Below are 47,876 nucleotides of genomic sequence, written 5' to 3'. Positions count from 1 at the left end.
AGATCCTTTTCCGATCCGATTTCCTCGGCGCTTTCCAGGTTTCCGCTTTCGCGTTTCCCTTTCCGGCGGTTCCGACTCTATCAGATCCTTTCGGGCCTGATCCCCAGTCAGCGGGGCTTGTCTTCGCGGCTGTTGGGCCGTTCCGACGAGTGAGACTTTAGCGGATTCCCCGGCTCCCGAGCCAATCGGGGGCCGCGTCCTTTCGAACGGGGATTCCTCATTCCGTGAATACGCATGCCAATGAAACGACGACAGAGCTACTGCGTCGAGTAGTGGTTGGTACCTGCGGATTGGCTGCCCGGGGACCGACCGGAGTCGGCGCTCACGTCGGGCAACTCGGAGAACAGTACGGATCGGGTCGGGGCGTGTCAACTCACGGGTGGAGCGGGCCTTCGGGGCGTACGGTGGGGTGCATGACGACGCGTACGTGCAGCCAGTTCTGGTGGGCCGCCTGACGGCGGCCGTCCTCACGTATGCACTCAACGGCCGCCGCTCCGGCGGCCGTTCGTGTTTCTCCCTCCTGGACACCGAGGGGCGGCCGCTCGGGGCGGTGGTCACGACCAGGAGGTGGAGAAGAGATGACACGGGTCTTCAGCGGGATCAAGCCGACCGGGCACCTGACGCTGGGGAACTGCCTGGGGGCCATGCGGCGGTGGGCCGAGGTGGATCAGCACCAGGCCGACGCCCTGTTCTGTGTCGTGGATCTGCACGCGCTGACCGTGGAGCACGATCCCGCGCGGGTGCGGCGGCTCACCAGGCAGGCGGCGACGCTGCTGCTGGCGTCCGGGCTGGATCCCGAGCTCTGCACGGTGTTCGTGCAGAGTCATGTGGACGAGCACGCGCGGTTGTCGTACGTGCTGGAGTGCGTGGCCACCGACGGTGAGATGCGGCGGATGATCCAGTACAAGGAGAAGGCCGCGCGGGAGCAGGGGCGGGGCGGGAGTGTGCGGCTGTCGCTGCTGACCTATCCCGTACTGATGGCGGCGGACATCCTGGCGTACGGGGCCGGCGAGGTGCCGGTGGGGGACGACCAGCGGCAGCACGTGGAACTGGCGCGTGATCTGGCCGCGCGGTTCAACCAGCGGTACGGGCACACGTTCGTGGTGCCGCGGGCCACGAACCCGGGGGTGGCCGCGCGCGTGATGAACCTGCAGGACCCGGCGTCGAAGATGGGCAAGAGCGACGACGTCGGGCCGGGGATCGTCTATCTGCTGGACGAGCCGGACGTGGTGCGGAAGAAGGTCATGCGGGCGGTGACCGACAGCGGGCGGGAGGTCGTGTACGACCGGGAGGCCCGGCCGGGGCTCGCCAATCTGCTGGAGATCCTGGCGGCGTGCACCGATGGGGACCCCGAGCGGCTGAGTGGTGCGTACACGTCCTACGGACAGCTGAAGCGGGACACCGCCGAGGCGGTGGTGGAGGTGCTGCGGCCGGTGCAGGAGAGGCACCGGGCGCTGTGCGCGGACCCGGCGTATGTGGAGGCGGTGCTGCGCGACGGGGCGGAGCGGGCCCGGGGGATGGCCCGGCCGCGGGTCGATGCCGCCTACCGGGCGATCGGGTTGCTGCCGGCGGTGACCGAGGCGGTACCGGTTCCCGGGTGAGGTGACCGGGGCGGGGGCGGGGGTGCGGGCCGCCCCCTGCCCGGTGGTCAGCTGTTGTTGCCGGAGGCCAGGGCGCGGCTGCGGTCGCGGGCGGCTTCGAGGGCGGCGATGAGGGCGGCCCGTACGCCGTGGTTCTCCAGCTCGCGGATGGCGTTGATCGTCGTGCCCGCGGGGGACGTGACGTTCTCGCGGAGCTTGACCGGGTGTTCGCCGCTGTCGCGGAGCATCGTCGCGGCGCCGATGGCGGACTGGACGATGAGGTCGTGGGCCTTGTCTCGGGGCAGGCCCAGGAGGATGCCGGCGTCCGTCATGGCCTCGACCAGGTAGAAGAAGTAGGCCGGGCCGGAGCCGGACAGGGCCGTGCAGGCGTCCTGCTGGGACTCGGGGACGCGGAGCGTCTTGCCGACGGCGCCGAAGATCTCCTCGGTGTGGGCGAGGTGGTCGGCGGTGGCGTGGGTGCCGGCGGAGATGACGGACATGGCCTCGTCGACCAGGGCGGGGGTGTTCGTCATGACGCGGACGACCGGGGTGCCGGGGGCCAGGCGCTCCTCGAAGTAGGCCGTGGGGATGCCGGCGGCTCCGCTGATGACCAGGCGGTCGGCGGGGACGTGGGGGGCGAGCTCGTCGAGGAGGGTGCCCATGTCCTGCGGCTTGACCGTGAGGATCAGGGTGTCGGCGGTCTTGGCGGCCTCGGCGTTGGTGACCGGGGTGACGCCGTAGCGGGTGCGGAGTTCCTCGGCTCGTTCCGGGCGGCGGGCGGTGACCAGGAGGTCGGACGGGGTCCAGCCGGCGCGGATCACTCCGCTGAGCAGGGCTTCGCCGATCTTGCCGGTGCCGAGGACTGCGACTTTCTGGGTCATGGCTTTCGGTGCCCTCCGGGGGTTGCGCGTCGTCCTGGTTCATCCTCGCACCCGGGGGTGGCGGGGTGGGCCGGTGTCCGGTGGGCGGGACGGCGGCGCGCGGCCGGGTGGCCAGGTGGCTAGGTGGCCAGGTGGCTAAGTGGCTAGGCGGCTAAGTGGCTAGGTGGCTAGGTGGTCCGGCGCCTGAGGGTCGCCGCTCCGAGGGCCAGGACCAGCAGGGCGCAGCCGGCGACGATCAGGACGTCCCGGACGAAGGTGGCCGTCATGTCGGTGTGGCGCAGGACCTCGTTCATGCCGTCGACGGCGTAGGACATGGGCAGGACGTCGGAGAGGGTCTCCAGGGCCGGGTGCATGTCCTCGCGCGGGGTGAACAGGCCGCACAGGAGGAGCTGAGGGAAGATCACCGCCGGCATGAACTGGACCGCCTGGAACTCCGAGGCCGCGAAGGCCGAGACGAACAGGCCGAGGGCCGTGCCGAGGAGGGCGTCGAGGAGGGCCACCAGGAGGAGGAGCCAGGGGCTGCCGGTGACGTCGAGGCCGAGGAGCCAGAGCGCGAGGCCGGTGGCCAGGGCGGACTGGATGATCGCGAGGGTGCCGAAGGCGAGGGCGTAGCCGGCGATGAGGTCGCCCTTGCCGAGGGGCATGGCGAGGAGGCGTTCGAGGGTGCCGGAGGTGCGTTCGCGCAGGGTGGCTATGGAGGTCACCAGGAACATCGTGATCAGCGGGAAGATCCCGAGGAGGGACGCGCCGATGCTGTCGAAGGTGCGTGGGCTGCCGTCGAAGACGTAGCGGAGCAGGAGCAGCATCACGCAGGGGATGAGGATCAGCAGCGCGATGGTGCGGGGGTCGTGGGTGAGCTGGCGCAGGACCCGGGCCGCGGTGGCGGTCGTGCGGGACGCGCTCAGGGCCCGTGGCCGGGCGGGAGTGGAGGCGGTGGTGGGGGTGGGGGTGGGGGTGGTCGAGGTGCTCATCGGGTCGTCTCCTTGGTGCGGGCTGCCGCCGCGGCCTGGTCGACCAGGTGGAGGAAGGCCTCTTCGACCGTCTCGGCTCCGGTGCGGGCGCGCAGGGCGTCGGGGGTGCCGTCGGCGAGCAGCTCGCCGTCGCGCATGAGCAGGAGGCGGTGGCAGCGCTCGGCCTCGTCCATGACGTGGGAGGAGACCAGGAGGGTGGCACCGCGGCTCGCCGCGATGTCGTGGAAGAGGGCCCAGAGGTCACGGCGCAGGACCGGGTCGAGGCCGACGGTGGGTTCGTCCAGGACCAGGAGTTCGGGCGTGCCGAGGAGGGCGACGGCCAGGGAGACGCGGCTGCGCTGGCCGCCGGAGAGGTTGCCGGCCAGGGCGTCGGCGTGGGAGGTGAGGTCGACGTCGGCCAGGGCCCGGGTGACGCGCTCGTGGCGGCGGTCCGCCGAGGGGCGGCCGGGGTCGAGTATCGCGGCGAAGTAGTCGAGGTTCTGCCGGACGGTCAGGTCGTCGTACACGGACGGGGCCTGGGTGACGTAGCCGATGCGGGTGCGCAGGGTGGGGTGGCCGGCGGGGTGGCCGAGGACGTCGAGGGTGCCGGTGACCTTGGCCTGGGTGCCGACGACGGCGCGCATCAGGGTGGACTTGCCGCAGCCGGAGGGGCCGAGGAGGCCGGTGATCCGGCCGCGGGGGACGGTGAAGGCGAGGTCGCGCAGGACCGTGCGGGGGCCGCGGGTGACGGTGAGGTGCTGGGCGTGGACCGCCTCCGGGTCCGCCTGCGGGTCCTTGGCGGTGGCGGGGGGCGGTGGACCGGGAGTTTTATTCATCACGTGATGAATAATGCTCCCGGTGGTGGGGGGCGTCAAGCGGTCGGCGGGCGGTGGGCGGTGGCGTGCGGCTGCGGGTGGCCCGGGGGCGGGGGTGTCAGGCGGGGGGGGCGTTCTGGCGAGGAGGAGGATCACGTCGTGGACCTCTTCGACGTGGCCGTCCGGGAAGGCCCAGAGCAGGTGCTCGCGTTCGGCTGCGAGGAAGGCCGCGGTGTGTTCCTCGTCCTGCGTCAGGAACACCGAGTGGGTGTCGACCGGGACGCGGCGGGTGAAGGAGCGGCGGCCGGTGGGGTCGGCGGCGCGGGCGTTGACGTCGCGCTTCTCGGCGGAGACGTCGGGTCGTGGGTTGGTTCGGTCATACCGCCACGGTGGCTGCGGGCGCGGGCCGTGACGGTGAGTTTTCGGTGAGGGGGCGTGGGGCCGCCGGATGGGGTGTCGGGCCGTCAGGTGCGGCGCTTTCTTGACGGGTTGCCCGAGCGGCGGGTCGTGCGCTTCTCGTACAGCTTGCGGGCCGACTCGTACTCGGCGCGGTGCAGCTTCTCGCCCGGGGCCTCGCTGAGCGAGCGGAAGAAGTAGGCGAGGAGGGAGCCGACGAAGCCGATGGAGAGGAGGCCGCGCAGGGAGGCCTGACGGTCGGGGTCGGGGCGGCGGGTGAAGCCGTCCCAGGTGTGGCGGAAGGCCATCGCGCTGCACACCGCGAACATGACGATCATGAGGAGCGAGACGAAACTGCCGATCGCGGCGATCTGCAGGCCCTGGTAGGCGAGGCGGAGGACGACGCAGGAGGCGGCGGCAGCGGCGAGGGAACCGGCGGCCACCGCGACGCGGCGGGCGGCGTAGCCGTTGTCGTGGTGCACCCAGGTCGTGCCGAAGAAGCGGAGGGGCTCGGGGCGGGGGCCCTCAGGGCTGGGGGTGCCGGTTTCTGCGCTCACGGCTCGATTATGGCTCGGGCGTGGTGGGCGGGTGCTTGCGGCGGCCTGTGCGGGTGGGTGGGGTGCGCGCGTCTTCGCCTGACGGTGGGGGGTGGGTCGGGGCCGCGCCCGGGGGGGGGGGGGCCCCGCCCGCTTCGGTGTTCCCGGGCTCAGTCGCCGGCCAGCACCCGTGCGGTGTAGGCGGCCAGGTCGGCGCGGAGGCGCTCGCGCGTCAGGTGCTGCCGGTCGGTCAGGTGGTCGACGAGGTCCGCGCGGACCGCGGCCAGCAGGGCGTGGGCGGTGAAGGCGGCGTCGGTGAAACCGGGCAGCTGCTCCAGGACGTCCCGGAGCGTGCCGTGCCACCAGTCGTAGTGGGCGGCGCCGTAGGGACTGTCGCTTCCCGTGCCCTCCAGGGCGAGGGACAGGTGCCGGTGGTCGAGCTTGAAGCAGAGCAGGGCGTCGAGCAGGGCCGGGACGCGTTCGGCGGGGGGTGTGCCGGGGCCGAGCGGGCGGGGCCCCTCGGCGACGGCGTGGCGGATCGGTTCGAGCCGGGACGCGTGGAGCGCGCGGACCAGGCCCGTGCGGTCGCCGAACCCCCGGAAGAGGGTGCCCTTGCCGACGCCGGCCGCGGCCGCGATGTCGGCCATGGTGACGTCCTCGGGGCTCGCGCACGTGGCGAAGAGCCGGTCGGCCGCCGCCAGGACGGACTCGCGGTTGCGCAGGGCGTCCACGCGGGGCTTGCGGTCGGGCACGGGATGCCTCCGTCTCCTTGAACCCGGCAGGAAGATAAGCGGACCATGGGTCCGCATCTTGCTTATCCGGACCGTCGGTCCGTATCATCGTCGAAGCGGACCAGCGGTCCGCATACTACCGGAGGGACACCCATGACCACATCCACACCACCCGACGAGCTGTTCCGCCACAGCCTGCGGCTGCTGCTCGACAAGGACATCGACGGCTGGGTCGGGCTCTGGGACGACGACGGCGTCCTGGAGTTCCCGTTCGCACCCGAGGGGTGGCCGAGGCGGCTGGAGGGCAGGGCGGCCGTCCACGCCTACATGCGGGACTATCCCGACCACATCGACCTGCACGCCTTCCCCGACCTGACGATCCGCCGGACCGACGACCCCGCGACCGTCGTGGTCGAGATGCGCGGAGTGGGGCGGCTGGTGCGGAGCGGAGACCCGTTCGACATGACGTACATCGCCGTGGTGACGGTCGCCGACGGCCGCTTCACGCACTACCGCGACTACTGGAACCCGCTCGCCGTCCCCCAGGACGGCACGGCCGACTTCGCCGGGAGGGACCGGTGACGGCGGCCACCCTCGTCATCGGCGCCACCGGCACGACCGGCGGGCGCGTGGCCCGGCTGCTCACCGAGCGGGGGCGAAAGGTGCGGGCGGCGAGCCGCCGCGCGGTCCCCGTCGCCGGTGCCGAGGCGGTCCGTTTCGACTGGTACGACCCGGGGACGTTCGAGGAGGCGCTGCGGGGCGCGGACCGGGTCTACCTGGTCCCGCCGGTCGGCGATCCCGACCCGGCCGCCGTCATGCTGCCGTTCCTGGAGAGGGCCCGCGCCCTCGGGGTGGAGCGGGCCGTGCTGCTGTCCTCCTCGGCGATCCCCTCCGGCGGGCCGGCCGTCGGGCAGGTGCAGCAGGCCCTGCCCGGTCTGTTCCCGGCGTGGGCGGCCCTGCGGCCCTCGTGGTTCATGCAGAACCTCACCGGTGACCACGAGCACGCCCGCAGCATCCGGGAGGAGGGCGTCATCCGGACCGCGACGGACGACGGGCGCGTGGCCTTCGTGGACGCCGACGACATCGCCGCCGTCGCCGTGCACGCGCTGACCGACGGCCCCGAGGCGGCAGGCGATCTGGTCGTCACCGGGCCGCAGGCGCTGAGTTACGACGAGGCCGCCGCCGTCATCGGCGAGGTGACGGGGCGTGCCGTGACCCACCGGCGGCTGACCTTCGAGCAGCTGCGCGACCGGCTGGCGGGGTTCCTGCCGCAGGAGTTCGCCGCGGTCCTCGCCGGTCTGGACCGGGCCATCGCCGAGGGGGCCGAGGACCGGGTGACCGACACGGTCGAACGCCTCACCGGCCGCCCACCGCGCAGCCTGCGCGCCCATGTCGAGCGCGCCGTGGCGGCGGTGGACGGCTGACGAGCCGGGACGGCCGGCGGGCAGGGGCGGCGGGCTACTTCACCGAGCCCGCCATCACCCCCTGCACGAAGTGCCTCTGGAACGCGAAGAACACGACGACCGGGACGACCAGGGACAGGAACGCCCCGGGGGCCAGGACGTCGATGTTGCTGCCGAACTGGCGTATCTGGGACTGCAGTTCCACCGTCAGCGGCTGTGCGGAGCTGTCCGCGAACAGCAGCGCCACCAGCATGTCGTTCCACACCCACAGGAACTGGAAGATGGCCAGGGACGCGATCGCCGGGCGTCCCACGGGCAGCACCAGGCGGGTGAAGATGCGCCACTCGCTGCCGCCGTCCATCCGGGCCGCCTCCAGCATCTCCTTCGGCATCTCGGCGAAGTAGTTGCGCAGCAGGAACACCGCGAACGGCAGCCCGTAGGCCACGTGGAAGAGGACGACCCCGGGGATGGTGCCGAACAGGCCGAGCTGCCCGAAGAGTTTGGCGACCGGCAGCAGGCCGATCTGCACGGGCACCACCAGCAGCGCGACCACGACCAGGAAGATCGCCTCCCGCCCGGGGAAGTCCAGCCACGCGAAGGCGTATCCGGCGAGCGCCGCCACCACCACGACCAGCACCGTCGTCGGCACCGAGATCAGCACCGTGTTCCAGAACGCCTGCGTGATGCCGGCGTTCTGCAGCAGCGAGCCGTAGTTGTCGAAGGACAGCTGCCCGGGCGTGGCGAACACCGTCCACCAGCCGCCCTTCGCCGTGTCGTCGGCGGAGCGCAGGGAGGACAGGAACAGCCCGGCCAGCGGGGTCATCCACACCAGCCCCACCACGACGAGGAAGGCCTGGACGACTGCGCTGCCCAGCCCGCGCCGCACCGCGTTCATCGCTGACTCCTTCGGAAACGGCGGACGTTGAACACCATGGCCGGGACGACGAGCAGCAGGAGCAGCACACCGAGCGCGCTGCCGAGGCCCTGGTTGTTGCCGCCGCCGAACGACACCAGCCACATCTGCGTCGCCAGCACGGTCGCGTCCTCCTGCACGGGCCCGGGCGCGATGATGTAGACGAGGTCGAAGACCTTCATCACGTTGATCACGAGCGTGACGAAGACGACCGTGAGGACCGGGGCCAGCAGCGGCACCGTGATCCGGCGGAAGATCTGCCACTCGTTCGCGCCGTCCATGCGCGCCGCCTCCAGCGCGTCCCGGGGCAGCGTCGACAGGCCCGCCCCGATCAGCACCATCGCGAAGCCGGTCCAGATCCACAGGTACGCCCCGATGATCGCGGGCGTGACCAGCGCCGGACCCAGCCAGGAGACGCCCTCGTAGGCCGCAGCGAAGTTCGACGACGGCAGCTTCACCGCGTACGAGCCCGCTTCCAGGCCCTCGAAGCGGAAGGAGCCGTCGGCCGCGGTCGTCGCGGCGGCGACCGTCTCGCCGTCGCGCACCGCCTCGACCTTCATCCCGGGCAGGCCGCTCTCCCGCGCGTCGACCTTGCCCTGCTCCCCTCCCCCGCCGGGGGTGAAGTCCAGGTAGACGACCCCGCGCAGTTCACCGGCGGCGGCCTCGCGGCCCACCGCCTCCGAGGCGGGCCGGGCGTCGCCGGGCAGGTCGCGCGGCTGTACGCCGACCAGGCCGAGCGTCACGGCGTCCCCGGGCGAGACGGCCGCACTGCGGTACGAGCCGTCCTTCTCCTTCGTCAGGCCCTGCCCGTCACGCGCCCGGGCCGTCGGGTAGGACGACTGGTCCTTGAAGGCGTCGTGGACGGAGACGACCGCCGCGTTCAGCACGCCCTTGTCCGGGTCCTCGTCGTAGGCCAGCCGGAAGATGATGCCGGCGGCGAGGAAGGAGACCGCCATCGGCATGAACAGGAGCAGTTTGAAGGCGGTGGCCCAGCGGACCTTCTCCACCAGCACGGCCAGGATCAGGCCGAGTCCGGTGAGCAGGGCCGGGGCCACGACGACCCAGATGGCCGTGTTGCGCACGGCCTTGAGGGTCGCCGGGTCGCGGAACATCTCGGTGTAGTTCTCGCCGCCGACGAACGTCGTCCCGGAGGCGTCGAAGAAGCTGCGGCCGACGCTGAACAGCACGGGGTAGACCACGAGCGCGCCGAGCAGCAGCAGCGCCGGGAAGACGAACAGCAGGGCGACGATCCGGCCGCGCCGCCGCAGGCGCCGGGTGCGGTCGGCGGCCGGGCCGGGTGGCGGCGTCGGCGGGCTCGTCTCTTTCACGAGGGTGGCTGTCATGGCGTATCAGTCCTGGTACGCCTTGGCCGCCGCGGCCTCCAGCTTCGCCGCGGTGCCCTTCGGGTCCGACGGGTCACGCAGGAAGTCCTGCAGCAGCTTCCACTCGCCGGTGCCCTTGGTGCCGCCGAAGGCCGCCGGGGCCTGGTCGGACATGTCGAAGCGGACCGAGTCGCCGGCCTCGACCAGGGACTTGGCGGTGGCGCGGGTGACGTCGTCGCCGTAGGAGGCGAGGTCGAGCTTCTTGTTCGGGGAGAGGAAGCCGCCGGCCTCGGCCCACACCGCGGAGGCCTCCGGGGTGGCCAGGTACTCCAGGAGGGCCTGGGCCGCCTTCTGGTTCTTGCCGTCCTTGAGGACGACGGCGGCGTCACCGCCGCTGACCACCGGGGCCTCGCCGCCGCCGACCGCCGGGAACGGGAAGAAGTTCGCGTCCTCGCCGACCTTCTTGCCGAACTGGTCCTTGGCGACGCCCGCGACGAAGTCGCCCTCGTAGACCATGCCGGCCTCGGGCTCCGGGCCGAACACCTTCTCCACCGAGCCGGGGAAGTCGGTGTTCAGGGCGCCCTTCTGGCCGCCCGCGATGAGCTGCTTGTCCTTGAAGAGCTTGCCGAGGGTGGCGAGCGCGTCGACGACGGAGGAGTCGGTCCACTTCAGCTCGTGGGCGGCGAGGGCGTCGTACTTCTCGGGCCCGGCCTGGGAGAGGTAGATGTTCTCGAACCAGTCGGTGAGCGTCCAGCCGTCCTGACCGGCGACGGAGAACGCGGCGAGCCCGGAGTCGGATATGGTCTGCCCGGCCTTCAGCATCTCGTCGTAGGTCTTCGGGGGCTTCACACCGGCCTGGGCGAGGGCGTCGGGGCTGTACCAGACGGTCGACTTGTGGGCGGCCTTGAAGTAGAGGCCGTAGAGGGTGCCGTCGACGCTGCCGTACTCCTTCCACACCGGGGCGTAGCCGGCGTCGACGGACTGCTCGGTCTTCTTCGACAGGGGCTTGAGCCAGCCCTTCTGGGCGAACTGCTTGAGCACGCCGACCTGCGGGACCATCACGACGTCGGGGGCGTTGCCGCCCTCGATCTTGCTGCCGACGACGGTGGAGACGTTGTCGCCGGTGGAGGTGAACTGCGTCTTGGCGCCGGTCTTCTCGGTGAACGCGTCCAGCACCTTCTGGAAGTTCTTCTGCTCGGTGCCGGACCAGACGCCGGCCACGGTGACCGTCTGGCCGTCGAGGGACTTGTCGCCGCCGCCGGCCGCGACGGGGCCGCCGCCGCAGGCGGTCGCGCCGAGTGCCAGGACCAGGGCGGTGCAGCCGGTGAGCAGGGTGGTACGTCGTCGCATCATCGTTGATGTCCCTTCGGGGAGTTGACTTGCGGGGCGTTCAGGAACGGATCCACCAGGCAGCCGTCGAGCCGGAGAGGACTCCGGGCGGGCAGGTGCCGCTGGCGAGCAGGGGGGAGCCGGGAACCGGCGCGGGGGTCGGCGCGGTGCCGAAGTTGACGGCGCACACCAGGTCGCCGCGTTCGAAGGCGAGGACCCCGGGCGGGGTGTCCAGCCAGCGCAGCGTGCCCTCGCCCAGCTGGAGCAGGGCCGAGCGCAGCTGCAGGCCGTCCCGGTACAGGTGCCAGAAGGAGCGGGTGTCGGCGAGCGCGCGGTCGGTGGCGTACTCGGCGAAGTACTCGGGCTGCGGCAGCCACGGCTTGGCGCTCTCCACGCCGGAGGTGAAGCCGAACGGCGACGCCTGGCCCGACCAGGGCAGCGGCACGCGGCAGCCGTCGCGGATGCGGGCCCTGCTGCCGGTGCGGCGGAAGATCGGGTCGGTCAGCACGTCGTCGGGCAGGTCCACGACCTCGGGCAGCCCGAGCTCCTCGCCCTGGTAGATGTAGGCGGCGCCGGGCAGCGCCAGCATCAGCAGGGCGGCGGCGCGGGCCCGGGCGGCGCCGAGGCCGCTGCCCTCGGTGGCGGGCTCGCCGTAGCGGGTGACGGTGCGGACCTGGTCGTGGTTGTTGAGGACCCAGGTGACCGTCGAGCCGGTGCCCGCGATGTCCTGCATCGCCTCGGAGATGACCTTGCGGAAGGCATCGGGGTCCCAGGGGGCGCTGAGCAGGTCGAAGAAGAAGGCCTGGTGCAGCTCGTCGGGGCGGACGTACCGGGCGTGCTCGCGGGCGGTGGGCACGGAGACCTCACCGACGAGGAGACGCTCGCCGCCGTCGCGCTCGGTGTACTCCTCGCATATGGAACGCCAGCGGCGCCACACCTCGTGGACCTCGGGCTGGTTCCAGGCGAGCGGGTTGACCGAGTCACGGGTGCGGGCGTCGGCCTCCGGGTCGTCGGAGTCGGGCAGCTCCGGGTGCTTGAAGAGGCCGGCGGCGACGTCGATGCGGAAGCCGTCGACACCCCGGTCGAGCCAGAAGCGCAGCACCCGCTCGAACTCGGCGGCGATCTCGGGGTTGCGCCAGTTCCAGTCCGGCTGCTCGGGCGTGAACATGTGCAGGTACCACTGGCCGGGCCGGCCGTCGGCCTCGGTGATCCGGGTCCAGGCCGGGCCGCCGAACATGGCGTGCCAGTTGTTGGGCGGCTCGGATCCGTCGGGGCCGCGGCCGTCGGCGAAGTGGAAGCGGGCCCGGGCCGGGCTGCCGGGGGCCGCCGCGAGCGCCTCGCGGAACCAGGGGTGCTCGCTGGAGCAGTGGTTCGGGACGATGTCGAGCAGCACCTTGATGCCGAGCCGCCGCGCGGCCCCCACCAGCAGGTCGAACTCGCCGAGGTCGCCGAAGAGCGGGTCGACGTCGCAGTAGTCGGCCACGTCGTAGCCGTGGTCGTGCTGCGGCGAGGGATAGAAGGGGCTCAGCCAGATTCCGTCGACGCCGAGCTTCTTCAGGTACGGCAGCCCGGCCCGGACCCCGGCGAGGTCGCCGATGCCGTCGCCGGTGCTGTCGAGGAAGCTGCGGACGTAGACCTGGTAGATGACCGCGTCCCGCCACCAGTGGTACTTACTCAGCATGCATGCATGTTAGGTAGCGGTGTCAGAAGGGTGTCAACGAAAAGAACAGAAGTGACCGGCCAGTTGGCGTCACAAACAGGGACTTAGTCGGGCACACCGGAGCCAGTTGAGATGTCCTCGTTACCTAACATGTAACTAGCGGTTGGAGATGACCGCCAGTTCGCGCGCCAGCCGTCGCACCGCCGCCTCGGGCGTCTGCCGCCCGGCCATGGCGTCGTGCACGACCGCCTGCACCACCAGGCTCACCTGGTCGTAGTGCGGGCTCTTGGGGCGCGGCGCGGCGGACAGCACGCTCTGGCGCAGGGTCGGCAGGTACGGGAACCGGCGGATCAGCTCGGGGTCCTCGTACAGATCGGCCCGCACGGGCGGCAGCGCGCCGCGGGTGAGGACCTGGCGCTGGACGCGCTCACTGGTGAGGTACGCGATCAGCCGGGCCGCCGAGTCGGGGTGCCGGGCGTGCGTGCTGACGGCCAGGTTGGACCCGCCGAGCACACTGGTGCCCGGCCCGTCCGGGCCGGGCAGCGGTACGGCACCGACCTCGCCGGCGACCTTCGAGCCGGGGGCGGAGGCGCCGACGTAGGCGTACGGCCAGTTCCGCAGGAAGAGCAGCCGGCCGTCCTGGAAGGCCTGCTTGGACTCCTCCTCCTTGTACGTCAGGGCCTGCCTCGGGATCCATCCCTCGCGCACCCCGCGGGCCAGGAAGCCGATGCCCTCGCGGGCGGCGGCCGAGTCGACCGTGACGCGCTCGCCCTCGTCCCCGAGGATCGAGCCGCCCGCCGAGTAGACCGCCTCGGCCGCGTTGACGGTGAGGCCCTCGTACGGCAGGAACTGCCCCGCGTACCCGTCGAGGCCGTGCTTCGGGGCGATGGTTTTCGCATACCGCTCCAGCTCCGCCCAGGTGCGCGGCGGCGCGACGCCCTCCTCGGCGAGGACGTCCTTGCGGTACAGGAGCAGTCCGGCGTTGGTGACATACGGCACGGCGTAGAGCTGTCCGTCGTAGGTCGCCGTGTCCACGACCGGCTGGAGGAAGGTCTTCAGCGGGAAGCGGTCGGGCGGCAGGGGCCGGATCCAGCCTGCGGCGGCGAACTCCGAGGTCCAGTTGACGTCGATGTTGAGCACGTCGAACCGGCTGCGGTCGCCGTCGCGCAGGTCGGTGGCCATCTGCGCCCGGGTCTCGTCGGCGGAGTCGGGCAGCTCGACGAGGGTGACCCTCTCGCCGGGATGGGTGCGGTTCCAGCCCTCCAGCAGGGGGCCGAGATAGCCGGTGAGGTCTCCGGCGGTGGCCAGGGTGAGCGGTCCGCGGCCGCCCGCCGGCGGCTCCCCCGCCTGCGCTCCGGCGGCGACATGACCGGTCAGGAGGACCACCAGAACGAGAAGGCCCCTACCCGCGGCATGGATCCACCGCATAGGTTCCTCCCTGTACACCGGCGACGGGCACCCTTGCCCGGAACAGAGGCCATGTATACCTGTTAGGTATGGGCGATACTAGGGCCTGGAGCACATTGGACCGGACAGGAGGACTGCACGCGTGCGCCTGCCCCTCCTGGCTCTTCTCGCCCGCGGCCCCGCCCACGGCTACGAGCTCAAGCAGGACCTTGAGCAACTGCTGGGCTCCGCGTACCCTCAGCCGAACGTCGGCCAGATCTATGTGACGCTCGGCCGCCTCGAGAAGTCGGGACTGATCGAGGGCGAGGACGTGGCGCAGTCCAGCCGGCCCAACAAGAAGGTCTACCACCTCACCGACGCCGGGCGGGAGGCGCTGCGCGCCTGGTTCGAGGAGCCCGAGGACGAGCCGCGGGTACGGGACGAGTTCTTCATGAAGCTGGCGCTCGCCCCGCAGACCGGCCTCGCCGACCAGATCGCCCTGATCAACCAGCAGCGGCGCCAGTACCTGAACACCATGCGGCAGATGTCGAAGCTGGCCGCCGCCGAAGACCGCGACAACCGCATCGCCCACCTGCTGATCGAGGGCGCGATGCTGCACCTGCAGGCCGACCTCGACTGGCTGGAGCGGTGCCAGGAAGAGCTGGAGGAGCTGGAGTGAGCGACGACCGTCCCGCTCCTGTGCTGCGTGCCGAGGGGCTGGTGAAGACCCACCACGGCGAGGGCGCGCCCGCCCGTGCCGTGCGCGGGGTGGACCTGTGCGTGCGGCAGGGCGAGTTCGTGGCGATCACCGGCCCGTCCGGCGCCGGCAAGTCCACGCTGCTGCACCTGCTCGGCGGGCTCCAGCGGCCCGACGCGGGCAGCATCTGGCTCGACGGCGAGCCGACCGGCGCCTACAGCGAGGCCCGCTGGGCGGTGGAGCGCCGCAAGCGGATCGGCATCGTCTTCCAGTTCTTCAACCTCGTGTCGAACCTGTCCGTCGCGGACAACGTGGAGCTGCCCGCCCTGCTCGCCGGGGTCCCGCCCAAGCAGGCCCGCGCCGGGCGCGAGCAGCTCCTGGCCGAGCTGGGCCTGACCGGCAAGGAGCGGAGCATGCCGGGCGAGCTGTCCGGCGGCGAGCAGCAGCGCGTGGCCCTCGCCCGGGCCCTGGTCAACCATCCGCCGCTGCTGCTGGCCGACGAGCCCGCGGGCAGCCTCGACAGCAAGGGCACCCGCGAGGTGATGCGGCTGCTGTCCCGCTTCCACCAGCGCGGTCAGACGATCCTGCTGGTCACGCACGACGCCCGGCTGGCGAGCGCCGCGGACCGGGTGATCAGCTTCTTCGACGGCCGCATCGCCGACGACGCGACCCTCGACGGCGGCACCCCGCCGCGCCGGGCCGGCATATCCGGCGTGCTGGAGCTGAAGGACTGACATGCGCGGGTACGACGATCCCCGGAGGGGCTGACCCGTATGCGAGCCACCCTGCGCTGGGCCCACTCCGATCTGCGCACGCACCGCGGCGAGGCGCTGTTCCTCGTCCTCGCCACCGCGGGCATCGTCGCCTCCCTGCTGCTGGCCACGGCCCTGTTCGGGTACGCGACCAACCCCTGGCAGCGCGTCTTCACGCAGTCGCACGGCGCGCACGTGTGGCTGCACACCGACACCGCCGCCGACACCGGCGAGCTGGCCGCGCTGGACGGCGTCGACGAGGTCGCCGGCCCCTACCCCACCGCCGCCACCACCGTCTCCTCGCGCGGCAGCCGCGCCTCCGTCGAACTGCGCGCCACCGCACAACGCCCCTCCGTCGGCCGCCCGCCCCTGGTCGCCGGGCACTGGCTGGACCCGGCCGCCCCGAACGGCGTGGTCCTGGAGAGCCGGCTGGCCCGCGCCCTGCTCGCCCAGCCCGGCGACACCCTCACCGTGCCCGGCACCGCCCGCGAGCTGACCGTCGTCGGCCTCGCCGACAGCGCCGAGCCGCGCTACCGGCCCGGTGAGCAGCCGGGCCTGGTGTGGGCACTGCCGCAGGCCGTGCCGGACCCCGGCGGCCAGGTGATCGGGCTGCGGCTGACCGATCCCGAGGACACCTCCTACGTCGTGCAGCGGGCCGTGACCGTGCTGGGCGCCGGGGCGATCGGTGAGGTGTCCACCTGGCAGCAGGCCCGGGCCGAGGCGCAGGGCGACAACCGGCTCCTCGGCCAGGTGCTGGGCCTGTTCGGGCTGGGCGCGCTGGTCGCCGCCGGACTCGCCGTGCACGGCGCGATCGGCACCCGCATCCGGGGCCATCTGCGCGACCTCTCCATCCTGAAGGCGATCGGCTTCACGCCCGGCCAGGTCGTCCGCGTCTTCCTGCTCCAGCACCTCGCCTACGCCCTGCTCGGCGCCGTCGCCGCCGCCGCGCTCGCCGAGGCCCTGGGCAGCCGGATCCCCGGACGGCTCGGGGACGCGGTCGGCGTCTGGCAGGGCCTGCCCGGGCACACCGCGGCGCTGCTCGTGATCCCGGCCGGCGCGGTGCTGTTCATCGGCGCCACCACCGGGCTCGCCGCCTGGCGGGCCGGACGGGTGCCTCCGGTGCCGGTGCCGCGGCCCGCCGCCACCCCGGGCGGGCGGCTGTCGGGCGTGGCTCGCCGGGCCCTCGGCGTACGGGTCCCGCCCGCCCTGGTGCTGGGCTGGCACAAGGCGTTCACCCGCCGGCCCCGGTCCCTGGGCACCGTCGCCCGCCTCACCCTGCCGCTGCTGCTGATCGTCGTGGCGATGAGCGCCTGGACGACCATCGACCGCTTCCACAGCGAGCCCGAGCAGGTCGGTCTGCCCACCACGCTCAGCGTCCGCGCCGACGCCGGTCTGAGCGAGCGGCAGGCCCGCTCCCTGCTGGAAGGCGATCCGCAGGTGGCCGCCGCCTACCCCGGCGTCGAGACGGCGGCGCTGGTCCCCGGCCAGACGGCGACCATCGCCCTGCGCGGCCTCGGCACCCGCCAGGACCCCTACCCGTACACCCTCGCCGAGGGCCGCCCCGCCCGCGGCGCCGACGAGGCCGTGGCCGGGCAGGGGCTGCTCGACCTGCTGGACGTGCGGGTCGGCGACTGGGTGCGCATGACCGTCGGTGACCAGCCGCAGATCCTGCACATCGTGGGCCGCAGCATCGAGCCGGAGAACGCGGGCCGGGTCATCTCCACGTCCCTCGACACCCTCCGCGACAACGACCCCGGCCTGCGTCCGACCCTCTACGAGCTGCGGCTGTCCCCCGGTGCCGACCCCGGCGAAGTGGCCGACCGGCTGGCCACGGCCGGGCAGGGCCAGCTCGACGTGCACACCGTGACCAACCCCGCCGACGGACTCTCCCCCCTGCGCGCGGTGGTCGCCGGGCTGATCGCCGTGCTGGCCCTCATCGGGCTGATCGAGCTGCTCACCGCGATCGGCGGCACGGTCCGCGAGGGCGAGCGGGATCTCCTCGCGCTGAAGGCCATCGGCCTCTCCCCGCGGCAGATCACGGCCATCACCGTCACGGCCACCGGCTTCACGGCTCTCGCGGCCGTGCTCGCCGCCACCGCCCTGGGTCTGCCCCTCGCACACTGGCTGATCGACGCCCAGGGCCGGTCGAGCGGCATCGGCGCCGGGATCGCCCAGGGGCCGTCGGCGGTGCTGATGCTGCTGCTCGGGGCGGCCGCGGTGCTCTGCGCCGCGGCCCTGGCCGCCGTGCCCGCGGCCCGCGCGGCCCGCCGCCGCCTCGCGGACACGCTGAGCGCGGTCGCCTGACCGAACCGGATCCCCGCAGGCCGGTCAGGCGCCGTAGGGCTGTCGCGGGTGGTGCGGCGGGTGCGCGGTCGGGTGCGGGGCGTACGGGTTGCCCTGCTGATGCGGGAAGGGGGGCGGGTACGGGTACGGCGCGTGGGGCTGACCGTACGGGCTGCCCTGCGGCGGCATGAACGGCGCCGGGGCCGGGGCAAGGGTCGCCGGGTGCGCCTTCAGCCGGATCCCGTACCGCCGCTTGAGCCGGCCCATCTCCAGCAGCGCGATCGCGGTGACCGTCACCGGCGCGCCCAGGACGAAGACGTACCCCAGGGTGAGGCTGAGCCCGTGCAGATCACCGGTGACCAGGTCCGGAACGGCCACGAGCCAACTGGTCACCATGGCGAGCAGCGGCGGCAGCGACCGGTGCGTGGCAGCCGTGCCGAAGAAGTTGCCGGAGACCCGCACGGCCCCGAAGGCCGTGAAGACCAGCAGCCACATCATCGTCATGCCCACCCCGATGATCACGACCGGGTTCGCCGAGGCGTTCACCGTCCGCACCAGCATCAGCAGCACCGCCACGCAGCCCACGAACAGCAGCAGCGCGAGGGAGTTGAGCAGCGGCCTGCGCAACTGCCGCACCGTGCCGCCGCGCCGCCAGACGAAGAGCATCACGCCGACCGTCAGCGGGGTGAGGAAGAGCAGCACGACGGAGGCGGTCAGCGCGTTCTCCAGCAGTTCCGTGACGTCGAAGCCGCCCTCGACGAACGTGTAGACCCCGAGGGAGGCGACCGCCCCGGCGACGACCCGGAACGTCTTGAGCCGTTCCACGGAGGGATCGAGCGACTCGGGGATCCAGGCCGGGTGGAACACCGCCCGGGCCGCGTGCTGCGGCTTCAGCAGGGCCCCGGCCGTCAGCGTGCCGCCGGTCCAACTCCCGCGTGTGCGAGCCATGTCACGCTCCCCCGAGCACTCGCTGTCATGATCGGCGGGAGTCTACGGGACGCGGACGGCCCACCGCCGCCGCGTCCCCTGCCCGGCCTGTGGCGACCGCCGGCCCTAGTTCCGGCCGCGCAGCTCCCGGTAGGTCGCGACCAGCGCCTTGGTGGACGCGTCCAGGCCCTCGACCTCGGCGCCCTCGGTCAGCGCGGGCTCGACGCGCTTGGCGAGCACCTTGCCCAGCTCGACGCCCCACTGGTCGAAGGAGTCGATGTTCCACACCGCGCCCTGCACGAACACCTTGTGCTCGTAGAGGGCGACCAGCTGGCCGAGGACGGACGGCGTCAGTTCGGGCGCCAGGATCGTGGTCGTGGGGTGGTTGCCGCGGAACGTCTTGTGCGGCACCAGCTCCTCCGGCACGCCCTCCCCGCGCACCTCCTCCGGTGTCTTGCCGAAGGCGAGCGCCTGCGTCTGGGCGAAGAAGTTGGCCATGAGCAGGTCGTGCTGGGCCTTGAGCTGGTCGCTCAGCTCGGCGACCGGCCGGGCGAAGCCGATGAAGTCGGCCGGGATGAGCTTGGTGCCCTGGTGGATCAACTGGTAGTACGCGTGCTGCCCGTTGGTGCCGGGCGTGCCCCAGACCACCGGCCCGGTCTGCCACTCCACCTCGCGCCCGTCCCGGCCGACGTACTTGCCGTTGGACTCCATGTCGAGCTGCTGGAGATAGGCGGTGAACTTGGACAGGTAGTGGCTGTAGGGCAGGACGGCGTGCGACTGGGCGTCGTGGAAGTTGCCGTACCAGATGCCCAGCAGGCCCAGCAGCAGCGGCACGTTGGACTCGGGGGGCGCGGTCCGGAAGTGCTCGTCGACGATGCGGAAGCCGTCGAGCATCTCCCGGAAACGGTCCGGGCCGATCGCGATCATCAGGGAGAGGCCGATCGCGGAGTCGTACGAGTAACGGCCGCCGACCCAGTCCCAGAACTCGAACATGTTGGCCGTGTCGATGCCGAACCCGGCGACCTTCTCCGCGTTCGTCGACAGCGCCACGAAGTGCCGGGCGACGGCGGCCTCGTCACCCAGCGCGGCCAGCAGCCAGGAGCGCGCGGACGTGGCGTTGGTGACGGTCTCGATGGTGGTGAAGGTCTTGGAGGCGATGACGAACAGCGTCTCAGCGGGGTCGAGGTCGCGGATCGCCTCGTGCAGGTCGGCGCCGTCCACGTTCGACACGAAACGCACCGTCAGCGACCGGTCGGTGAAGGCGCGCAGCACCTCGTAGGCCATCGCCGGTCCGAGGTCGGAGCCGCCGATGCCGATGTTGACGACGTTGCGGATGCGCTTGCCGGTGTGGCCGGTCCACTCGCCCGAGCGGACCCGGTCCGCGAAGGCGGCCATCTTGTCCAGCACGGCGTGCACGCCCGGCACGACGTTCTCACCGTCGACCTCGATCACCGCCTCCCGCGGCGCCCGGAGCGCGGTGTGCAGCACGGCCCGATCCTCGGTGGTGTTGATCTTCTCGCCGCGGAACATGGCGTCCCGCAGCCCGAAGACGTCGGTGGCGGCGGCCAGTTCCCGCAGCAGTCGCAGGGTGTCGTCGGTGACGAGGTGCTTGGAGTAGTCGACGTACAGGTCCCCGACGCGGAGGGTGTACGCGCTGCCGCGGCCGGCGTCGGCGGCGAACAGTTCGCGCAGCTGGACCTCGCCCAGCTCCTCACGGTGCTTGGCCAGCGCCGTCCACTCGGACGTCTGGTTGAGCCTGGTACGGCCGTCTGCGTTCATCTCGGACTTCAGCCTTCTTTCCTGTCCTGCCTGTGCTGCTGCGTACCTGCCCCGCTGCCGGTCCCAACCTAATTGATCAGCGGTTGCCGTGGCCTGTCGTCGTACCGTCCTGCGGCACAACAACAGGTACGTCCGGGCGGCGCCCGGGTATCAGCGCGATGACGGACAGGACGAAGAAGGCGGCCGCGAGCAGGGCCGGGGTGTTCCCGCCCCAGGCGGTGGCCACGGCCCCGCCGAGCAGTGCGCCCAGGGGCGCGCCCGCGACCGCGAGCGTCCGGTAGGCGGAACTCACGCGGCCCAGCATCCCGGTGGGGCTGCGCTGCTGCATCAGCGTCGTGGTGTTGACGTTCCACACCATGCCCATGAACCCGAACACGGCCAGGGCGGCCGTCAGGGCGAGGAGACTGCGCACCGATCCCATGACGAGGAGCGCCCCGGTCTGCACGGTGCCCGCGGCGAGCACCATGCGCATCCGTCCGAAGCGGGTGACGAGCCGGCCGCCCGCCACTCCCCCGGCCAGGCTGCCGACCGTGAAGGCGGTCATCGCCGCCGCGTAGCCCGCGTTCCCGGCGTCGAGCCAGCCGGTCACCAGGACCACGAGGGTCGCGACGAGAGCGCCCATGCCGACGTTGCACAGGGCGGTGGCGGCGCACAGGCCACGCAGGGCCTTGTCGCGGGCCAGCGTGCGCAGCCCTTCGGCGATCTCGCGGCGCAGCGTGCTGCCCGCCGGTCTCGGCTTCCGCTCGGTCGCGGTGGCCGGCAGGGAGGCGATCAGGGCGGCCGCCACCAGGAACGTCACGGCGTCGGCGGCGAAGGGCACGGCCGCCCCGGCCATCAGCAGCAGCGGCACGGCCGGACCGCCGAGCAGCCCGCCCGCGATGCGCTGGCCGGTCAGCAGCCTGGCGTTGGCACTGCCCAGTGCCTCCCGGTCGACGAGGGCGGGCAGCAGCGCCGTGGCCGCGTTGTCGAAGAGGGTCTGGAGCGTGGTGAGGGCGAAGGCCAGCGCGATGAGCAGGCCGATCGACGCGTGGCCGAGCGCGACGGCCACCGCGAAGGCGGCGACCAGCAGCCCGCGCACGGCGTCCACCAGCCACATGGCGCGGCGTTGGTCGACGCGGTCGGCGACGGCCCCGCCGAGCAGGCCGAAGACGAGCCAGGGCAGATAGCCGCAGGCCGTGACGGAGGCGACGAGCAGCGGCTCGTCGGTCAGCGTGACGGCGAGCAGAGGGAGCGCGGCCGTGCGCAGCGCGTCGCCGAAGCTGGACAGCACGGCGGCGCTCAACAGCCGTCCGAAGCCCCCGCGCCACGCGGGCGCGCGCACGCCCCGCACCTCGGTCGTCGCCACCGCTCCCCCTCAGTTCGCCCGATGCACAAACCGTAGAGGGCACCACTGACAACCGGTCGGCGGCGGAAGGGGGATGCAGCTCCGGCCGGGCACCCGCTGGTGCCCGGCCGGTTCCGACTCCTAGATCTCGCCCCGCAGTTTGGCGAGCGCCTCGGCGAGGATCGCCTCGCCGTCCGCGTCGCTGCGCCGCTCCCGCACGTACGCCAGGTGCGTCTTGTAGGGCTCAGTGCGCGGCGGGTCCGGCGGGTTGTCCCGGTCCTGGCCGGCCGGGAAGCCGCAGCGAGGACAGTCCCAGGTGTCGGGCACCTGGGCGTCGCTGGCGAAGCTCGGCTGGGTTTCGTGTCCGTTGGAGCACCAGAAGGAGATGCGCAGCCGCGGCGCGGACTCGCCGCGCTCGGCCTCGCCCATCGGCCCCGCCCCGACCCGGCTTCCCCGGATCGCGTTGCCACTTGCCACGGTCGTAACTCCCTGCGTGATGGTGCCGCGAAGCGAGTCGGCGTTCCGCTTCGCTGCGAGCGCCTCAGTCTACGTAAGGCCCAACGCGCGTCCAGTGATTGGAGTTACAACCCTCACACCTAGACGCAAGCCCCATGATAGGCCGCGCTCAGCTGCGCGTACCGAACATGGGGCCTTACGTACGGGTTCCGTGCGGATTGCGGCTCGGTCAGTTGTTCACCTTCATCAGGATGCCGAGCACCACGATGCACGCGAACCACAGCAGACCGATCACGACGGTGATCCGGTCGAGGTTGCGCTCGGCGACCGAGGAGCCACCGACGGAGGACTGCATGCCGCCGCCGAACATGTCGGAGAGGCCGCCGCCCTTCCCCTTGTGCATCAGCACCAGCAGCATCAGCAGCAGGCTGAAGACGATCAGGGCGATCGAGAACCCCAAAACCACGGCTGGACCAACTTCCTCGGATTCGGATGGACGACGCGGGGCCCAGCACAGAGCTGGACCCCGCAAGGGTACGACGGATCGCCGCTAGCGCATACTCACTGGTCGCGGAAGCGCACGATCTTGACGAACTCGTCGGCGTCCAGCGAGGCGCCGCCGACCAGGGCGCCGTCGATGTCGGCCTGCGCCATGATCTCGGCGACGTTGCCCGACTTCACGGAGCCGCCGTACTGGATGCGGACCTTGTCGGCCAGCTCCTGCGTGTACAGCTCGGCGATCCTGCCGCGGATGGCGGCGCAGACCTCCTGGGCGTCCTCGGCGCCGCAGACCTTGCCCGTGCCGATGGCCCAGACGGGCTCGTAGGCGATCACGACGGTCTCGGCCTGCTCGGCGGGGAGGTCCTTCAGACCGCCCTCGACCTGGGCGAGGGTGTGCGGGACGTGGTTGCCCGCCTCGCGGACCTCCAGTTCCTCGCCGACGCACAGGATCGGGGTCAGGCCGTGCTTGTAGGCGGCCTTGACCTTGGCGTTCACCAGCTCGTCGGTCTCGCCGTGGTACTGGCGGCGCTCGCTGTGCCCGATGGCGACGTACGTGCACTTCAGCTTGGCGAGCATGGGGCCGGAGATCTCGCCGGTGAAGGCACCGCCGTCGTGCGCCGAGATGTCCTGGGCACCGTACTTGATCTTGAGCTTGTCGCCGTCGACCAGGGTCTGCACGGAGCGCAGGTCGGTGAAGGGCGGCAGGACGGCGACCTCGACGGCCTCGTAGTCCTTGTCCGCGAGGGCGAAGGCGAGCTTCTGGACGTGGGCGATGGCCTCGAGGTGGTTGAGGTTCATCTTCCAGTTGCCCGCCATCAGCGGCGTGCGCGTGCTCATGTAGGTCAGTCCTCCAGTGCGGCGAGGCCGGGGAGCGTCTTGCCCTCGAGGTATTCGAGGGAGGCGCCGCCACCGGTCGAGATGTGGCCGAATGCGTTCTCGTCGAAGCCCAGGATGCGGACGGCGGCGGCGGAGTCGCCCCCGCCGACCACCGTGAAGGCCTGGGAGTCGAGGAGGGCCTGGGCGACCGCCTTGGTGCCCTCGGCGAAATCGGGGTGCTCGAAGACGCCCATGGGGCCGTTCCAGAAGACGGTGGCGGCGTCGGCGATCTTCGAGGCGTACAGCGTGCGGGACTCGGGGCCGATGTCCAGGCCCATCTGGCCGGTCGGCATGGCGTCCGCGGCGACGGTGGAGCCCTGGGCCGGGGCCTTGGTCTTGAGGTCCGGGAACTCCGGCGCGACCACGACGTCCACGGGCAGCACCAGCTCGACGCCGTTCTTCTCGGCGCGCGCGATGTACTCCTGGACGGCCGCGAGCTGGTCCTCCTGGACCAGGGACGAGCCGATCTCGTAGCCCTTGGCCTTGAGGAAGGTGAAGACCATGCCGCCGCCGACGAGCAGCCGGTCGGCCTTGCCGAGCAGCTGGTCGATGACGGCGAGCTTGTCGGAGACCTTGGCGCCGCCCAGGACGACGGCGTAGGGCCGCTTGACGTCGTCGGTGAGCTTCTTCAGGACGCCGACCTCGGTGGCGATGAGGTGACCGGCGTAGTGCGGCAGGCGGGCCGGGAGGTCGAAGACCGAGGCGTGCTTGCGGTGCACCGCGCCGAAGCCGTCACCGACGTAGATGTCGGCGAGGGCGGCGAGCTCGTCGGCGAAGGCGGCGCGCTCGGCGTCGTCCTTGCTGGTCTCGCCGGCGTTGAAGCGGAGGTTCTCGACGACGGCGACCCGGCCGTCGTCGAGGCCGGCGACGGTGGCCCGGGCGGACTCGCCGACGGTGTCGGTCGCGAACGCCACGTCGGCGCCGAGGAGCTCCCCGAGACGGGCGGCGGCGGGCGCGAGGGAGAACGCGGGGTCCGGGGCGCCCTTGGGGCGGCCCAGGTGCGAGGCGACGACCACGCGGGCGCCCGCCTCGGCGAGGGCCTTGACGGTGGGCAGCACGGCGCGGATGCGGCCGTCGTCGGTGATGGTCGTGCCGTCCAGCGGCACGTTCAGGTCGGCGCGGACGAAGACCCGCTTGCCCGCCACTCCTTCGGAGAGGAGTTCGTCGATCGTCTTCATGGGGACTCCTGCAAGTGCTCGTGATCGCTCGGAAGCGCTCGTGATCGAACAGGTCGGTTCTGTACGTGAGTCAGGGCTCGGACGGCGCGGTCACGCGCTGCCCGAGCCCTGCCCTCACATGGAGGCCTGCTCTATTCGATCAGAGCTGGTTGCCGACGAAGACCGTGAGGTCGACGAGGCGGTTGGAGTAGCCCCACTCGTTGTCGTACCAGCCGATGACCTTCACGTTCTTGCCCTCCTGGACCATGGTCAGGGAGGAGTCGAAGGTGCAGGAGGCCGGGGCGTTGACGATGTCGGACGAGACGATCGGGTCCTCCGTGTACTCGAGGATGCCCTTCAGCTCGCCCTCGGCCGCCTTCTGGAAGGCGGCGTTGACCTCTTCCTTGGTGACCTCGCGGCCCAGCTCCAGCACCAGGTCGGTGACCGACCCGGTGGGGACCGGGACGCGCATGGCCATGCCGTCCAGCTTGCCCTTCAGCTGCGGCAGGACCAGCGCGGTGGCCTTGGCGGCACCCGTCGTGGTCGGGATGATGTTCTCGGCGGCGGCACGCGCGCGGCGCAGGTCCTTGTGCGGGAAGTCCAGGATGCGCTGGTCGTTCGTGTACGCGTGCACCGTCGTCATCAGGCCCTTGACGATGCCGAAGTTCTCGTCGAGGACCTTGGCCATCGGCGCCACGCAGTTGGTGGTGCAGGAGGCGTTGGAGATGATGTGGTGGTTCGCCGGGTCGTACGTGTCCTGGTTGACGCCCATCACGATGGTGACGTCCTCGTCCTTGGCCGGAGCCGAGATGAGGACCTTCTTGGCGCCGCCCGCGATGTGCTTCTCGGCGTCCGCCTTCTTGGTGAAGATGCCGGTCGACTCGATGACGATGTCGACGCCCAGCTCGCCCCACGGGATGTCGGCCGGGTTGCGCTCGGCGAGGACCTTGATGGTCTTGCCGCCGACGGTGATGGTGTCCTCGGTGTGCGAGACCTCCTGCTTGAGGCGGCCGAGGATGGTGTCGTACTTCAGCAGGTGAGCGGTGGTCGCGGTGTCACCCAGGTCGTTGACAGCCACGATCTCGATGTCTGCACCCTGCTCCAGCAGCGCGCGGAAGTAGTTACGACCGATGCGGCCGAAGCCGTTGATGCCTACGCGGATCGTCACGAACCGATCTCCTCGTTGGTACGCCGGCCATGAAGAGCCGGCGAGCTCTGTTTGGGATGTCCCCGACCGCCTCCGACCCTACCTCCCTGCGGCCCCGGTGGTGACATCCAGATGCCCCATACACGGCAGGGCGGTCCGTACCGGCCAGTAGGGGTACGGACCGCCCGGCCCCGGAGCCGGGGTCACCCGATGCGGCGTCTCGGAGTGGTGCCCGTCGACCGCGGGGTTCCCCCGTCGCGCGAGGTCACACGTCCAGGGAGGCGAGTGCCTTTCTCATCAGGGCCGCCCGGTCGGCGGCCGTGGCCACGTGCTCCAGGCCGAAGCCCAGCAGCACGGTGTCGTCGGTGGTGACGGCGCCGTAGGTCTGGAACAGCGCCCCGGTGCGGGTCCAGTCCTTGGTGACCGCCGGGCTGCCCGCGGGCGGTCCGGCGGCCTGCCAGGCGCCGAGCGAGGTCTCGAAGCCCTCGGTCTCCTTCGCCGTGCCGCCGACGACCAGGGAGGCGTCGTCGGCCAGGACGCCGTGGCCGCCGGTGCCCGGGTCGGTGACGTAGCTGATCGCGACCTCGACCGTCCGGCCCGCGTAGGCGCTCAGGTCGAATTCCACCTGCTCCCAGCCGCCGGAGCTACCGGTGAGGCTGTGCCACGCGCCGGTGCTGCCGGTGGCCGTGCAGCCGTCGTCGGACTGGGTCAGGTAGTGCTTCAGCCAGGGGTGCTCGCGGACGTAGAAGCCGCCCTCGCACTCCGTCGGCACGGTCGCCTTGGTCGCGCCGCCCTTCTCGGGCAGGGTCGTCCAGTCGTCGGCACCGGCGGTGTGGGCCTCGATCAGGACGTTGTCGTAGCCGGGCTCGGTGTCCCACATCAGTTGGGTGCGCAGGGTGGGCTGGTCGGCCGCCGTGACACCGGTGAGGTCCACGGTGCGCATGAGGCGCTTGTAGCCGTCGTCGGTGTGGACGGCCGCGGCCATCGAGGAGCCCGCGAACGGGCCGTAGGGGTTGACGGCCCCGGCGAACTGGCCGGCGCCCTCGCTCGCGAACCGCGGGAACTCCTCGGCGGGCAGTTCGTCGGAGGTGACGCTGTACCGGCCCGCCTTGTCCAGCGGGTTGCCGGGGGCCGCGGCGAGCGGGCCGGTGAAGCCGCGCAGCTCACCCGCGCCGGTGAAGCCGGTGGCCCCGCCGGCCGAGGTCCGGCTGTAGGCGCCCAGGTAGTACTGGCTGAAGTCGTCCGACAGGGCCCCGCCGCCGAGGTCCACGCTGCCGCCGGCCTGCTCGCCCGCCTCGATCAGCCGGCCGCCCTCGTTGAGGAAGGCCCGCAGCTGCAGCTGGGTGGCGTTGCCGGGGACGCTCGCGCCCGTGTAGTGGACGACGGTGTCGAAGTGGCTCAGCACGCCCAGCGCGTCCGGCGCGCCCCGCTGGGCGACGTCCCAGACGACCGCCTTGCGGCCGTTGGCCTTGAGCGCGTCCACGTACGTCTGCGCCTGTGCGGCGGTCGCGCCCTCCTCGGCGACGACGAGGGTGTTCGCCCGGGGGCGTTCGGCGACGGTGTAGGTGAAGCGCTCGCTGGAGACCTTCCTGCCGTTCCTCGTCTCCGCGGTGAACCACACCTCGACCTCGTCGCCGGGTTCGCCGTCCTTGACCTTCGCCCGGTACTCGTCGAAGTAGAGGTTGTCCTCGCCGCCGTAGGTCTCACCGCCCTTCCAGGGCTTGAGCGCCATGTCGTGGGTGCGGCCGCCGTTGACGCGGTACCTCAGTTCCTTGTCGCGCAGCGACTTCCGCGCGACCACGGAGACCTCCTGGTCGGCGCCGCGCGCGTACGAGGTCGGGAAGGCGGCCGGGGTGAAGTCGGCGGCGCTCAGCCCCACCGACGACTTCGGCCGGTCGGGGTGGGCGGCGGACTCGGCGACGGAGAGCGCGAACGGGACGTTCTTGGCGAACTCCTGCTGGATCAGCTTCTCGTCGTCCGGGAAGGTGAAGACCGAACGGCAGTCGGAGGCCTTCCACTCGTCGTCCGGGTCCAGGTTGGAGACGGTCTGGCAGGTCGACATCTCCGGGGTGAACATCGCCAGCCCGTTGACGTTCGCCGCGTGGCCGTCGGCCTCGCCGTTGGTGGTGTACAGCTCGGAGGAGACCTGCGGGTGGTAGCCCGGGACCGCGGGGTTCTCGGGCGTGCCGGCGAGTGCCTTGTACAGCACGTCGTCCGGAGTGTTCGTGGCCACCTGCCAGCCGACCCCGTAGAGGATCAGTTCGGCGGCGGAGTGGTAGTTGATGCCGTACGTGAAGCCGATCCGCTTCTGGAAGGCGTCCAGGGCCTTGGTCTCCGGCTCGGAGTTCGGGCCGGCGCCGCGGTAGGTCTCGCTGGTGGGGTTGGGGGACGAGCCCTCGTTGTCGTAGCCCCACTTGTAGGCGAAGTTGCGGTTGAGGTCGACGCCGTCGCCGGTGGTGACGGTGCCGTCGCCGTTGACGTCCCGGAGGTTCTTGCGCCACATGCGGTTGGCGTCGGCGGCGTGGGTGAAGTCGTAGCCGTCGGGGTTGGCCGAGATCAGGAACCACAGCTCGGTGGAGTCGACGATCTTCTTGACGCGCCGGTCCTTCCGGTAGCTGTCCAGGTAGTGGTGCATCAGGCGCCGGGTCATCTCCGGCGTGATCCACTCGCGCGCGTGCTGGTTGGACATGTAGAGGACGGCGGGCCTGGAGCCGTCCTTCGTCTTCTTCGCGCCCTTGGTGAGCTTCAGGGCGAGGATGTCCTGGCCCTTCACGGTCTTGCCGATGGAGACGACCTTGGTGAGGCCGGGGTGCTCCTGCGCCGTCCGCAGGATCTCCTCCTTCAGACCGCCCTGCCCGCTGTAGGGACGGAACACGCCCTCGGCGGCCGCTTCGACACGGGCGTCCGCGCGGGTGGAGAGGGTGTGCTCGGCGAGGTCGACGCCCTGCTTCCGCAGGTCTTTGGCCTGACGGGCGGTCAGATAGACCTCGACGGTGGCGGTGCCCTTCTCGGGCACCCGTTCACTGAGCTCGTGGCCGTCCTGGCCGGCCGCCAGCAGCAGGGGTACCTGCTTGCGGGTGACGTCGGCGCGGAAGACCTTGACTTCGTCCGGGTCGGACGGGACCGAACTCCCCGGCTGTGCCTGGGCGATGGGTGCGATGCTCGCTCCGCCGATCAGGAGCGCGCCGACAGCGAGGATCGATCTCGCTCTTCGTCTCATGAACCCCCCTAGCGTGGGTCCGCCACAGCAGCGAACAGATGCCAGGCTCATGACAGTCCATGATCGAGTCAAGGGTGCCCCAACGACACGCGGAAGCCGATGCCTGCCACCCAAGTGGCGGCCGGCACCGGCTCTTTGACGCTCCGTGGGATCCGGATCAGCCGACGAGGTTGTCGGCGAGCTCCTCGCTGAGATTGGCCTCCGTGCCCGGGATGCCGAGGTCGGAGGCGCGCTTGTCGGCCATGGCCAGCAGGCGGCGGATCCGTCCGGCGACCGCGTCCTTGGTCAGCGGCGGGTCGGCGAGCGCGCCCAGTTCCTCCAGGGAGGCCTGCTTGTGCTCCATGCGCAGCCGGCCGGCCGCGGCGAGGTGCTCGGGCACGTCCTCGCCGAGGATCTCCAGGGCGCGCTGCACCCGGGCTCCCGCGGCGACGGCCGCGCGGGCCGAGCGGCGCAGGTTGGCGTCGTCGAAGTTGGCCAGTCTGTTCGCCGTGGCGCGCACCTCGCGGCGCATCCGGCGCTCCTCCCAGGCCAGCACCGACTCGTGGGCGCCCAGGCGCGTCAGCAGCGCGCCGATCGCGTCACCGTCACGGACGACGACCCGGTCCACCCCGCGCACCTCGCGGGCCTTCGCGGCGATCGACAGCCTGCGGGCCGCGCCGACCAGGGCGAGCGCGGCCTCGGGGCCCGGGCACGTCACCTCCAGGGAGGAGGAGCGGCCGGGCTCGGTGAGCGAGCCGTGCGCCAGGAACGCACCGCGCCAGGCGGCCTCGGCGTCGCAGGTGGCCCCCGAGACCACCTGCGGGGGCAGGCCACGGATCGGGCGGCCCCGCCCGTCGACCAGGCCGGTCTGGCGGGCCAGCTGGTCGCCGCCCGCGACCACCCGCACCACGTAGCGCGAGCCCCGGCGCAGACCGCCCGGAGCCATCACGATCAGCTCGGAGCTGTGGCCGAAGATCTCCAGAATGTCCCGCTTGAGGCGGCGGGCCGCCATCGCGGTGTCCAGCTCCGCCTCGATCACGATCCGACCGCTCACCAGGTGGAGGCCGCCGGCGAACCGCAGAATGGCGGAGACCTCCGCCTTCCTGCAGCAGGTCCGGGTGACGGGGAGCCGGGAGATCTCGTCCTTCACCGCTGCCGTCATCGCCATGGGCCGATCCTTCCATGCATCCGAAAAATACGGTCGTACGCGGCGGCCAACAGCTCCGGGTCGTGCCTCGGGGTCCCGTCGGGCCGGGCAACCGGCGCCAGCTCGACCGCGGCCCCGAACCGTTTGGCGGCATCGGTAAGGGAGTCCCGGTCGGGCACGGCGGCCTCGTCGGCCAGCACCACGTCCAGGGCGAGTTTAGGGGCGTGTCGTCCCAAAACCTCCAAATGACGCTGCGGGGAGAAGCCCTCGGTTTCTCCGGGCTGCGGGGCGAGGTTCAGCGAGAGTACCCGGCGGGCCTTGGTCTGCGTGAGCGCGTCCAGCAGCTCGGGCACGAGCAGGTGCGGGATGACCGAGGAGAACCAGGAGCCGGGGCCGAGCACCACCCAGTCCGCGTCCAGGACGGCAGCGACCGCCTCGGGCACGGCGGGCGGGTCGCACGGCACCAGGTGCACCGACTGCACCTCGCCCGGGGTGAGGGCGACGGTGGCCTGGCCGCGCACGGTGTCGACCTCGTCCGGGCGCTCCGGGTCGTGGCCCCTGACCAGGGCCTGGAGCTCCAGCGGCACGGCGGACATGGGCAGCACGCGGCCCTGGGCGCCCAGCAGCCGCCCGACCAGGTCGAGGGCCTGGACGTGGTCGCCGAGCTGCTCCCACAGGGCGACGATGAGCAGGTTGCCGACCGCGTGCTCGTGCAGGTCGCCCTTGGACTGGAAGCGGTGCTGGATGACCCGGGCCCAGGTCTGGCCCCAGTCGTCGTCGCCGCACAGCGCGGCCAGCGCCTTGCGCAGGTCGCCGGGCGGCAGCACGCCCAGCTCGTCGCGCAGGCGCCCGCTGGAGCCGCCGTCGTCGGCGACGGTGACGACGGCGGTGAGGTCGCCGGTGATCCGGCGCAGCGCGGCCAGCGAGGCGGACAGGCCCATGCCGCCGCCGAGGGCGACGACCTTGGGCTGGGTGCCGCGGCGGCGCGGCCTGCCGCCCCGGGCCTCGGCGGGCCGGCCGCCCTTTCCTCCGGTGTCGCCCTCGGGCACCACCCGGCGCAGCCGGCTCAGCCGCGGAGTACGTCGTGTCATTCGCGTCCCATGTCCCGGTGTACGACCACCGTCTCCACGCCCTCGGCGGCGAGCCGGGCGGCGAGCTTCTCCGACATGGCGACCGAGCGGTGCTTGCCGCCCGTGCATCCCACGGCGATGGTCACGTAGCGCTTGCCCTCGCGGCGGTAGCCGGTGGCGACGAGCTGGAGCAGTTCGGTGTAGCGGTCGAGGAACTCCTTGGCGCCGGGCTGGTTGAAGACGTAGCCCGAGACCTCCTCGTTGAGGCCCGTGTAGGGGCGCAGCTCCGGGACCCAGTGCGGGTTCGGCAGGAAGCGGCAGTCGACGACGAGGTCGGCGTCGACCGGCAGGCCGTACTTGTAGCCGAAGGACATCACCGTGGCCCGCAGCTCCGGCTCCTCCTCGCCGGCGAACTGGGCGTCCATCTTGGCGCGCAGCTCGTGGACGTTGAGGCTGGAGGTGTCGATCACCAGGTCGGCGTCGCCGCGCAGCTCGCGCAGCAGCTCGCGCTCGGCGTCGATGCCGTCGACGATGCGGCCGTCGCCCTGGAGGGGGTGCGGGCGGCGCACCGACTCGAAGCGGCGCACCAGGGCCTCGTCGGAGGACTCCAGGAAGACGATCCGCCGGGTGACGTGCTTGGCCTCCAGGTCGGCGAGGGACTCGCGGAGGTTGTCGAAGAAGCGGCGGCCGCGGACGTCGACGACGACGGCGATGCGGGCCACGTTGCCCTGGGAGCGGGCGCCGAGCTCCACCATGGTGGGGATCAGCGCGGGCGGCAGGTTGTCCACGACGAACCAGCCGAGGTCCTCCAGGCACTTCGCGGCCGTCGAGCGGCCGGCCCCGGACATGCCGGAGATGATCACCAGCTCGGGGATGGCCGCGTCCGGGACCGGGGCCTTGTCGTTCACCGTGCCCGTACTCACCTGTGCTCCTGCTCCGGATTGTTCCTGCTGCCCGTGGTGCTCGTTCACATTCATGTCTCCTGCCCCCGTCGTTCGTCCGGGGCGCCCGTCCGTACGGGCTCCCCGTCGGAGCCCGTCGTGCCGGGCTCCTCTTCCATGATCTCTCCAGTCGCGGTGTTGACGGCGGGTGCGGCCGGGGCCGAGCGGGCCAGGGCCACGGCGATCGTCTCCGCCGTCTTGCGGCCTATCCCGGGGACCTCGCAGATCTGGTCGATGGTCGCGGATCGAAGGCGCTTCAGCGAGCCGAAGTGCTTCAGGAGTGCCTGCTTGCGCGTGTCGCCGAGGCCGGGGACGTCGTCCAGAGGGCTGGAGCGGAAGCGCTTGGACCGCTTGGCGCGCTGGTAGGTGATCGCGAAACGGTGGGCCTCGTCGCGGACCCGCTGCAGCATGTAGAGGCCCTCGCTGGTGCGGGGCAGGATCACCGGGTCGTCGTCGCCGGGCAGCCAGACCTCCTCCAGGCGCTTGGCCAGGCCGCAGACGGCGATGTCGTCGATGCCCAGCTCGTCCAGGGCCCGCCGGGCCGCCGCGACCTGCGGGGCGCCGCCGTCGACCACCACGAGCTGGGGCGGGTAGGCGAACTTCCTGGGACGCCCGTCGTCCTCGGTCAGGCCGCCCGGGCCGACCGGGGCGCCCGAGCCGGTGAGGACGTCGGGGTCGGCCGGTGCCTGCGTGCCGGTGAGGGCGTCCGGGCCGGCGAGGGTGCCCGCGCCGTCCCCGGTGTCCTCACCGCCCCGGCCGTCGCCGTCGGTCCACTCGCCCGTCTTCTCCTTCTCGGCGAGGTAGCGCCGGAAGCGGCGGGTGATCACCTCGTGCATGGAGCGGACGTCGTCCTGGCCCGCGAAGCCCTTGATCTGGAAGCGGCGGTACTCGCTCTTGCGGGCGAGCCCGTCCTCGAAGACGACCATGGAGGCCACGACGTCGTCGCCCTGGAGGTGCGAGATGTCGTAGCACTCGATGCGCAGCGGGGCGCTGTCCAGGTCGAGGGCGTCGGCGATCTCCTCCAGGGCGCGCGAGCGCGTGGTGAGGTCGGAGGCGCGCTTGGTCTTGTGCAGCACGAGCGCCTGCTGGGCGTTGCGCTGCACGGTCTCCATGAGCGCCTTCTTGTCGCCGCGCTGCGGGATCCGCAGGGAGACGCCGGAGCCGCGCCGGGCGGCGAGCCACTCCTGGACGGGCTCGACGGGGTCGGGCAGGGCGGGGACGAGGACCTCCTTGGGGACGGCGTCCCCGGTCTCCTCGCCGTACAGCTGCTGCAGGGCGTGCTCGACGAGGGCGCCGGTGGTGATCTCCTCCACCTTGTCGGTGACCCAGCCGCGCTGGCCCCGGACGCGTCCGCCGCGCACGTGGAAGATCTGGACGGCCGCCTCCAGCTCGTCCTCGGCGACCGCGATCAGGTCGGCGTCGGTCGCGTCGGCGAGCACGACCGCGTTCTTCTCCATGGCCTTCTTCAGGGCCCCGATGTCGTCGCGCAGGCGGGCCGCCCGTTCGTACTCCATCTCCTCGGCCGCCTCGCCCATCTGCCGCTCCAGGCGGCGGATGTACGTGCTCGTGCGGCCGGTCATGAAGTCGCAGAACTCGTCGGCCAGTTCGCGGTGCTCCTCGGCGGAGACGCGGTCCACGCACGGGGCGGAGCACTTGCCGATGTAGCCGAGGAGGCAGGGGCGGCCGGTGCGGGCGGCGTTCTTGAACACGCCCGCGGAGCACGTGCGCACGGGGAAGACGCGCAGCAGCAGGTCGACCGTGTCGCGGATCGCCCACGCGTGCGCGTACGGCCCGAAGTAGCGCACGCCCTTCTTCTTGTGACCGCGCATCACCTGCACGCGCGGGTACTCCTCGTTCATCGTCACCGCGAGGTACGGGTAGCTCTTGTCGTCGCGGTACTTGACGTTGAACCGGGGGTCGTACTCCTTGATCCAGGAGTACTCCAGCTGGAGCGCCTCGACCTCCGTGGACACCACCGTCCACTCCACGGACGCGGCCGTGGTGACCATGGAGCGGGTGCGCGGGTGCAGGCCCGCCAGGTCCTGGAAGTAGTTCGCCAGGCGCTGGCGCAGGCTTTTCGCCTTGCCCACGTAGATCACCCGGCGGTGCTCGTCACGGAACCTGTAGACCCCCGGCGAGTCGGGGATCTCACCCGGTTTGGGGCGGTAGCTGGAGGGGTCGGCCATGTCTCACACCCTACTGGCGGGCACCGACAGTCCGAGCGGGCGGCAGGACGTGATCACGGTCCCGGCCCGAGGCGATTTTCAACGGCATGTGCCGCCGCGGGGTTACGGGCGGCCGGGAGCGGGAATGCAGGCTGTCCACGGGACACGGCGGCGTCCGGCGGACGCGGGCCGTGCCGGTGCGGGCACAGGTTGTCGGTGCGGACCGGCCTCTCCCCACGGGGAGCGGCTCGGGCCACGGGTCGGAGGGCTGCGCAGATGAAGCGGATGCGGATCGAGAAAACCCGGCGGACGGTCCGTGCCCGCCGGCACGCGGACGAGGCGTTCGGGCTGCGCGACCTCCTGGACCCGCGCGACGCCGACATAGTGCGGGCCAAGCGCCTGTCGCTGGAGGAGCGGGGCGGCGCCGAGCGCTCCTAGGAGCGCGCCGGCCGCTCGCACGAGGCGGGCCGTCGGACCGTGAACGCCCGGGGCGCGCGCCCCGGGCGTTCGCATGTGCGCTCCCGTGCGGCCGGGCGTACATCACTGTCCGGCATCAGGTGTTGTCGGGACCAGGTCAACACGCTTCAATGCGGAGGAACTCGGGACCCTGAACGACGGCGTACGGATGTGAAGACCGCCCCGCGCCGGCGGGGCGTCCCGGGCGGCCCGCGCGAACGGTCTGACCAGCCGTCGCCGACTCACAGGAAGGCCCCTGCATGCCGCACGCCCCACAGCACGCGGACGTCGTCACCGCCGAGCTGGACTCGGCCCTGCGAGGCGGGCCCTTCCACGTCGCCCTGCGTGCCGCGATCGCCGCCCGCGGGCTGCCGCTGCAGCGGGTGCAGCACCATCTGTCGCGCCACGGGGTGAAGGTGGGCGTGACGAGCCTCAGTTACTGGCAGCAGGGGGCGCGGCGGCCGCAGCGGCCCGAGTCGCTGCGGGCGGTCCGCGCGCTGGAGGAGATCCTGCAGCTGCCCGAGGAGTCGCTGATCCGGCTGCTCGCCGCGTCCGGGGACAGCCCGTCCGGACAGCGGTCCGCGGCCCGGTCCTACCGCTCCCTCGTCGAGGCCTCCGGGGTCCTGGACCAGCTGCTGGCCGAGCTGGAGTGCCCTCCGGACGGGGGGCTGCACACCCTCGGGCACCACGAGCGGCTGCGGATCGGGGCACGGCGCGAGCTGGCCGAGCGCGAGTCGCACCACATCGTGCGCGCCCACCGCGACGGCGTCGACCGGTTCGTCGCCGTCCACCACGGGGAGCGGGGGGCCGTGCCGGAGCGCATGCGGGTGCACGCCCTGGAGAACTGCCGGACCGGCCGGGTGCGCTGGCACGGTGACACCGGCGTGCTCGCGGCCGAGCTGCTCTTCGACACCCGGCTGCGGGCCGGGGACACGTTCCTGTTCCGCTACGGCGTGGAGGACGGCACCGCGGGCGTGTCGCGCGAGTACGTCCGCGGTTTCGACTCCCCCGGTGGCCAGTACGCACTCCAGGTCTCCTTCGACGCCGCGGCCCTCCCGCTGCGCTGTCACCGGTTCGCGCAGCACTCGGCGGCCGCGCCCCGCACCGGCTGCCAGGACCTGGCGATGAGCGGGCGGCACCGGTCGGTGCACCTGGTCGAGCCCCGGGTCCGGGCCGGGTTCCTGGGGATCGGCTGGGACTGGGAGGCGGGAGTCTGACGGCGGGGTCCGCAGCCCGGCCCTGCGGCTCGCCGTGTGACGTAAACGCTTGCGCAAGCGTTTACGTCCGTCGGCGGATGCGGTACGTTCCCCGCCTGAGGCCCTGCGAGAGCAGCGGAGGAGCCGGAGCAGCGGAGCGAAGGGAGCGGCATGCCGACGATGGCCGACGTCGCGCGGAGCGCCGGCGTCTCCGTGGCGACCGTCTCGCACGTGCTGAACGGCACCCGCCCGGTGCTGCCGCACACCCGCCAGGCGGTCCTGGACGCCGTCGAGGAACTCGGCTACACCACGAACACCCTGGCCCGGGCGCTGGTGACGTCCCGCACCCGGTCCATCGGGCTGGCGGTGTCGGCGATCAGCAACCCGTACTTCACGGAGATCCTCCAGGGCGTCGAGGCCGCCGCGCTGGACGCCGGCTACAGCCTGCTGATCGCCGATCCGCACGACGACCCCGAGCACGAGCGCAAGGTGGTCCGGCTGCTGCACGAGCGCCGGGTGGACGGCATGATCGTCGCGCCCTCGGCCGACCCGCGCGGGCTGCTCGCCTACCTGCAGCGGCACGACGTCCCGGCCGTGTTCCTCGACCGGCTGGTGGACTCCCCCGAGGAGGACGGCGGCCCGCGCTTCGACCAGGTGTGCGCGGACAACGCGGAACCGACGTCCCGGCTGGTCACCCACCTCGCCGGGCTCGGGCACCGGCGGATCGGGCTGGTCGCCGGACTGCCGGGGCTCAGCACCACGACGGAGCGGATCATGGGCTACCGCAGCGGCCTCGCCTTCGCGGGGCTGCCGTACGACGAGCGGCTGCTGGTGCACGGCGACTCGGAGTCGGCCGGTGCCCAGGAGGCCGTCACCGCCCTGCTGGCGCTCGCCGTGCCGCCCACCGCCCTGGTCACCGGCAACAACGCGATGACCATCGGCGCGCTGCGCGCCCTGCGCGCCCACGGCCTGTCCGTACCGGACGACCTCGCGCTGTGCTGCTTCGACGACTTCGCCTGGGCGGACCTGTTCTCGCCCCGGCTCACCGCGATCGCCCAGCCCAGCAGGGACATCGGCGCCCGGGCCGTGCGCGTGCTCCTGGAACGGCTCGCCGAGCCGGACCGGCCCGCCAGGACCCTGCGACTGCCCTGCGCCTTCGTCCACCGCACGTCGTGCGGCTGCCCCGACCCGTCCGAGGAAGGAACCCCGTCGTGATCGTCGTCGCCGGTGAGGCACTGATCGACCTGGTACCGCAGGGCACGGGTGCCCTTGCGGCGCTGCAGCCGGCGCTCGGCGGCGGCCCCTACAACACCGCGGTCGCCCTGGGCCGCCTCGGCTCCCCCGCCGCCTTCTGCTCCCGGGTGTCGTCCGACGCGTTCGGCGAGGCACTGCTGGACCGGCTGCGCGGGACCGGGGTGGACGTCTCGGCGGTGCAGCGCGGGATCGAACCCACGACCCTGGCCGTCGCCACGGTCGGCGCGGACGGCTCGGCGGCGTACTCCTTCTACGTCGAGGGGACGGCGGACCGGCTGTTCACCGCGCCCTCCGCGCTTCCCGACGGCACCCGCGCGGTCTCCTTCGGCACCTGTTCGCTGGTGCTGGAGCCGGGGGCGAGCGCGTACGAGGAGCTGATGCGGGCGGCGGCCGCGCGGGGCGTGTTCACCGCGCTCGACCCGAACATCCGGGCCGGGCTGATCCCGGACGCGGACGCCTACCGGGCACGGTTCAAGAGCTGGCTGCCGTCGGTGACGCTGCTGAAGCTGTCCGAGGAGGACGCGCGGTGGCTCGGCGGTACACCCCGGGAGTGGCTCACGGCCGGTCCGGCGGCGGTCGTGATCACCCGGGGCGGCGACGGACTGACCGCGTTCACCGCCGACGGCGGCACGTACTCCGTGCCGGGCGAGCGGGTGGAGGTCGTGGACACGATCGGCGCGGGCGACACGGTGAACGCGGCCCTGCTGCACGGTCTGGCGGTGCGTGACGCGCTCAGCGGGCCGGCCCTGGCCGCGCTGGGGCCGGACGGCTGGGCGGAGCTGCTCGGCTTCGCGGCACGGGCGGCGGCCGTCACGTGCTCGCGGGCGGGGGCGGAGCCGCCGTACGCGCACGAGCTGGAGGGATGAGGACCGGTATCCCCTCCGGTCGCTCAGCCCGCCTCCCCCACCGCCCGCAGCGCGCCCGGACGACGGCCGTCGAGGCGGTCCAGGGCCGCGGCGGTGGCGTCGTCCGCCGGCAGGTGGATGATGAGGCGCTGCCCCTCGTCGAGCAGCGCGAGGCTCTCGTGCAGCAGCCTCAGGGGGCCGGCCTCGGGATGGTCGAGGTGCTGGGTGCCCGTCACCCTCGGTGTCATGGCGAGGTCGGCGAACCGGTCGGCGAAGTCCGCCCCCGCCGTCACCGTCAGCTCGTCGGCCAGCTCGGTCAGGTGCGGGTCCCTGAGCGGGACACCGTGCCGCAGCCGGGCGACGAGGTCGTCGGCCACCCGGTCCCAGTCGCGGTAGGCGCTGCGGGCCCGTTCGTCGGTGAACAGGTACCGCAGCAGGTTGGGCGCCTCGTCGTCGAGCAGGCCGATGGGGCCGACCAGCCGCTGGTACCCGGCCGTGTACGCGAGGACGTCGCCGATCCAGTTGACCACCAGCGCGGGAGCCGGCTCCAGGCGGTCCAGTACCGCCCGCACCGTGGGGCGGGCGGTGCGGCTGAGTTCGGGGGCGGCGCCGCAGACCAGGGGGTCGCCGCCGTCGGCCTCCTTGGTCAGACGGCGCAGCAGCATCCGGTCGGCCAGGGTCAGGTGCAGGGCGTCGGCGAGGGCGCCGAGCACCTGGGCGGAGGGGTTGCGGTCGCGGCCCTGTTCCAGCCGGGTGAGGTACTCGACGCTGATGCCGGCGAGCGTGGCCAGCTCGGCGCGCCGCAGACCCGGCGTGCGGCGCCGCGGCCCGGCGGGGAGCCCGGCCTCGGCGGGGGTGACGGCTTCACGCCAGGTGCGCAGATAGGTGCCCAACTCGTTGTCGCTCACCCACAGGAACGTACCCCGCCCACGGGCGCGGAGGATGGCCCTGTCACTACCAGCCTCGGGCCGGTCTCCCTGTCCGGCCGCGCGGCCCGCAGGGTGGAGGGCATGACGAATGACACCGCCACCACCACCCTGCCGCTGGCTCCGGGGCACTGGGCCCTGGACCCGTTCCACTCCTCCGTGAACTTCACCATCCGCCACCTGGGCATCGCCAAGGTCCGGGGCCGTTTCGAGCGGCTGGAGGCCGAGCTGTTCGTCGGGGAGCGGGTCGAGGACGTACGGGTCTCCGCGACCGTCGACCTGGCCTCGATCGACACGGGCAACGCCGACCGGGACGCCCATGTGCGCGCCTCCGACCTGCTCGACGTCGCCAAGCGCCCGACGATGACCTACCGCTCGACGCGGGTGTCGGGCGCGGGTGAGGACTGGACGATGGAGGGCGAGCTCACGATCGGCGACGTGACCCGCCCGGTGACGCTCGCCGTGGAGTTCGGCGGGCTGGTCGACGTGCCGATGGGCGACAGCCGGCACGCCGGGTTCGAGGCGACGGGGGAGATCCGGCGCAGCGAGTTCGGGCTGGACTTCGCCCCCGGGCTGCTCGGCGAGGTGGTGAAGATCCAGCTCGACATGCAGTTCGTGGAGCCGAAGAGCGCCTGACCGGACACGGACGCGCCGTGCCCCGCGGGAGTCACCCGTGGGGCACGGCGCGTCCGTGTGGCGTGCCGTCAGCCCTTGGTCGTCCGCGTGGTCTTCTTCGCGGCCGCCTTCGCCGTCTTGGCGGTCTGGGTGACCGCCTTCTTGGTGGCGGTGCCGCTGACCCGCTTGGTGGCGGTCTTCTTCGCCGTGGCCTGGGCCGGGACCGCCTTCTTCGCCGCCCGGCGCGGTGCCCGCACCGAGGAGGCGTCGCTGATGCGGTCGGCTCCGAGGATCTCCCGCAGGAACTTGCCCGTGTGGCTGGCCGGGACCGCGGCGACCTGCTCGGGCGTGCCCTCGGCGACGACCAGGCCGCCGCCGGCGCCACCCTCGGGGCCCATGTCGACGATCCAGTCGGCGGTCTTGATGACGTCGAGGTTGTGCTCGATGACGATGACCGTGTTGCCCTTGTCGACCAGGCCGGACAGGACCTTCAGCAGCTTGCTGATGTCCTCGAAGTGCAGACCGGTGGTCGGCTCGTCCAGGACGTAGACCGTGCGGCCGGTGGAGCGCTTCTGCAGCTCGCTGGCGAGCTTCACGCGCTGCGCCTCACCGCCGGACAGGGTGGTCGCGGCCTGGCCGAGGCGGACGTAGCCGAGACCGACGTCCTTCAGCGTGTTGAGGTGCCGGGCGATGGCGGGGACGGCCTCGAAGAACTCGGTGGCCTCCTCGATCGGCATGTTCAGGACCTCGGCGATGGACTTGCCCTTGTAGTGGACCTCCAGGGTCTCCCGGTTGTACCGGGCGCCGTGGCAGACCTCGCACGGGACGTAGACGTCCGGGAGGAAGTTCATCTCGATCTTGATGGTGCCGTCGCCCGCGCAGTTCTCGCAGCGGCCGCCCTTGACGTTGAAGGAGAAGCGGCCGGGCATGTAGCCGCGGACCTTCGCCTCGGTGGTCTCGGCGAACAGCTTGCGGATGTGGTCGAAGACGCCGGTGTACGTCGCCGGGTTCGAGCGCGGGGTGCGGCCGATGGGCGACTGGTCGACGTGCACGACCTTGTCGACGAGGTCGTCGCCCTCCACGCGCGTGTGCCGCCCGGGCACGCTCCTCGCGCCGTTCAGCTCGCGGGCCAGGTGCGTGTACAGGATGTCGTTGACCAGGGTCGACTTGCCGGAGCCGGAGACGCCGGTGACCGCCGTGAACACGCCCAGCGGGAAGGAGACGTCGATGTCCTGGAGGTTGTTCTCCCGGGCGCCGTGCACCGTGAGCTGCCGGGACGGGTCCAGCGGGCGCCGGAGGTCGGGCAGCGGGATGGCCTTCCGGCCGGACAGGTACTGACCGGTCTGCGACTCCTCGTTGGCGAGGAGCTCCTTCAGGGAACCGCTGTGCACGACCTTGCCGCCGTGCTCACCGGCGCCGGGGCCGATGTCGACGACCCAGTCGGCCATCTTGATCGTGTCCTCGTCGTGCTCCACGACGATGAGCGTGTTGCCCATGTCGCGCAGCCGGACCAGGGTCTCGATCAGCCGGTGGTTGTCGCGCTGGTGCAGGCCGATGGAGGGCTCGTCGAGGACGTACAGCACGCCGACCAGGCCGGAGCCGATCTGGGTGGCCAGGCGGATGCGCTGGGCCTCGCCGCCGGACAGGGTGCCGGCCGCGCGGTTGAGCGAGAGGTAGTCCAGGCCGACGTCGACCAGGAACCGCAGCCGCTCGTTGACCTCCTTCAGCACGCGCTCGGCGATCTTCTTGTCGCGGGCGGTGAGTTTGAGCTCGCCCAGGAAGTCCGCGCAGTCGCTGATCGACATCGCGGAGACCTCGGCGATGGACTTGCCCATGATCGTGACCGCGAGGACGATCGGCTTGAGCCGCGTGCCCTCACAGGTGGGGCAGGGCACCTCGCGCATGTAGCCCTCGAAGCGCTCGCGGCTGGAGTCGCTCTCGGCCTCGCTGTGCCGGCGCTTGACGAAGGGGACGGCGCCCTCGAAGGCCGTGGTGTAGCGGCGCTCGCGTCCGTAGCGGTTGCGGTAGCGGACCTCGACCTGGGTCTTGTGGCCGTGCAGCAGGGCCTTCTTGGCGCGCTGCGGCAGCCCGGCGAAGGGGATGTCCGTACGGAAGCCCAGCGCGTCGGCGAGGGCGCCGATCAGACGGCCGAAGTAGTCCTTGGTGTGGCCGTGCGACCAGGGGTGGATGGCGCCCTCGTCGAGGCTCTTGTCCGGGTCCGGGACGATCAGCTCCGGGTCGACCTCCATGCGCGTGCCGATGCCGGTGCAGTCGGGGCAGGCGCCGAAGGGCGAGTTGAAGGAGAAGGAGCGCGGCTCCAGCTCCTCGAAGGACAGGTCGTCGTACGGGCAGTACAGGTGCTCCGAGAACATGCGCTCGCGCTCGGGGTCGTCCTCGGGGAGGTCGACGAAGTCGAGCACGACCATGCCGCCGGACAGGCCGAGGGCGGTCTCGACGGAGTCGGTGAGGCGGCGCTTGGCGCCGTCCTTGACCGTGAGGCGGTCGACGACCACCTCGATGGTGTGCTTCTCCTGCTTCTTCAGCGTCGGGGGGTTCGACAGCTGGACGGTCTCGCCGTCGACCCGCGCGCGGGAGTAGCCCTTGGTCTGCAGGTCGGCGAAGAGGTCGACGAACTCGCCCTTGCGCTCGCGCACCAGCGGCGACAGCACCTGAAAGCGGCTGCCCTCGGGCAGTTCCAGGACCCGGTCGACGATGGCCTGCGGCGACTGGCGCGAGATCGGGCGGTGGCACTGCGGGCAGTGCGGCTTGCCGATGCGCGCGAAGAGCAGGCGCAGGTAGTCGTAGACCTCGGTGATCGTGCCGACCGTGGAGCGCGGGTTGCGCGAGGTCGACTTCTGGTCGATGGAGACGGCCGGGGAGAGGCCCTCGATGAAGTCGACGTCCGGCTTGTCCATCTGGCCGAGGAACTGCCGGGCGTAGGAGGAGAGGGATTCGACGTAGCGCCGCTGGCCCTCCGCGAAGATGGTGTCGAAGGCCAGCGAGGACTTGCCCGACCCCGACAGGCCCGTGAAGACGATGAGCGAGTCGCGCGGGAGGTCGAGCGAGACGTTCTTCAGGTTGTGCTCGCGCGCTCCACGAACGATGAGACGGTCGGCCACGCCGGTCCGCACCTTTCTTGAGAGAAGTGACAGGGGCGGGGCCCCCGTCTTCCTCAGACTAGGGGGAGCCACTGACAACGCCGGTCGGATTCACGGGTTGCCAACAAACCCCGGCTCTCCAGCATGCCCGACGCCACGTCCGACCATATAGCACGTGCTTTCGATTTACGGCACTCCCTCACCACCTTCACCCGAAGGAGTGGCGGGGCTAGGGTCAGCACCATGATTGATCACGCTCATGACCTGGCGTCTGTACGTGACGCGACGGAGCGGCTGCTGACCGCAGTCGGCTCCCTGGACAACGCCGCTGTGACGCAGCCGTCACGGTTGCCCGGGTGGACCCGCGGCCATGTCCTCGCCCACCTCGCCCGGAACGCGGACGCCCTCGTGAACGTCCTGGAGGGCCGTCCCATGTACGCCTCCGCCGAGGCCCGGGACGCCGACATCGAACGGGACGCCCCGCGCGCCCTCGGCGTCCACCTCACCGACCTGCGTAAGAGCGCGGCCCGCTTCCAGGAGGCCGGGGACGCCCCCGCGGACTGGTCGCGCACGGTGGAGCTGCGCAACGGTGTCAAGGACGCCGCGGCGCGGGTGCCGTTCCGCCGGTGGGTGGAGGTCGAGCTGCACCACGTGGACCTGGGCATCGGGTACGAGCTGGAGGACCTGCCGGCGGACTTCACGGAGCGGGAGATCGACTTCCTGGCGGACCGTTTCGCCGGGCAGCCCGACGTGCCGTCGACCCGGGTGACGGACGGCACGCGCGCGTGGAGCACGGGACGCGGGCCGGGCGACGGCCCCGAGGTGACCGTCACCGGCGCTCCGGCGGACCTCCTGGGCTGGCTCGCCGGACGCCGGGACGGGACCGCGCTGACGGTGGACGGCGGGCCGCTTCCCGCGCTTCCCCCGCTGTAGGACCCGGGCCCCTCCCCCGCTATAGGCTGGCGGACATGACGTACAGCGGACAGGTGACGGTCGGCGGGCCTGCCGACGTGCACGAGCTCAAGGACCTGATGATCACGAAGATCGCGGTGGGTCCGATGAACAACAACGCCTATCTGCTGCGCTGCCGGGCCACCGACGAGCAGCTGCTGATCGACGCGGCCAGCGAGGCGAGCACGCTGCTCGGCATGATCGGCGACGACGGGATCGCGTCGGTCGTCACGACCCACCGGCACGGCGACCACTGGCAGGCGCTCGCCGAGGTCGTGGCGGCCACCGGGGCCCGCACGTACGCGGGCCGGGAGGACGCCGACGGCATCCCTGTCCGGACCGACGTACCGGTCGACGACGGCGACACGATCCGGGTGGGGCAGGTGGAGCTCACCGCGCGCCACCTGGTCGGGCACACCCCCGGCTCGATCGCCCTCGTCTACGACGACCCGCACGGGCACCCCCATGTCTTCACCGGGGACTGCCTGTTCCCCGGCGGTGTGGGCAACACCCACAAGGACCCCAAGGCGTTCGCCAGCCTCATCCACGACGTCGAGACCAAGATCTTCGACGTCCTCCCGGACGAGACCTGGGTCTATCCGGGACACGGCAACGACACGAGCCTGGGCGCGGAGCGCCCGCACCTGCCGGAGTGGCACGCGCGCGGGTGGTGACGGGACACGCGGGGCGCGAACGCACGACGGAGTGAGCCGCGCACGCGCCCCGTGTGAATCGTTCGCACACGCCGGTCTCGCACATGCGCTCCCCCGCCGCCCCCGCACGCGCTGAACTGATGGCAGCGCCGCGCAGGAAGACGGCTCCTGGGCGGACGGGCCGCCGGTCTGTCGTTCCCCGCCCTCGACCGGCGGCCCCGGCGTCCCCGACACCTACCGGAGCGGCCGGGCTCACGCCTCGGCCCGGGCCGCCCCCACCAGCGCCGCGACGCGCTCCACGCCGAACACGTATCCCTGCACCCCGCATCCGGCGATGACACCGTCCGCGCGCAGCGAGACGTAGGAGTGGTGCCGGAACGCCTCCCGCTGGTGGATGTTGGAGATGTGGACCTCCAACACCGGCAGGCCGTCACAGGTGTTGAGGGCATCCAGGATGGCGACGGACGTATGCGAGTAGGCGCCCGGGTTGATCACGATCCCGCAGTGGTTCAGCCGCGCCTCGTGGATCCAGTCCACCAACTCGCCCTCGTGGTTGGACTGCCGGAAGTCCACCGTGCCGCCGTGCGCGGCCGCCGCCTTGGCGCACAGGGCCTCGACGTCGGCGAGGGTGTCGGAGCCGTAGATCTCCGGCTGGCGCTGGCCGAGCAGGTTCAGGTTGGGGCCGTTGAGGATCATGATCGGGGCGTTGGCCAGGGTGCGGGGCACGGTTCCTCCGGTCCGGTCGGGTCGGGCGGCCCGTGACGGACCGCTGCTCACAGCCGGTTTATCACGGTGCGCCGACGGCCCGCCGGGCCGTAGCCTCCCGGCATGACGAGCCCTGCCTGTCCACCGAAGCCGTCTCCGGGTGACCGCATCGCCGTGGTCTCGCCCTCGTCCGGTCTGCCGGGCCTCTTCCCGCTCCCCTACGAGCTGGGGCTGGAGCGCCTGCGCACCGAGTACGGGCTGGAACCGGTCGAGTATCCGTCGACCCGCCGGATGGGAGCCACGCCCCAGCAGCGGGCCGCCGATCTCCACGCCGCCTTCGCCGACCCGGACATCAAGGCCGTCATCGCGTCGATCGGCGGGGACGACCAGATCACCGTGCTGCCCCACCTGGACCGTGAGGTGATCCGCGCCAACCCGAAGCCCTTCTTCGGGATGAGCGACAACACCAATCTGCTCGCGTTCCTGCACACCAGCGGCATCGTCGGCTACCACGGCGGCAGCGTCATGTGCGAGCTGGGCCGCCCGGGAGCCATTCACCCGCAGACCGCCGCGTCCCTGCGGGCGGCCCTGTTCACCTCGGGCCCCTATGAGTTGCAGCCCGCCGAGCGGTGGCGGGACATCGACCGGGACTGGGCCGATCCGGCGACCTTCGACGCCGAGCCGGAGACCCGCCCCGGGACCGGCTGGACCTGGGTCAACCCCGACCGGGTCGTCGAGGGCCGCAGTTGGGGCGGCTGCCTGGAGATCGTCGGCTGGCTGCTGATGGCCGACCGGGAGGTCTCGCACGACCTCTCCGTGTACGACGGCGGCGTCCTGCTGCTGGAGACCTCGGAGGACATGCCGAGCGCCACGGAGGTGTACAGCACGATCCGGAACATGGGCGAGCGGGGGCTGCTGCAGCGCTTCTCGGCCCTGCTGATGGGCCGCGCGAAGACCTGGTCCCTGGAGCGCCGCAACAGCCCGGAGGAAGCCGCCCGTTACGCGTCCGGACAGCGCGAGGCCGTCCTGCGCGCCATGCGGGCCTACGCTCCCGACACCACGATCGTCTTCGACGTGGACTTCGGGCACACCGACCCGCAACTGGTGATCCCGTACGGGGGCACCGTGCGCGTGGACGGACCGGCCCGGCGCATCACGGTCATGTACTGAGGCCCACGAGCCCACACCGCGCCCCCCGCGCGCCCCCGTAACCGCCCGTCACTATGGGTAGTTGGCGGGGCATGCACGACGTACGCACCGTAAGGGCACCCTCCATGCCGCGCCTCGCGGCCGCCTCACTGGCCGGCACGGCCATCGAGTTCTACGACTTCTTCGTCTACGGGACGGCGGCGGCCCTGATCCTCGGGCCGCTGTTCTTCCCGACCTTCTCGCCGGTGGCCGGCACGCTGGCCGCCTTCGCCACCTTCGGCGTGGGCTTCGTCGCCCGGCCGCTGGGGTCGGTGTTGTTCGGGCACATCGGCGACCGGCGCGGGCGGCGGCCGGTCCTCGTCGCCTCCCTGCTGCTGACCGGCGCCTCCACGGTCGCGGTCGGCTGCGTACCGACCTACGACACGATCGGCGTGGCCGCTCCCCTGCTGCTCCTGGTGCTGCGTTTCCTGCAAGGGCTGGGGCTGGGCGGCGAGTGGGGCGGGGCGGTGCTGCTGACGGTGGAGCACGCGCCCGCGGGCCGGCGCGGGCTGTGGTCGAGCTTCCCGCAGGTCGGGCCCGCCGTGGGGTTCCTGCTCGCCAACGGGGTGGTCCTCGGGCTGTCCTCGGCCCTGTCCGAGGCGCAGTTCGCTGCGTGGGGGTGGCGGGTGCCGTTCTGGGTGGCGGGCGTGCTGGCCCTGGTGGGGCTGTGGCTGCGCTCGTCGCTCACCGAGAGCCCGCGCTTCCTCGAACTCGACGACCACGCGCGCGTGCCGCTCGTCGAGGTCGTGCGCCATCACTGGCGCCTGCTGCTGCTGACCGGCGGCGCCCTCGCCATCGGCTACGCCATCTTCTACGCCGTGACGACCTGGTCCCTCGCCTACGGCACCGAACGGCTCGGTGTCAGCCGCTCCGTGATGCTGACCTGCATCATGGGCGCGGTGGTCGTGAAGGGCGCGCTCACGCCGCTGGTGGCGCTGCTCGGGGACCGCTACGGGCGGCGGCCCCTGTGCCTGGCCGGGTGCACGGCCGCGGCCCTGTGGATGTTCCCGATGGTCGCGCTGCTCGCCACCGGCGCGCCGCTGCCGATGTTCCTCGGCTTCCTCGGTGCGATGCTCTCGTTCATCACGATGTTCGCCGTGATCGCCGCGTACCTGCCGGAGCTCTACGAGCCCCGGGTGCGCTGCACCGGCGCCGCCGTCGGCTACAACCTGGGCGGGGTCCTCGGGGGTGCGCTCACCCCGATCGTGGCCACGGCCCTCGCCGAGCAGGGCGGGCGGGTGCCGTGGGGTGTGGCGGCGTATCTGACGGCGATCGCGCTGTTCAGCCTGGCGTGCTTCGCGATGCTCCCGGAGACGCGGCCGGTGCCGGTGCGGGCGGCCGCCGAGGCGGCTTGAGCCGGCCCGCTCACGGGTTGATCGCGAGTTCCAGGTACGCCGCGAACAGCACCAGGTGGACACCGCCCTGGAGCGGCGTGGCCCGGCCCGGCACGACCGTCAGGGAGGCGACCACCACCGTCAGGGCGAGCAGCACCATGTGGGTGGCGCCGAGTCCGAGGACCAGGGGGCCGGAGAGCCAGAGCGAGGCGAGCGCCACGGCGGGGATGGTCAGGCCGATGCTGGCCATGGCCGAGCCGAGGGCCAGGTTCAGGCTGGTCTGCACGCGGTCGCGGCGGGCGGAGCGCAGGGCGGCGATGGTCTCCGGCAGC

43 protein-coding genes (1 of these 43 running past the window's edge) are annotated in these 47,876 nt (G+C 72.0%); 16 read left to right on the top strand and 27 right to left on the bottom strand.

Going from position 1 to position 47,876, the window contains the following annotated elements:
- The first annotated feature begins 578 nt into the window (after window positions 1-578).
- Window positions 579-1,601 carry a tryptophan--tRNA ligase gene (gene trpS, locus ACPXCS_RS20175; RefSeq protein WP_425952345.1) on the top strand — a complete coding sequence of 341 codons (1,023 nt, stop codon included), beginning with the start codon at window positions 579-581 and terminating at the stop codon, window positions 1,599-1,601.
- A gap of 47 nt (window positions 1,602-1,648) precedes the next feature.
- Here trpS and proC read toward each other — a convergent pair whose 3' ends face one another.
- The 3 genes from proC to ACPXCS_RS20160 form a co-directional block, all read right to left on the bottom strand.
- Window positions 1,649-2,461, bottom strand: coding sequence for a pyrroline-5-carboxylate reductase (gene proC / locus ACPXCS_RS20170; RefSeq protein ID WP_425952344.1), 813 nt, complete (start codon window positions 2,459-2,461; stop codon window positions 1,649-1,651).
- A 167-nt stretch (window positions 2,462-2,628) separates the two neighbouring features.
- Complete coding sequence (locus ACPXCS_RS20165; RefSeq protein ID WP_425952343.1) at window positions 2,629-3,432, bottom strand: ABC transporter permease; 804 nt, start codon at window positions 3,430-3,432, stop codon at window positions 2,629-2,631.
- On the bottom strand, window positions 3,429-4,247 hold the full coding sequence (locus ACPXCS_RS20160; RefSeq protein WP_425952342.1) for an ABC transporter ATP-binding protein: 819 nt from the start codon (window positions 4,245-4,247) through the stop codon (window positions 3,429-3,431). Before ACPXCS_RS20160 ends, ACPXCS_RS20165 begins: the two co-directional genes overlap by 4 nt.
- A 138-nt stretch (window positions 4,248-4,385) precedes the next feature.
- Here ACPXCS_RS20160 and ACPXCS_RS20155 point away from each other — a divergent pair, with 138 nt between their 5' ends.
- Entirely contained in the window at window positions 4,386-4,655 is a 270-nt protein-coding gene (locus ACPXCS_RS20155) for a hypothetical protein (RefSeq protein WP_425952341.1), read from the top strand.
- Window positions 4,656-4,690: 35 nt separating this feature from the next.
- Here ACPXCS_RS20155 and ACPXCS_RS20150 read toward each other — a convergent pair whose 3' ends face one another.
- Window positions 4,691-5,179, bottom strand: coding sequence for an EamA/RhaT family transporter (locus ACPXCS_RS20150; protein WP_425952340.1), 489 nt, complete (start codon window positions 5,177-5,179; stop codon window positions 4,691-4,693).
- A 149-nt stretch (window positions 5,180-5,328) separates the two neighbouring features.
- Entirely contained in the window at window positions 5,329-5,910 is a 582-nt protein-coding gene (locus ACPXCS_RS20145; protein ID WP_425945616.1) for a TetR/AcrR family transcriptional regulator, read from the bottom strand.
- Between the two features lie 132 nt (window positions 5,911-6,042).
- Between ACPXCS_RS20145 and ACPXCS_RS20140 the strand changes: the two genes are divergently transcribed.
- Together ACPXCS_RS20140 and ACPXCS_RS20135 are read left to right on the top strand one after the other, a co-directional pair.
- The gene (locus ACPXCS_RS20140; RefSeq protein ID WP_425945615.1) at window positions 6,043-6,471 is read left to right on the top strand and encodes a nuclear transport factor 2 family protein; all 429 of its coding nucleotides are present in this window, start codon (window positions 6,043-6,045) and stop codon (window positions 6,469-6,471) included.
- A complete protein-coding gene (locus tag ACPXCS_RS20135) occupies window positions 6,468-7,313 on the top strand; it encodes an NmrA family NAD(P)-binding protein (protein WP_425945614.1) in 846 nt (281 codons plus the stop codon). The genes ACPXCS_RS20140 and ACPXCS_RS20135 overlap by 4 nt, the downstream gene beginning before the upstream one ends.
- Window positions 7,314-7,347: 34 nt before the next feature.
- Here the strand turns inward: ACPXCS_RS20135 and ACPXCS_RS20130 are convergent, their stop codons facing one another.
- The 5 genes from ACPXCS_RS20130 to ACPXCS_RS20110 all read right to left on the bottom strand — a co-directional run bounded on the left by ACPXCS_RS20130 (window position 7,348) and on the right by ACPXCS_RS20110 (window position 13,944).
- Window positions 7,348-8,187, bottom strand: a complete 840-nt coding sequence (locus tag ACPXCS_RS20130) for a carbohydrate ABC transporter permease (protein WP_425945613.1) — start codon at window positions 8,185-8,187, stop codon at window positions 7,348-7,350.
- A complete protein-coding gene (locus tag ACPXCS_RS20125; RefSeq protein ID WP_425945612.1) occupies window positions 8,184-9,548 on the bottom strand; it encodes a carbohydrate ABC transporter permease in 1,365 nt (454 codons plus the stop codon). The genes ACPXCS_RS20130 and ACPXCS_RS20125 overlap by 4 nt, the downstream gene beginning before the upstream one ends.
- Window positions 9,549-9,554: 6 nt before the next feature.
- A complete protein-coding gene (locus ACPXCS_RS20120) occupies window positions 9,555-10,880 on the bottom strand; it encodes an ABC transporter substrate-binding protein (RefSeq protein WP_425945611.1) in 1,326 nt (441 codons plus the stop codon).
- 37 nt (window positions 10,881-10,917) lie between these two features.
- Window positions 10,918-12,537, bottom strand: a complete 1,620-nt coding sequence (locus ACPXCS_RS20115) for a glycoside hydrolase family 13 protein (RefSeq protein ID WP_425945610.1) — start codon at window positions 12,535-12,537, stop codon at window positions 10,918-10,920.
- A 135-nt stretch (window positions 12,538-12,672) separates the two neighbouring features.
- A complete protein-coding gene (locus ACPXCS_RS20110; protein ID WP_425945609.1) occupies window positions 12,673-13,944 on the bottom strand; it encodes an ABC transporter substrate-binding protein in 1,272 nt (423 codons plus the stop codon).
- Between the two features lie 121 nt (window positions 13,945-14,065).
- Between ACPXCS_RS20110 and ACPXCS_RS20105 the strand changes: the two genes are divergently transcribed.
- Genes ACPXCS_RS20105 through ACPXCS_RS20095 form a run of 3 tightly spaced genes read left to right on the top strand, consistent with a single transcriptional unit; the run spans window position 14,066 to window position 17,655 of the window.
- The gene (locus ACPXCS_RS20105) at window positions 14,066-14,581 is read left to right on the top strand and encodes a PadR family transcriptional regulator (RefSeq protein WP_309097075.1); all 516 of its coding nucleotides are present in this window, start codon (window positions 14,066-14,068) and stop codon (window positions 14,579-14,581) included.
- Window positions 14,578-15,333, top strand: a complete 756-nt coding sequence (locus tag ACPXCS_RS20100) for an ABC transporter ATP-binding protein (RefSeq protein ID WP_425945608.1) — start codon at window positions 14,578-14,580, stop codon at window positions 15,331-15,333. Before ACPXCS_RS20105 ends, ACPXCS_RS20100 begins: the two co-directional genes overlap by 4 nt.
- A 39-nt stretch (window positions 15,334-15,372) precedes the next feature.
- Window positions 15,373-17,655, top strand: coding sequence for an FtsX-like permease family protein (locus ACPXCS_RS20095; protein ID WP_425945607.1), 2,283 nt, complete (start codon window positions 15,373-15,375; stop codon window positions 17,653-17,655).
- Window positions 17,656-17,679: 24 nt separating this feature from the next.
- Here ACPXCS_RS20095 and ACPXCS_RS20090 read toward each other — a convergent pair whose 3' ends face one another.
- The 13 genes from ACPXCS_RS20090 to uvrC all read right to left on the bottom strand — a co-directional run bounded on the left by ACPXCS_RS20090 (window position 17,680) and on the right by uvrC (window position 34,344).
- The gene (locus ACPXCS_RS20090; protein ID WP_425945606.1) at window positions 17,680-18,582 is read right to left on the bottom strand and encodes a hypothetical protein; all 903 of its coding nucleotides are present in this window, start codon (window positions 18,580-18,582) and stop codon (window positions 17,680-17,682) included.
- A gap of 105 nt (window positions 18,583-18,687) precedes the next feature.
- Complete coding sequence (gene pgi, locus ACPXCS_RS20085; RefSeq protein ID WP_425945605.1) at window positions 18,688-20,340, bottom strand: glucose-6-phosphate isomerase; 1,653 nt, start codon at window positions 20,338-20,340, stop codon at window positions 18,688-18,690.
- 76 nt (window positions 20,341-20,416) lie between these two features.
- Entirely contained in the window at window positions 20,417-21,685 is a 1,269-nt protein-coding gene (locus ACPXCS_RS20080; RefSeq protein WP_425945604.1) for an MFS transporter, read from the bottom strand.
- Window positions 21,686-21,805: 120 nt separating this feature from the next.
- Entirely contained in the window at window positions 21,806-22,141 is a 336-nt protein-coding gene (locus tag ACPXCS_RS20075; RefSeq protein WP_003957010.1) for an RNA polymerase-binding protein RbpA, read from the bottom strand.
- A gap of 208 nt (window positions 22,142-22,349) precedes the next feature.
- Window positions 22,350-22,586 carry a preprotein translocase subunit SecG gene (gene secG, locus ACPXCS_RS20070; RefSeq protein ID WP_094052663.1) on the bottom strand — a complete coding sequence of 79 codons (237 nt, stop codon included), beginning with the start codon at window positions 22,584-22,586 and terminating at the stop codon, window positions 22,350-22,352.
- A 95-nt stretch (window positions 22,587-22,681) separates the two neighbouring features.
- Window positions 22,682-23,458 (bottom strand): triose-phosphate isomerase, encoded by a 777-nt coding sequence (gene tpiA / locus ACPXCS_RS20065; RefSeq protein ID WP_425945603.1) that lies wholly within the window; start codon window positions 23,456-23,458, stop codon window positions 22,682-22,684.
- Window positions 23,459-23,463: 5 nt separating this feature from the next.
- Window positions 23,464-24,675 carry a phosphoglycerate kinase gene (locus ACPXCS_RS20060; protein WP_425945602.1) on the bottom strand — a complete coding sequence of 404 codons (1,212 nt, stop codon included), beginning with the start codon at window positions 24,673-24,675 and terminating at the stop codon, window positions 23,464-23,466.
- 139 nt (window positions 24,676-24,814) lie between these two features.
- Window positions 24,815-25,822 (bottom strand): type I glyceraldehyde-3-phosphate dehydrogenase, encoded by a 1,008-nt coding sequence (gene gap, locus ACPXCS_RS20055; protein ID WP_425945601.1) that lies wholly within the window; start codon window positions 25,820-25,822, stop codon window positions 24,815-24,817.
- A gap of 244 nt (window positions 25,823-26,066) precedes the next feature.
- The gene (locus tag ACPXCS_RS20050) at window positions 26,067-29,021 is read right to left on the bottom strand and encodes a M14 family zinc carboxypeptidase (RefSeq protein ID WP_425945600.1); all 2,955 of its coding nucleotides are present in this window, start codon (window positions 29,019-29,021) and stop codon (window positions 26,067-26,069) included.
- Between the two features lie 157 nt (window positions 29,022-29,178).
- A complete protein-coding gene (gene whiA, locus ACPXCS_RS20045) occupies window positions 29,179-30,168 on the bottom strand; it encodes a DNA-binding protein WhiA (RefSeq protein ID WP_010039680.1) in 990 nt (329 codons plus the stop codon).
- Window positions 30,159-31,238: a gluconeogenesis factor YvcK family protein gene (locus ACPXCS_RS20040; protein ID WP_425945599.1), complete on the bottom strand. Its 1,080-nt coding sequence runs from the start codon at window positions 31,236-31,238 to the stop codon at window positions 30,159-30,161. Before ACPXCS_RS20040 ends, whiA begins: the two co-directional genes overlap by 10 nt.
- Window positions 31,235-32,194 (bottom strand): RNase adapter RapZ, encoded by a 960-nt coding sequence (gene rapZ, locus ACPXCS_RS20035; protein ID WP_425945597.1) that lies wholly within the window; start codon window positions 32,192-32,194, stop codon window positions 31,235-31,237. Before rapZ ends, ACPXCS_RS20040 begins: the two co-directional genes overlap by 4 nt.
- A complete protein-coding gene (gene uvrC / locus ACPXCS_RS20030) occupies window positions 32,191-34,344 on the bottom strand; it encodes an excinuclease ABC subunit UvrC (RefSeq protein ID WP_425945596.1) in 2,154 nt (717 codons plus the stop codon). Before uvrC ends, rapZ begins: the two co-directional genes overlap by 4 nt.
- 264 nt (window positions 34,345-34,608) lie before the next feature.
- On the opposite strand from uvrC, the gene ACPXCS_RS20025 reads away from it, so the two are divergent.
- The 4 genes from ACPXCS_RS20025 (at window position 34,609) to ACPXCS_RS20010 (ending at window position 38,095) form a co-directional block, all read left to right on the top strand.
- Complete coding sequence (locus ACPXCS_RS20025) at window positions 34,609-34,761, top strand: hypothetical protein (protein ID WP_425945595.1); 153 nt, start codon at window positions 34,609-34,611, stop codon at window positions 34,759-34,761.
- 278 nt (window positions 34,762-35,039) lie between these two features.
- Complete coding sequence (locus ACPXCS_RS20020; protein ID WP_425945594.1) at window positions 35,040-35,996, top strand: hypothetical protein; 957 nt, start codon at window positions 35,040-35,042, stop codon at window positions 35,994-35,996.
- A gap of 150 nt (window positions 35,997-36,146) precedes the next feature.
- A complete protein-coding gene (locus ACPXCS_RS20015) occupies window positions 36,147-37,190 on the top strand; it encodes a LacI family DNA-binding transcriptional regulator (RefSeq protein WP_425945592.1) in 1,044 nt (347 codons plus the stop codon).
- A complete protein-coding gene (locus tag ACPXCS_RS20010; protein ID WP_425945591.1) occupies window positions 37,187-38,095 on the top strand; it encodes a carbohydrate kinase family protein in 909 nt (302 codons plus the stop codon). Before ACPXCS_RS20015 ends, ACPXCS_RS20010 begins: the two co-directional genes overlap by 4 nt.
- Window positions 38,096-38,118: 23 nt before the next feature.
- On the opposite strand, the gene ACPXCS_RS20005 is transcribed toward ACPXCS_RS20010, so the two are convergent.
- Complete coding sequence (locus ACPXCS_RS20005; RefSeq protein ID WP_425945590.1) at window positions 38,119-38,982, bottom strand: helix-turn-helix domain-containing protein; 864 nt, start codon at window positions 38,980-38,982, stop codon at window positions 38,119-38,121.
- Window positions 38,983-39,084: 102 nt separating this feature from the next.
- Between ACPXCS_RS20005 and ACPXCS_RS20000 the strand changes: the two genes are divergently transcribed.
- On the top strand, window positions 39,085-39,636 hold the full coding sequence (locus ACPXCS_RS20000) for a YceI family protein (RefSeq protein ID WP_425945589.1): 552 nt from the start codon (window positions 39,085-39,087) through the stop codon (window positions 39,634-39,636).
- A 68-nt stretch (window positions 39,637-39,704) separates the two neighbouring features.
- Here the strand turns inward: ACPXCS_RS20000 and uvrA are convergent, their stop codons facing one another.
- Complete coding sequence (uvrA, locus tag ACPXCS_RS19995; RefSeq protein WP_425945588.1) at window positions 39,705-42,734, bottom strand: excinuclease ABC subunit UvrA; 3,030 nt, start codon at window positions 42,732-42,734, stop codon at window positions 39,705-39,707.
- A 222-nt stretch (window positions 42,735-42,956) separates the two neighbouring features.
- Here uvrA and ACPXCS_RS19990 point away from each other — a divergent pair, with 222 nt between their 5' ends.
- Both ACPXCS_RS19990 and ACPXCS_RS19985 read left to right on the top strand, forming a co-directional pair.
- Window positions 42,957-43,646, top strand: a complete 690-nt coding sequence (locus ACPXCS_RS19990) for a maleylpyruvate isomerase family mycothiol-dependent enzyme (RefSeq protein WP_425945587.1) — start codon at window positions 42,957-42,959, stop codon at window positions 43,644-43,646.
- A 35-nt stretch (window positions 43,647-43,681) separates the two neighbouring features.
- Entirely contained in the window at window positions 43,682-44,338 is a 657-nt protein-coding gene (locus ACPXCS_RS19985; protein ID WP_425945586.1) for an MBL fold metallo-hydrolase, read from the top strand.
- Window positions 44,339-44,569: 231 nt separating this feature from the next.
- On the opposite strand, the gene aroQ is transcribed toward ACPXCS_RS19985, so the two are convergent.
- Entirely contained in the window at window positions 44,570-45,043 is a 474-nt protein-coding gene (gene aroQ, locus ACPXCS_RS19980) for a type II 3-dehydroquinate dehydratase (protein ID WP_425945585.1), read from the bottom strand.
- Between the two features lie 102 nt (window positions 45,044-45,145).
- Here aroQ and ACPXCS_RS19975 point away from each other — a divergent pair, with 102 nt between their 5' ends.
- Window positions 45,146-46,192 carry a S66 family peptidase gene (locus tag ACPXCS_RS19975; protein WP_425945584.1) on the top strand — a complete coding sequence of 349 codons (1,047 nt, stop codon included), beginning with the start codon at window positions 45,146-45,148 and terminating at the stop codon, window positions 46,190-46,192.
- 104 nt (window positions 46,193-46,296) lie between these two features.
- Window positions 46,297-47,565, top strand: coding sequence for an MFS transporter (locus ACPXCS_RS19970; RefSeq protein ID WP_425945583.1), 1,269 nt, complete (start codon window positions 46,297-46,299; stop codon window positions 47,563-47,565).
- Window positions 47,566-47,575: 10 nt separating this feature from the next.
- Here ACPXCS_RS19970 and ACPXCS_RS19965 read toward each other — a convergent pair whose 3' ends face one another.
- Window positions 47,576-47,876: the end of a calcium:proton antiporter gene (locus ACPXCS_RS19965; RefSeq protein WP_425945582.1), read on the bottom strand. 800 nt of this gene lie beyond the right edge of the window; 301 of the gene's 1,101 nt are visible here — the last part of the coding sequence; its start codon lies beyond the right edge, outside the window — the gene reads right to left on this strand; it ends in the stop codon at window positions 47,576-47,578.

The organism is Streptomyces sp. DT190, from assembly GCF_049846985.1.
Lineage (GTDB): Bacteria > Actinomycetota > Actinomycetes > Streptomycetales > Streptomycetaceae > Streptomyces.
This window is presented reverse-complemented; position numbering and strand designations above follow the sequence as displayed.

Coding starts and splice junctions, on each gene's coding strand:
- trpS (WP_425952345.1), top strand. CDS start 579: ATGACACGGGTCTTCAGCGGGATCAAGCCGACCGGGCACCTGACGCTG.
- proC (WP_425952344.1), bottom strand. CDS start 2,461: ATGACCCAGAAAGTCGCAGTCCTCGGCACCGGCAAGATCGGCGAAGCC.
- ACPXCS_RS20165 (WP_425952343.1), bottom strand. CDS start 3,432: ATGAGCACCTCGACCACCCCCACCCCCACCCCCACCACCGCCTCCACT.
- ACPXCS_RS20160 (WP_425952342.1), bottom strand. CDS start 4,247: ATGAATAAAACTCCCGGTCCACCGCCCCCCGCCACCGCCAAGGACCCG.
- ACPXCS_RS20140 (WP_425945615.1), top strand. CDS start 6,043: ATGACCACATCCACACCACCCGACGAGCTGTTCCGCCACAGCCTGCGG.
- ACPXCS_RS20130 (WP_425945613.1), bottom strand. CDS start 8,187: ATGAACGCGGTGCGGCGCGGGCTGGGCAGCGCAGTCGTCCAGGCCTTC.
- ACPXCS_RS20125 (WP_425945612.1), bottom strand. CDS start 9,548: ATGACAGCCACCCTCGTGAAAGAGACGAGCCCGCCGACGCCGCCACCC.
- ACPXCS_RS20120 (WP_425945611.1), bottom strand. CDS start 10,880: ATGATGCGACGACGTACCACCCTGCTCACCGGCTGCACCGCCCTGGTC.
- ACPXCS_RS20115 (WP_425945610.1), bottom strand. CDS start 12,537: ATGCTGAGTAAGTACCACTGGTGGCGGGACGCGGTCATCTACCAGGTC.
- ACPXCS_RS20110 (WP_425945609.1), bottom strand. CDS start 13,944: ATGCGGTGGATCCATGCCGCGGGTAGGGGCCTTCTCGTTCTGGTGGTC.
- ACPXCS_RS20095 (WP_425945607.1), top strand. CDS start 15,373: ATGCGAGCCACCCTGCGCTGGGCCCACTCCGATCTGCGCACGCACCGC.
- ACPXCS_RS20090 (WP_425945606.1), bottom strand. CDS start 18,582: ATGGCTCGCACACGCGGGAGTTGGACCGGCGGCACGCTGACGGCCGGG.
- pgi (WP_425945605.1), bottom strand. CDS start 20,340: ATGAACGCAGACGGCCGTACCAGGCTCAACCAGACGTCCGAGTGGACG.
- tpiA (WP_425945603.1), bottom strand. CDS start 23,458: ATGAGCACGCGCACGCCGCTGATGGCGGGCAACTGGAAGATGAACCTC.
- ACPXCS_RS20060 (WP_425945602.1), bottom strand. CDS start 24,675: ATGAAGACGATCGACGAACTCCTCTCCGAAGGAGTGGCGGGCAAGCGG.
- ACPXCS_RS20050 (WP_425945600.1), bottom strand. CDS start 29,021: ATGAGACGAAGAGCGAGATCGATCCTCGCTGTCGGCGCGCTCCTGATC.
- whiA (WP_010039680.1), bottom strand. CDS start 30,168: ATGGCGATGACGGCAGCGGTGAAGGACGAGATCTCCCGGCTCCCCGTC.
- ACPXCS_RS20040 (WP_425945599.1), bottom strand. CDS start 31,238: ATGACACGACGTACTCCGCGGCTGAGCCGGCTGCGCCGGGTGGTGCCC.
- rapZ (WP_425945597.1), bottom strand. CDS start 32,194: ATGAATGTGAACGAGCACCACGGGCAGCAGGAACAATCCGGAGCAGGA.
- uvrC (WP_425945596.1), bottom strand. CDS start 34,344: ATGGCCGACCCCTCCAGCTACCGCCCCAAACCGGGTGAGATCCCCGAC.
- ACPXCS_RS20025 (WP_425945595.1), top strand. CDS start 34,609: ATGCGGATCGAGAAAACCCGGCGGACGGTCCGTGCCCGCCGGCACGCG.
- ACPXCS_RS20020 (WP_425945594.1), top strand. CDS start 35,040: ATGCCGCACGCCCCACAGCACGCGGACGTCGTCACCGCCGAGCTGGAC.
- ACPXCS_RS20015 (WP_425945592.1), top strand. CDS start 36,147: ATGCCGACGATGGCCGACGTCGCGCGGAGCGCCGGCGTCTCCGTGGCG.
- ACPXCS_RS20000 (WP_425945589.1), top strand. CDS start 39,085: ATGACGAATGACACCGCCACCACCACCCTGCCGCTGGCTCCGGGGCAC.
- ACPXCS_RS19990 (WP_425945587.1), top strand. CDS start 42,957: ATGATTGATCACGCTCATGACCTGGCGTCTGTACGTGACGCGACGGAG.
- ACPXCS_RS19985 (WP_425945586.1), top strand. CDS start 43,682: ATGACGTACAGCGGACAGGTGACGGTCGGCGGGCCTGCCGACGTGCAC.
- ACPXCS_RS19975 (WP_425945584.1), top strand. CDS start 45,146: ATGACGAGCCCTGCCTGTCCACCGAAGCCGTCTCCGGGTGACCGCATC.
- ACPXCS_RS19970 (WP_425945583.1), top strand. CDS start 46,297: ATGCCGCGCCTCGCGGCCGCCTCACTGGCCGGCACGGCCATCGAGTTC.